General features: G+C 70.4%; 38 protein-coding genes (1 of these 38 running past the window's edge). 12 read left to right on the forward strand and 26 right to left on the reverse strand.

Annotated features, from left to right (window positions below):
• Window positions 1–319 carry the 5' portion of a hypothetical protein gene (locus WBG06_RS18895; protein ID WP_336738501.1) on the reverse strand. It extends 164 nt beyond the left edge of the window, so the window shows 319 of its 483 coding nt (coding positions 1–319); the start codon lies at window positions 317–319; its stop codon lies beyond the left edge, outside the window.
• On the opposite strand from WBG06_RS18895, the gene WBG06_RS18900 reads away from it, so the two are divergent.
• Window positions 294–926: a hypothetical protein gene (locus WBG06_RS18900; protein WP_336738502.1), complete on the forward strand. Its 633-nt coding sequence runs from the start codon at window positions 294–296 to the stop codon at window positions 924–926. The genes WBG06_RS18895 and WBG06_RS18900 overlap by 26 nt on opposite strands.
• Here the strand turns inward: WBG06_RS18900 and WBG06_RS18905 are convergent.
• Together WBG06_RS18905 and WBG06_RS18910 are read right to left on the reverse strand one after the other, a co-directional pair.
• Window positions 861–2,234 (reverse strand): O-antigen ligase family protein, encoded by a 1,374-nt coding sequence (locus WBG06_RS18905; protein ID WP_336738503.1) that lies wholly within the window; start codon window positions 2,232–2,234, stop codon window positions 861–863. The genes WBG06_RS18900 and WBG06_RS18905 overlap by 66 nt on opposite strands.
• Window positions 2,203–2,988 (reverse strand): hypothetical protein, encoded by a 786-nt coding sequence (locus WBG06_RS18910; RefSeq protein ID WP_336738504.1) that lies wholly within the window; start codon window positions 2,986–2,988, stop codon window positions 2,203–2,205. The genes WBG06_RS18905 and WBG06_RS18910 overlap by 32 nt, the downstream gene beginning before the upstream one ends.
• A 170-nt stretch (window positions 2,989–3,158) precedes the next feature.
• On the opposite strand from WBG06_RS18910, the gene WBG06_RS18915 reads away from it, so the two are divergent.
• Window positions 3,159–3,869, forward strand: a complete 711-nt coding sequence (locus WBG06_RS18915; protein ID WP_336738505.1) for a hypothetical protein — start codon at window positions 3,159–3,161, stop codon at window positions 3,867–3,869.
• Here the strand turns inward: WBG06_RS18915 and WBG06_RS18920 are convergent.
• The 14 genes from WBG06_RS18920 to WBG06_RS18985 form a co-directional block, all read right to left on the reverse strand.
• On the reverse strand, window positions 3,853–5,628 hold the full coding sequence (locus tag WBG06_RS18920) for a hypothetical protein (protein WP_336738506.1): 1,776 nt from the start codon (window positions 5,626–5,628) through the stop codon (window positions 3,853–3,855). The genes WBG06_RS18915 and WBG06_RS18920 overlap by 17 nt on opposite strands.
• A gap of 10 nt (window positions 5,629–5,638) precedes the next feature.
• A complete protein-coding gene (locus tag WBG06_RS18925) occupies window positions 5,639–6,895 on the reverse strand; it encodes a rhamnosyltransferase WsaF family glycosyltransferase (protein WP_336738508.1) in 1,257 nt (418 codons plus the stop codon).
• A complete protein-coding gene (locus WBG06_RS18930) occupies window positions 6,892–8,010 on the reverse strand; it encodes a DegT/DnrJ/EryC1/StrS family aminotransferase (RefSeq protein ID WP_336738509.1) in 1,119 nt (372 codons plus the stop codon). The genes WBG06_RS18925 and WBG06_RS18930 overlap by 4 nt, the downstream gene beginning before the upstream one ends.
• Complete coding sequence (locus WBG06_RS18935) at window positions 8,007–9,473, reverse strand: oligosaccharide flippase family protein (RefSeq protein WP_336738510.1); 1,467 nt, start codon at window positions 9,471–9,473, stop codon at window positions 8,007–8,009. The genes WBG06_RS18930 and WBG06_RS18935 overlap by 4 nt, the downstream gene beginning before the upstream one ends.
• A complete protein-coding gene (locus WBG06_RS18940; protein ID WP_336738511.1) occupies window positions 9,470–10,519 on the reverse strand; it encodes a glycosyltransferase family 2 protein in 1,050 nt (349 codons plus the stop codon). Before WBG06_RS18940 ends, WBG06_RS18935 begins: the two co-directional genes overlap by 4 nt.
• Window positions 10,519–11,145, reverse strand: coding sequence for a NeuD/PglB/VioB family sugar acetyltransferase (locus WBG06_RS18945; protein ID WP_336738512.1), 627 nt, complete (start codon window positions 11,143–11,145; stop codon window positions 10,519–10,521). Before WBG06_RS18945 ends, WBG06_RS18940 begins: the two co-directional genes overlap by 1 nt.
• Before the next feature lie 25 nt (window positions 11,146–11,170).
• Window positions 11,171–12,304: a DegT/DnrJ/EryC1/StrS family aminotransferase gene (locus WBG06_RS18950; RefSeq protein ID WP_336738513.1), complete on the reverse strand. Its 1,134-nt coding sequence runs from the start codon at window positions 12,302–12,304 to the stop codon at window positions 11,171–11,173.
• A 195-nt stretch (window positions 12,305–12,499) separates the two neighbouring features.
• Window positions 12,500–13,504 carry an NAD-dependent epimerase/dehydratase family protein gene (locus WBG06_RS18955; RefSeq protein WP_336738514.1) on the reverse strand — a complete coding sequence of 335 codons (1,005 nt, stop codon included), beginning with the start codon at window positions 13,502–13,504 and terminating at the stop codon, window positions 12,500–12,502.
• On the reverse strand, window positions 13,501–14,571 hold the full coding sequence (locus tag WBG06_RS18960; RefSeq protein ID WP_336738515.1) for a Gfo/Idh/MocA family protein: 1,071 nt from the start codon (window positions 14,569–14,571) through the stop codon (window positions 13,501–13,503). The genes WBG06_RS18955 and WBG06_RS18960 overlap by 4 nt, the downstream gene beginning before the upstream one ends.
• Before the next feature lie 95 nt (window positions 14,572–14,666).
• A complete protein-coding gene (locus WBG06_RS18965; RefSeq protein WP_336738516.1) occupies window positions 14,667–14,834 on the reverse strand; it encodes a hypothetical protein in 168 nt (55 codons plus the stop codon).
• 42 nt (window positions 14,835–14,876) lie between these two features.
• Window positions 14,877–19,640 (reverse strand): DUF4082 domain-containing protein, encoded by a 4,764-nt coding sequence (locus tag WBG06_RS18970; protein WP_336738517.1) that lies wholly within the window; start codon window positions 19,638–19,640, stop codon window positions 14,877–14,879.
• Between the two features lie 24 nt (window positions 19,641–19,664).
• Window positions 19,665–20,510, reverse strand: a complete 846-nt coding sequence (locus WBG06_RS18975; protein ID WP_336738518.1) for a glycosyltransferase — start codon at window positions 20,508–20,510, stop codon at window positions 19,665–19,667.
• Window positions 20,511–20,574: 64 nt separating this feature from the next.
• Window positions 20,575–21,210, reverse strand: coding sequence for a serine O-acetyltransferase (locus WBG06_RS18980; protein ID WP_336738519.1), 636 nt, complete (start codon window positions 21,208–21,210; stop codon window positions 20,575–20,577).
• A 13-nt stretch (window positions 21,211–21,223) separates the two neighbouring features.
• Complete coding sequence (locus tag WBG06_RS18985; protein WP_336738520.1) at window positions 21,224–21,490, reverse strand: acyl carrier protein; 267 nt, start codon at window positions 21,488–21,490, stop codon at window positions 21,224–21,226.
• Window positions 21,491–21,702: 212 nt separating this feature from the next.
• Here WBG06_RS18985 and asnB point away from each other — a divergent pair, with 212 nt between their 5' ends.
• Genes asnB through WBG06_RS19005 form a run of 4 tightly spaced genes read left to right on the forward strand, consistent with a single transcriptional unit; the run spans window position 21,703 to window position 25,770 of the window.
• Window positions 21,703–23,727 (forward strand): asparagine synthase (glutamine-hydrolyzing), encoded by a 2,025-nt coding sequence (gene asnB / locus WBG06_RS18990; RefSeq protein ID WP_336738521.1) that lies wholly within the window; start codon window positions 21,703–21,705, stop codon window positions 23,725–23,727.
• Window positions 23,724–24,755: an NAD(+) synthase gene (nadE, locus tag WBG06_RS18995; RefSeq protein WP_336738522.1), complete on the forward strand. Its 1,032-nt coding sequence runs from the start codon at window positions 23,724–23,726 to the stop codon at window positions 24,753–24,755. The genes asnB and nadE overlap by 4 nt, the downstream gene beginning before the upstream one ends.
• A 15-nt stretch (window positions 24,756–24,770) precedes the next feature.
• Complete coding sequence (locus tag WBG06_RS19000) at window positions 24,771–25,418, forward strand: SRPBCC family protein (RefSeq protein ID WP_336738524.1); 648 nt, start codon at window positions 24,771–24,773, stop codon at window positions 25,416–25,418.
• 13 nt (window positions 25,419–25,431) lie between these two features.
• Entirely contained in the window at window positions 25,432–25,770 is a 339-nt protein-coding gene (locus WBG06_RS19005) for an ArsR/SmtB family transcription factor (protein ID WP_336738526.1), read from the forward strand.
• 16 nt (window positions 25,771–25,786) lie between these two features.
• Here WBG06_RS19005 and WBG06_RS19010 read toward each other — a convergent pair whose 3' ends face one another.
• The 4 genes from WBG06_RS19010 to WBG06_RS19025 all read right to left on the reverse strand — a co-directional run bounded on the left by WBG06_RS19010 (window position 25,787) and on the right by WBG06_RS19025 (window position 30,770).
• Window positions 25,787–26,542, reverse strand: coding sequence for a class I SAM-dependent methyltransferase (locus WBG06_RS19010; RefSeq protein ID WP_336738527.1), 756 nt, complete (start codon window positions 26,540–26,542; stop codon window positions 25,787–25,789).
• Between the two features lie 136 nt (window positions 26,543–26,678).
• A complete protein-coding gene (locus tag WBG06_RS19015) occupies window positions 26,679–27,920 on the reverse strand; it encodes an HNH endonuclease signature motif containing protein (RefSeq protein ID WP_336738528.1) in 1,242 nt (413 codons plus the stop codon).
• 401 nt (window positions 27,921–28,321) lie between these two features.
• Window positions 28,322–29,185: a hypothetical protein gene (locus tag WBG06_RS19020; RefSeq protein ID WP_336738529.1), complete on the reverse strand. Its 864-nt coding sequence runs from the start codon at window positions 29,183–29,185 to the stop codon at window positions 28,322–28,324.
• Between the two features lies 1 nt (window position 29,186).
• Window positions 29,187–30,770, reverse strand: coding sequence for a class I adenylate-forming enzyme family protein (locus WBG06_RS19025; RefSeq protein WP_336738530.1), 1,584 nt, complete (start codon window positions 30,768–30,770; stop codon window positions 29,187–29,189).
• 164 nt (window positions 30,771–30,934) lie between these two features.
• On the opposite strand from WBG06_RS19025, the gene WBG06_RS19030 reads away from it, so the two are divergent.
• From WBG06_RS19030 to WBG06_RS19045, 4 genes are read left to right on the forward strand one after another with little or no spacing between them, the layout of a single operon-like run.
• The gene (locus tag WBG06_RS19030; protein WP_336738531.1) at window positions 30,935–31,627 is read left to right on the forward strand and encodes a hypothetical protein; all 693 of its coding nucleotides are present in this window, start codon (window positions 30,935–30,937) and stop codon (window positions 31,625–31,627) included.
• Window positions 31,628–31,633: 6 nt separating this feature from the next.
• Complete coding sequence (locus tag WBG06_RS19035; RefSeq protein WP_336738532.1) at window positions 31,634–32,878, forward strand: MFS transporter; 1,245 nt, start codon at window positions 31,634–31,636, stop codon at window positions 32,876–32,878.
• Window positions 32,875–33,906: a hypothetical protein gene (locus tag WBG06_RS19040; protein WP_336738533.1), complete on the forward strand. Its 1,032-nt coding sequence runs from the start codon at window positions 32,875–32,877 to the stop codon at window positions 33,904–33,906. Before WBG06_RS19035 ends, WBG06_RS19040 begins: the two co-directional genes overlap by 4 nt.
• Before the next feature lie 59 nt (window positions 33,907–33,965).
• Window positions 33,966–34,598: an acyltransferase gene (locus WBG06_RS19045; RefSeq protein ID WP_336738534.1), complete on the forward strand. Its 633-nt coding sequence runs from the start codon at window positions 33,966–33,968 to the stop codon at window positions 34,596–34,598.
• 21 nt (window positions 34,599–34,619) lie between these two features.
• Here the strand turns inward: WBG06_RS19045 and WBG06_RS19050 are convergent, their stop codons facing one another.
• Both WBG06_RS19050 and WBG06_RS19055 read right to left on the reverse strand, forming a co-directional pair.
• On the reverse strand, window positions 34,620–35,270 hold the full coding sequence (locus WBG06_RS19050) for a helix-turn-helix transcriptional regulator (RefSeq protein ID WP_336738535.1): 651 nt from the start codon (window positions 35,268–35,270) through the stop codon (window positions 34,620–34,622).
• Between the two features lie 10 nt (window positions 35,271–35,280).
• On the reverse strand, window positions 35,281–35,997 hold the full coding sequence (locus WBG06_RS19055; protein ID WP_336738536.1) for a sensor histidine kinase: 717 nt from the start codon (window positions 35,995–35,997) through the stop codon (window positions 35,281–35,283).
• 250 nt (window positions 35,998–36,247) lie between these two features.
• Here WBG06_RS19055 and WBG06_RS19060 point away from each other — a divergent pair, with 250 nt between their 5' ends.
• Entirely contained in the window at window positions 36,248–37,336 is a 1,089-nt protein-coding gene (locus WBG06_RS19060) for an LCP family protein (RefSeq protein ID WP_336738537.1), read from the forward strand.
• 5 nt (window positions 37,337–37,341) lie between these two features.
• On the opposite strand, the gene WBG06_RS19065 is transcribed toward WBG06_RS19060, so the two are convergent.
• Window positions 37,342–38,307, reverse strand: a complete 966-nt coding sequence (locus WBG06_RS19065) for an MBL fold metallo-hydrolase (RefSeq protein ID WP_336738538.1) — start codon at window positions 38,305–38,307, stop codon at window positions 37,342–37,344.
• A 47-nt stretch (window positions 38,308–38,354) separates the two neighbouring features.
• Between WBG06_RS19065 and WBG06_RS19070 the strand changes: the two genes are divergently transcribed.
• Entirely contained in the window at window positions 38,355–38,810 is a 456-nt protein-coding gene (locus WBG06_RS19070) for a helix-turn-helix domain-containing protein (RefSeq protein ID WP_336738539.1), read from the forward strand.
• Here the strand turns inward: WBG06_RS19070 and WBG06_RS19075 are convergent.
• Window positions 38,728–39,294, reverse strand: a complete 567-nt coding sequence (locus WBG06_RS19075; protein WP_336738540.1) for an AAA family ATPase — start codon at window positions 39,292–39,294, stop codon at window positions 38,728–38,730. The genes WBG06_RS19070 and WBG06_RS19075 overlap by 83 nt on opposite strands.
• Before the next feature lie 2 nt (window positions 39,295–39,296).
• Complete coding sequence (locus tag WBG06_RS19080; protein WP_336738541.1) at window positions 39,297–40,538, reverse strand: HNH endonuclease signature motif containing protein; 1,242 nt, start codon at window positions 40,536–40,538, stop codon at window positions 39,297–39,299.
• Between the last annotated feature and the right edge of the window lie 274 nt (window positions 40,539–40,812).

Genomic DNA, 40,812 nt, shown 5'->3' on the forward strand with positions numbered 1-40,812 from the left:
CTCCGCCCTCCTCGGACCCGACTCGCCGGTCGACGGGATCGGCGCCGTCGAGCTCCGAGCCGAGCTCCGCGCCGAGCTCCGCGCCGAGCTCCGCGCCGAGGAGCTCGGTGCCCGCACCGGCCGCTGCGCCGGCGACGCGCCGGGTGCCGGCGGGGTTCCCGAACGCGGCGACCACCGGGGTGCCTGCCGGCGTACGGCTCCGGCCGTACACCGGCCCGTGCACCATCACGAAGGCCGGCACGGTGATCGACAGCAGGACGGTCACCTGCGGACTGAAGGTCCGGGCGCCGAGGGTGACCATCCGCAACTCGGTGATCAACGGGACGGTCTACAACGACGAGGCCTCCAACGGCCTGGGGTTCACGATCGTCGACAGCGAGGTCCGGATCGGCAACCGAGGAGGGACCGGCATCGGCAACGTCGGCTTCACCGCCCTGCGGGTGGAGGTCACCGGGGGCAACCGCTCGATCAACTGCTGGCGCAACTGCACCGTTCGCGACTCCTACGTGCACGGTCAGTTCACGGATCTGAGCGGGGTCGCGCACGAGTCCGGGATCCGGATGGGCTCCGGCGGCGTCATCAGCCACAACACGATCACCTGCGACGCACCCGACGTGCCGCCCGATGCCGGCTGCTCGGCAGGCCTGACCGGATACGGGGACTTCGCGACCGTGGAGAACAACCTCATCGAGCGCAACATGTTCCTGGTGACGACGGGCGGCACCTGTGCCTACGGCGGCTCGTCGTCGGGCAAGGCCTACAGCAACGCCAACCGCATCCGCTTCATCGACAACGTGTTCCAGCGCACCGCAGCGCGCCCGAACTGCGGGTACTGGTTCCCGATCGCGTCCTTCGACTCCTCAGCTCCGGGCAACGTCTGGCGGGGCAACACGTGGTCCGACGGCGGAGTCGTGAAACCCGGGTGACGGCTCCGTCGGTCTCTGCCGGACGAGCCGGTGCAGGGCGCCCGCGAGCCCGACCATCAGGATGAAGCAGCCCGACGACTGCGGGAACGCGAACAGGTCGTAGAAGGCCATCGCGGTGGCGCCGGCGAGGATCGCGGCGAGCAGCCCCTGGGCGAGCTCACGATCGAAGTCGGTCGCCGCGGCCTCCCGAGCGGAACGCGCGGTGAAGGCGGCGACCAGGATGACGGCCAGCAGGGCGACCATGCCGACCAGCCCGGTCTCGATGGTGTGGCCGAGATACTGGTTGTCGAGGATCCAGTACTGAGGCAGGAAGGTCCCGGGCCCGCGACCGAGCCAGGGGTCGCGGGCGATGAACTGGAAGGCCACCCCGTAGGCGTCGGTCCGCGAGGCCACGCTGGCGTCTTCGCCGGCGCCCACGAACAGCCCGGTGAGGACACCGAGCATCCCGGGCACCATCAGGTAGACCAGACCCGAGATCGCAGACAGGCAACCGATCGCGACCAGCCGCATCCGCCAGCTCCACCGGAGAGCGAGGACGATGATCGCGACGGCCGTGCAGAGGATGGCCGAGCGCGAGATCACCATGAAGATCGCGATCGCGACCACCGCCAGGATGACCCGGTAGAGCCACCGGCGGGTCGGGGCGTGCAGGGCGTACACGATCACCAGCGGCAGCACCATCGACAGGATGACGCCGTACTCGATGGGGTGGGTGGAGGTCCCGCTCAGCCGCGGCATCCCGCTGCGCTCGTACAAGCCGATCTCGATGCCCCGGGCGGAGAGCCCCGGGATGCTGATCCGGTCCACGAGAGGCTGCCGCGTCACGAACTGGGCCAGACCCAGCACCGCCACCAGCCCGATGCCGATCACCAGCCGGCGGGCCACCGCGTGCAGCCGGTCGAGCGAGGAGATCCCCTCGGCCGCGACCATGGCCAGACCGGCCAGGCCGATCATCCTGAGCAGCCCGCTGTCGGCCGGCGTCAGCTCGTTGCCGGGCATGGGGCCGGACATCGCCAGGACGTACGAGGCCATCACGGCCAGGAGGAGACCCAGGATCGCGATCCGTAGCGGCTGCACACCCAGGTCGATCCGGTGGACCCGTTGGACGTGATACCAGACCCACCACAGGAACGCGCCGATCGCGACGATCGTCGCCGGCGCGCCGGCGGTGCCCAGTGCCGGGACGACGAGCACCGACCGGATGGCGAGCAGCACGACGATGTAGACCGTCAGGATGGTCGCGGCATCGATCGACCGGCGTACCCCTGAGGTCGGCTCAACCGCGCTGCGCACGGGACGGCTGCCCATCGCGTGGCACGACCTTGGCGAACCCGTTCCGGGCGGGCGACCGGCCGTGCCCCTCCAGCGGCTCGACGTTGCTGCGTCCGGCACGCTCCTCGCCGAGATCTGCGGCCTCGCGGAGCTCTTCCTCGCGCTGGCGTCCACCGCCGCGGCGGCGTGCGAGCAGCAGACCGTCCAGCAGACCGATGCCGAGCAAGCCGCCGACCATGACGCCCGCGCCGGCCACGATCCCGGCGCGGAGCTGATCCTTGGTGACCTTCTGCGCAGTCTCGTCGACGGTGAGGTCCTGGACCGTGATGTATTCGCGGCGCTTGATCCCGAGGTCGTTCTGCAGGTCGCTAAGCACGCTCGGGACGGTCTCGAACAGCGTGTTCAGCGCGCCGACGGTCGCCTCCGCGCTCGGACCGGTCACGTCGACCACGATGATCGGCCCGCTCACCGCCATGTCGGCGTACATCTCGTAGCCGACTCCGGGGTGGCTCTCCGCGACGTCGGCGCGCGCCGACTTGGAGGTCATCGCGCGGATGAGGATGTCCCGAGCCGGGTTGAGCCCACCAAGGGACAGATACGGGTTGCCCTCGACCCGCTCCCCCGCGCGCGTGGTGCCTTCGGGCGGGAAGAGGAGCAACGTGCCCTGGGCGGTGTAGGACGGGCCCACCCGCGCCATCATCACCACCACAGCGACGACGGTCAGGGCCAGCGAGACGATCACGAGATACCAACGCCGCGCCAGGGCACCCCACACCGCGCTGAGTTCCATGTCCGATCGCCTTCGCTCGACAGTGGCTGACGGCATGCCTCGTGCCCAGCCACGGCAATCGTGCTGGCCTCCGGCCGCGCCGGAGCCGCACGCTCGCCCTCATACCCAAGACGAGGTACGACACCGTCGATCGTGGTCGCCGGAGCGCGACGAGGCAGAAGGTGTTGGCTGTGACCGCCCTCGAGCTCGTCGGCCTCCTGCTGCGCAGGTGGTACGTCGTCGCGGTCTGCGCACTGATGACGCTGGGCGGGGCGCTGATCCTGCTCGACCGGCCGCCGGTCTACTTCACCCAGTTCGAGGTGGTGCTGCTCCCGCCGAAGGAGTCCGTCAACCCGAACACGCTTCGCGAGGACCCCTACGGGATGGTGCCGATGGCGGGCCTGCTGGTCGAGGAGTACAACCAGGGCCGGCATCCGCTCAACATGAGCACCACCGAGACGACCCTCTACGGCGAGGGTCTCGACCAGGGCGTACGGGTCCGGATGCGCAACGTGGGCAACCAGTGGCTCCCCGTCTACAACCACCCGGTGATCGACGTGCAGGTCGTGGACCCGGACCCGACCCGGGTCGAGGAGGAGGCCGCCCGGATCGCGCAGGACCTCGACCGCATCCTCGAACGCCGTCAGGACGAGCTGGGGGTGCGCAGGACGTCGCGGATGTCCACGGAGATGGCACCGGAGGACGTCGTCGTCCAGGAGATCAGCGGCAGCCGGGGGCGTACGGCCGGTGGGCTGGCGCTGCTGGGGGGATCGCTCACGGTGGTCGCGGTGATCTGGGTCGAGCGCATCTCCCGCGCCCGCGCCGCGCGCCGGACGCAGTCACGCGAGTCCACCGGTCCCGCCGCCCGTGAGGCCGGCCGCGACCTCATCTCGCAGCGGTGACATCCGCAGGGCGCACCACGCCGGAGGCGATGGAGAGGTTGAGCAGGAACGCGACCGTGCCGGGCCCCGGGTGGTGTCTGCCCGCCAGGACGTCGTCGAGCCAGGCCGGCTCGACGACCCCGGTGTCCGCGAGACCGGCCACGGTCTCCGGGTGGGCGCGCCAGTAGGTCACCACCGCAGCGGCCAGGATCTCGCCACCGACGGGCGGCCGGCCGCGTCGCCGCACGCGCTGACCGAGCTTGCGACCGGCCTTGGTCACCGTCGTCGCACCGCGGCGCCACGAGCTGCGCCATCCAGGCGTGACGTACGTCTCCGGCGAGGGTCTTCCCTCCAGCGGTAGCCGCGCCAGCTCGACATCCAGCTCGACCTGGAGCCGGGCGAGGAACCGGGAGCGCGCCTTGTCCGCCGGCGCAAGCGCCCGTACGGTCGCGATCCAGCGGTCGTCCAGCATCGGGTTGACGATGCGGCGGCGGGCGCTCACCGGCGACTCCGTCGCTCCGGCCCAGTGCTGCATCCGCTGGCCCAGGTAGAGCTGGTCCGTGGCCTCGAACCACGAGCGACCGCCGTCGAGGAGTGCGGTCAGGACGTCGGCGTGGGCGATCTCGCGCGCCCGCTCACGAAAGGCCGGTCGCAGTGCCGAGGGCTCGACGGCTTCGTTGACGAACATCCGCCAGTCGGCGAGACGCCGTGCTCGTGCGGCCGTGACCGGGCCGTCGCCGTCGCCGCCCAGGTAGTAGAACCCGCGGGCCACCTCTCCCCCGAGGCCGGAGATCCGCGGGCCCGGCAGCGCCCGAGCCTCGGCGAAGTCCAGAGCCGCCCAGGCCAGCGGGTCAGCGCCGAGCTCGATCGCGCCGGCCGCAGCCGCACACCGTGCGTACGCCTCCTCCGGCTCGAGCGTGTCGAGGCCGTTCACCCCGATGATCTCGTGCCTCATCCCGTAGCGATGCGCCAGCCCGGCTGCGATCCGCACGTCAAGAGAGTCGGGCTCGCCGAGGGTCACCACCCGGAGTCCGCGCCGGCGCCGCGGCTCGATCGCGGAGAGGAGGAGTCGTGAGTCCTGGCCCCCGGTGAGCTGGAGGATCGCGTCGGGATGGTCGTCGAGGTAGGAGCTCAGGTAGCCGCGGAGCATGCTGCTCATCGAGGCGACCGCGTCGGCGAGATCGACGCGCTCCTGCTGGTCGCCGAGGTCGTCGGTGAAGGCGTCCAGACGAAGCAGGCCGTCGCGGATCTCGACCGACCGCCCGGCGGGCACCTTCGTCACCGACTCGAACAGGCTGCGCCCGCGCAGCTGCCAACCGAGCAGGCTCTGCACGGCGAGACCGTCGTGGTCCAGCGCCGTCGGCGCCAGACCGGCCAGCACCCGCGCCGACGTCGAGACCGCCGCCCAGCCGTCGCCGACGCGGTAGTAGAGGTGGCGGAACCCGAGAGCGTCGGTGGTGGCGACGACGGCATGCCGGGCATGCTGCACGGCGCCGAAGGTCGGCAGCATCTCCGCGAGCGCCTTCCGGTCTCCGCGAGCGAGCATCCGGGCGACGTCCTCGGGTTCGATCACCAGGTTCCGTCGTCTCAGCTCCTGCGTGAGGACCACCGTCCGGCCGTCGACCAGCGGACCGTCCACTCCCCAGGTCGCCGTCTGCAGCCCCGAGGGCGTGCCGTCGCAGACCGCGCCGGGCTCGACCGCCGTGACGGCCACGGCCAGGGCCGGCGGGCGGCGGGCGGGGGCCGCGGAGACTGCCGCGAAACCTGGTGTGGAGGACATGCACAGAACCCTAGGAAGGGCTCGGGGCAGCGCCGGCGCCATCGGCGAGGCGTACCCAATCCACGGGAGCGCCGTGGACGGTGTTCTCGATGATCGTGCGCACCCCCTCGCGGGTTCGGGCCCAGTTGTCGGTGCGTACGCTCCCGGCGGCGGCCGCCGCCCGGCCCGGGATGTCGGCCGCCTCGACGGCATCCGACAGGGCATCGGCGATGCCCCCCGGAGTCGGCGGTGCCCAGCCGACGTGCGGGTTGTCCAGGTCCGCACGGGCATCGGGAGAGGCGTTGACGACCGGTACGCAGCCGGCGGCGAGCATCTCCTCGGCGACCAGGGAGATGTTGGTGAACGACATCGCCACCCCGGCGATGCAGCGGTTGTAGAGCGCGTTCAGCTCCCCCGGGGTGAGGCGGCCGTGGTGCACCACCGGGATCCCGAGCTCGGGCACCGGCGAACCGTAGACGTGGATGGGCTGCTCCGGGTGGCGCTGGTGGAACTCCGCGAGCGCGATGGTGCCGAGCAGGTAGCCGCGCCGCGCCAGGCCCGGCTTGGCGTAGAACACGATCCCGGAGCGGGGCCCGCGGTTGTGCAGCGAGTAGACGCTGGTGTCACACGAGAACGGCACCAGCTCCGAGGCGACACCCAGGTCATCATGCAGCCGGCTCCGCACCATCTCGCCCAACGCGATGTTGGTGAACCCGAACCGGTAGGTGTCGGCGGCCAGCTCGTACTCCGACCCACGAGGCGAGAAGAGCGGCTCGTAGTCCTGGATGAAGTAGAGCCGGTGCAGCGGCCTCGTCGGCCGGACAGCGAGCACGTGCGCCGACTCCCACCCGGTCGCCACGCAGGCGTCCAGCCCGTCGAACCCGTCGTCGACCGAACGGACCTCGGCCCGGATCGTCGGCCAGGAGTCGCGGATCACCGCGGCCTGGGCGGCCGCCGAGCCATGGTGCCGGTCGTAGAGCAGCACCACGCAGCGGTGACCGGCCTGCTCCAGCGCCTCCACCATCCGGAACATCGTGGTGTGACCACCGGAGCCGGCCGCCGGCGGCGTGGTGAGCCAGCCGACCACGAGCGGGCGCCCGCTCGGCACCGGAGCCACGGGACCCAGCTCCAGCCGTGTGGAGTCGGCGATGTCCTCGGGCAGCAGGCCGAAGTCGAGGGCGCGCGCGTCGAGCTGCTGGTAGGCACGCCGTACGACGCGGCGGACCACGCCGCGTGGCCCTTCGCGACGGAGCTTCCCGGCGATGCTGCCGAGGGCGTTCCCGCTCACCGGCGCACCACCGACCTCAGGGTGTCCGCGACGATCTCCTGCTGCTCGGTGGTGATGCCCGGGAACATCGGCAGCGAGATGATCTCCTTCGCGAGCGCCTCGGCGACCGGGAACGAGCCGGCGCCGTGTCCCAGCCAGGAGAAGGCGGGCCACAGGTGCACCGGTGCCGGGTAGTGGATGCCGGCACCCACCCCCGCTTCCAGAAGCTCGCTCAGCACCCGGTCGCGGTCGGTCACCCGGGCGACGTAGAGGTGCCAGACGTGCTGGTTCCCCGGCAGGACCCGCGGCAGAACCACCCCGGGCAGGTCCGCGAGCAGGGTGGCGTACCGCTGCGCGGCCTCGTCACGCTCGGCGTTCCAGCCCTTGAGGCGCTCGAGCTTGAGAGAGAGGACGGCCGCCTGGACCGAGTCCAGGCGGGAGTTGGTGCCGACGTCGAGGTGCTCGTACTTCGCGATCCCGCCGTGGTTGCGCAGCGCGCGGACCCGGTCGGCGAGCTCCGCCGACCCGGTGGTCACCGCGCCGGCGTCACCGTAGGCGCCGAGGTTCTTGCCCGGGTAGAAGCTCGTCCCGGCGGCGACGCCGAAGGATCCCGCCGGGCGGCCGTTCCGGCTGGCTCCCTGCGACTGGGCGGCGTCCTCCAGGAGCAGTACGTCGTCACCGACCGCCTCGCGGAGCCGCTCGAACGGCGCCACCTGCCCGTAGAGATCCACCCCGACGACCGCGCGCGTGCGGCCGGTGACGCGGCTGGCGACGTCGGCGGGATCGATGAGGAAGTCCTCGTCGCAGTCGGCCAGCACGAGATCGGCTCCGACGATCGCGACCGCCTCGGCGGTCGCGACGAAGGTGTTGGCGGGGACGATCACCTCATCTCCTGCCCCGATGCCGGCGCCGCGCATCGCGAGCACGAGCGCGTCGGTGCCGTTGCCGACACCGACGCAGTGATCGACTCCGGCGAACGCGGCGTACTCCTCCTCGAAGCGCCGCACGTGCGGTCCGAGCACGAATGCGCCGCTGTCGCAGATCTCGGCGAACGCGCTCACCGCCTGCTCGTCGATGACCTGGTTCTGGGGCCGCAGGTCGACGAAGGGCACACTCGGGCGTGGGCTCGCGGTCATGACGGGTCTCCTTCCGGGAGGGGTTTCGGCTCGAGCCGGCGAAGCAGGGTGAAGCGTGCACGCCACCAGGGCAGCAGCGGCAGCGCGTAGAGGACGAGGACGGCAGCGGCCACCAGGAGCAACGTCAGGAACCGATTGCTCGCGAGGTCGCCGAGCCAGACGCACACGACTGCCGCCGGGACGACGGCGAGGAGCGGGACCGTGGCCGGCCGGAGGAGGTCGCCGGACCGGATCCCGATCTTGGCGAGCGCGCGCAGATACAGCGGCACCACCACCGCGACGACGACCGCGACATGGGTCCAGCCCGCACCGGCCAGCCCCCAGCCGGCGACGCCCACGATCATCGCCGGCACCATCGCGAGCATCCAGGCGACCTGCACCGCGAGGACCGCCCTGGTCTCACCGGCGGCGATGAGGAAGGTGGCCATCAGATCGAGGACGACCCTGATGCCGCCGAACACCGCGAGCCCGGCGAGCGCGGCGGCGGCAGGTTCCCAGCGCTCGCCGTAGACCAGCGTCACCACCGGGACCGCCGCCGCGGCGAGACCGAGCGATACCAGGGTGGCGACGGTGACGAGAGGCGCGATGCAGAGCACCAGGCCGCGGTTGCGGACCTGCGGTGAGGATGCCTGGGAGAAGGCGGGCAGGGCGACCACCCTGATGGCGGCTCCGAGCGCGCTCATCGGCCAGGAGGAGATGTTGAACGCCAGCACGTAGAGCCCGAGCTGCTCGGGGCCGAGGGTGCGGGAGACGATGAGGTTGTCGATGCTCAACAGCAGCCAGGAGAGCAGGTTCGCCGCAGCGAGCGGGAGGGAGAAGGCGAGCGAGTCCCGGGCCAGGACCGGGTCGAACCCCAGTCGCGGCCGGGTCCGGGTGACGACGAACAGGCCGACAGCGATCAGGCTCTGGCAGGCGATCTGGCCCCAGGCCAGGGCCTCGGCGCCGAGACCACCCAGGATCAGCGTGATCGCGACCACCGCCGAGGCCAGCAGACCGAGCCCGTTGATCCCGAACAGCGCACCTTGGCGATAGGCCCTGGTCAGCCGCGCGGCGGGAACGATGGTGAACCCGAAGACGGCGATGCTGACCGCCATCAGCCTGATCACGCCGACCGACTCGGGGCTGCCGAAGGCGAGCGCGATCGGCTCGGCGGCCAGCGCCATCGTCGCGCCGAGGGAGACGCTCACCCCGAGCCCGATGCTGGCCACCGTCGGGGCCCGAGACTCCATGTCGGGCGCGCGGACCAGGTCGGCGCCGAGCCCGAGGTCGGCCAGAGTGCTCAGGATCGTCCAGACCGTCAGCGCCACCGCGTAGACGCCGAACTCGGCGGGTGCCACCAGCCGGGCCACGAGGATCCCGAACAGCACGCTGCCGACCCGCATCGCGATGGTGCCGCCGAGGCTCCAGCCGAGGCCGCGGCTCACCCGTCCGGCCACAGGCCCGTCGGAGGTGGTCGCGGTCATGTGCCGTACCTGCGCTCGAACCGCCACCGCAGGTGGTGCCGCACCCGCGTGGTCGCGCGAGTCCACGGCGCCGGCTCGGACACCTGGCCCTCGGTCGCCTCGGCCCAGGCGCGGCTCCAGGCCCTGGTGTCCCGGATCGCAGGGCGTGTCTCGGCAGCGAACCGGAGGTAGTCGAGCAGTGCCGCGGAGTCGTTGTGCGCAGTCTCGCGGCCGTGGCGCATCGCCTCCCGGGCCAGTGCCTTCATCGCGTACGGCCGCAGCTCCTGGACCTCGGGGACATCCGGGGCGCGCTCCTCGAAGAGGATGTCGAAGGTTCGGCGGCGCTCGCGCAGATCGGTCAGCCAGCCTGCGTACTCGGTCAGATGCATGTTGGCGTCGTGCACGCGGTAGGCGGCTTGGATCGGGCCGTTCACCCGGCCGACGTCCCAGTGCACAGCCGTACGCAGCCACATGTCGAAGTCGCCCGAGTGCGGCAGGCGGGGGTCGTAGCCGTCGGTCTGCTCGAGCGCCTCGCGGCGCATCACCGCCTCGGGACTCACCAGGAAGCAGCGGCCCTGCCGCGCCGCGGTGCCGAGCCAGTCCCTCCCTGACCAGACCGACCAGGTTCGCGTCCTCGTGGGGCCGACCGGGAGCTCGTCGGTGAACGAGCGGGCGTACCCGTAGACCAGGCCGACGCTGGGATGATGCTCCATCAGCCCGGCGGCACGGGCGAGCGCGTCGGGCATGAGCACGTCGTCCGCGGAGACGAGCGTGACGTAGTCCCCGCGCACGCGGGAGAGCCCGTCGTTGTAGGTCTGGATGTGCCCGGCGTTCCGCTCGTGGACGAGCACGTCCACCCGTGGGTCCGCGGCGGCCAGCGACCGGGCGACGTCGGCGCTGCCGTCCGGGGAGGCGTCATCGACGATCAGCACGTCGACGTCGACGCCGTCCTGGGCGAGGGCACCCGCGACCGCCTGCGGCAGGTAGTGCCCGTAGTTGTAGCAGGGGATCACGACACTGACCGACGGGCGCGTCCGCAGCGGCCGGGGACGGTGGAAGCGGCGCATCAGACCGGCACCCGCAGCGGGCGCGCGGGCACCCCTGCCCAGGTCTCGCCCGCAGGAAGGTCCTCCAGGAGCACAGCCCCCATGCCGAGGACGGCTCCCGCACCGACGGTCAGGCGCTGTCGCACCGAGGAGTTCATCCCCAGATAGGCGGCCTCACCGACGACGACCTCCCCGCCCAGCGCGACGCCGGCGCACACGGTGGCGAAGTCCTCCACGATGTCGTCGTGGGTGAGGACGACGTTGGGCATGACGACGACGTGCTGGCCGACCGTGACCTGCGCGGTCAGCCGAGCACCGGCGAGCAGGACGCTGCCCGGTCCGACCTCGCAGCCGTCGGCGACCGAGGCGTCCGGATGGACGACGGTCGCGAACCGCTCCGGGGCGACCCGGTGGTCGAGCAGTCGCTCGACGAGGCGGCGGCGCACCCGGCCCGATCCGGCGCAGACGACCAGGTCGGCACCGCAGTCGGAGACCAGCTCGACAGGGCCGATCACCTTGGCCCCGCCGACGACGGTCCCCCATCGCTCGCGGTCGTCGTCGACCGCCACGATCTGGTCATAGCCGCTCGCGGCCGCCGCCACCTCCGCCGCCAAACCGCTCGCCGCGACGAGAACGAGCGTGGTCATCGGATGTTCGCTCGCTGACGCTCGGTCATCGGCGTGCTCCCCCCTGCCGGAGTACGTCGATGACCCGCGCCTGCTCCGAGTCCGAGATCTGGTGGAAGAGCGGCAGGATGAGCGTGGTGTCCGTGAGGTGCTCAGTGGCCGGAAGACTGACCCCCGACGAGACGTACGCAGGCTGCCGGTGTGCCGCCATGATCCCGCGGCGTGCGGAGATCCCGGCGTCGGCCAGCGCACCCAGCAGCCCCTCGCGGTCCAGCCCGTACGAGGTGCCGGTCTCGATCCAGAACGACTGGAAGTTGCTGGTCCCCCAGACCGGGTCCGCGACCGCGCGCAGCCCGTCGATCTCGGCGATCGCCTTGGCGTAGACCGCCGCCAGCTCGCGACGCCGGGCGACGACCTCGGGCAGCCGGTCGAGCTGCACGATCCCGACCGCCGCCTGCAGGTCGGTCATCCGGAAGTTGAAGCCGACCTCGTCGTAGGACTCCGGCGGCGAGACCAGGCTGGCGTGCCGGTCGGCTGCCGAGACGCTCATCGCGTGCTCGCGCAACGTGCGTGCCCGCGCGGCCCAGTCCGCGCGGGAGGTGGTGAGCATCCCACCCTCGCCGGTGGTGAGGATCTTGCGCGGGTGGAAGGACCAGGCGGCGATCTCGGCGCCGGCGCCCACGGGACGACCGCGGTAGGTCGAACCGGCTCCGCACGCCGCGTCCTCGATGACCACGATGCCGAGCGGGTCGCAGACCTCCCGGATCGCCTCCAGGTCGACCGGCACACCACCCTGGTCGACCACGATCACCGCCGTCGTCCGCGGCGTGAGCGCCTCGCGCACCGTCGCCGCGGTGAGGTTCCCGGTCTCGGGAGAGACATCGGCGAAGACCGGCCTGGCCCCGACGTAGACCGCCGCGTTGGCGGTCGCGATGAAGGAGAAGGACGGGACGACGACGTCGTCCCCGGGACGTACGCCGGCGACGACCAGCGCCAGATGGAGCGCCGTCGTGCAGCTCGAGGTGGCGACGGCGTGGGCGGCCTGCTGCGAGCTCGCGAAACGGCGCTCGAACTCGGCCACCCGCGGCCCCTGGGCGACCCAGCCGGAGCGGAGCACCTCGGTGACCGCCGCGACCTCCTCCTCGCCCAGCCACGGCTGCATGACGTTGACCCGGCTCATGCCGCCACATCCGTAGCGCAAGCGCCAGAATACGGACGCGGCGGCCTGAGGCTTATTGACGCTCGCTGACGCTCGCTCATGCCGCACCCCGCGCCGTTGACCGAGTTACCTCGGTCAGCTGTCGCATCCTTCGCGGAACTCCACGAAGCAGGCGCCCGTCCACCGAGTCACCTCGGTCAGCATCCCGCCGCCGCTTCACGAGCCACCACCTTGAAGAGCCCGGCCGGCCGCGATCTCCGAGCGCAGCGGCCGCCACCACTCCACCAGCTGCCGCAGCCCCTCCTCGAGCCCGATCGTCGGCTCCCAGCCCAGGTCCTCGCGGGCCGCCGAGATGGAGGCGAGCCGGCGAGTGACGCCGTTGACCGCCCGCTCAGGCCCGTGCTCGACCTCCAGGCCGGAGGCGCCCATGACCCGCAGCAGCGCCTCGGCGAGCTCGAGCAGCGAGGTCTCGGTGCCGGAGGCGATGTTGTAGACGCCCTCGGTGACGTCGGAGGCCGCCGCCAGGATGTTGGCGCGGGCGATGTCGGGGACGCAGACGAAGTCCATCGTCTGGCGGCCGTCGCCGAAGATCAGCGGCGGCCTGCCGTCGGCGATCCGCTCCATCCACCGCACCAGCACCTCGGTGTAGGCGCCGTGCACGTCCATCCGGGGGCCGTAGACGTTGAAGTAGCGCAGCCCGACGTAATCGAGCCCGTGCATCGCCCGGAAGGACCGCACCAGCCCCTCGTTGTAGGACTTCGCGGCCCCGTAGAGGGTGTCGTTGTTGTTGTGGTGGTGGCCCTCCGGCGTCGGGAACTCCTCCGCCAGCCCGAAGACCGAGGCCGAGGAGGCATAGACGAGCTTCGAGACGCCCGCGGAGACCGCTGCCTCGACCACGTTGAAGGTGCCGTCGACCAGCACCTCGTTGGCCAGCCGCGGCTCCTCGGCACAGAGCGTGATCCGGATGGCGGCCTGGTGGAAGACCAGGTCCTTGCCGGCGCTCAGGTCGTTGACGAGGTCGCGGTCGCGGATGTCGCCCTCGACCAGGGTGACCCGCCCCGAGGCGAGCGCGTCATCGAGGTTGGCCTTGCGGCCCCGGATCAGGCTGTCGAGCACATCGACGTGCGCGACCCCTTCGTCGAGCAGCTGGTCCACGATGGTGGAGGCGATCGTGCCCGCACCTCCGGTGACCAGCACGTTCGCGCCTTGCAAGGAAGTCATCGGATCAGCTCCAGGGTCGGGGTCTCAGCAGCCACCTCGACGAGGGCGCCGCGGGCTCGGAGGCTGGTCTGGGCCGCCTCCAGGACGGAGAGGACACGGAGCCCGGCGGCCCCGTCGGTACGCGGCGTACGGCCCTCCCGGATCGCGCCGGCGAACTCGCCGACCATCCGGGACAGGGCCTCGTACTCGGGCAGCGCGGGCGCCCAGGTGTCGCCCAGCCGGTAGGAGATCGTCGCGGCGGCGCGGTCCGCGATGTCCACGCTCTGCTGGACCAGGTCGACCCCGCGGTCGAAGACGCTGAGCCGCTGCTGCGGGTTCAGGTCGTCCCAGACCAACGTACGCCGGCTCCCGCCGATCACCATCTGCCTGATCTTGGTGGGGCTGAGCCAGTTGACGTGGACGTGGGCCATCGCCCCGCCCTCCAGCGGCAGGGTCAGGTAGCCGACGCACGCCTTGCCGGCACCCAGCGGGTCGGAGCCGTGCGCCGCGACCCCGGTGGGGCGCAGGCCGCCGGGCAGGACGAAGTCGAGGATCGAGAGGTCGTGCGGGGCCAGGTCCCAGAAGACGTCGACGTCGGGCTGCACCAGCCCGAGGTTGATCCGCACCGAGTCGACGAACAGGATCTCGCCGAGCGAGCCGTCCTCGACCAGCTCCCGGATCTTCTGCACGACCGGCGTGTAGCAGTAGGTGTGGTCGGTCATCAGCACGAGACCGTCGGCCCGCGCGGCTTCGACCATGCTCCGCCCCGCCTCCACGTCGTCGGCAAGCGGCTTCTCGACGAGCACGTGCTTCCCGGCCCGCAACGCCCGCTCCACCAGCGCTCGGTGGGTCCGCGCCGGGGTCGCGATCGCGACCGCGTCCACGTCCTCACGGGCGAGGACCTCGTCGAGGTCGGTCGTGGCCAGCACCTCGGTGCTGCCGCCGATCACCTCCTGCGCCCGGACGAGGTCGAGGTCGACCACCGCGACCAGCGTCCAGTCCGGTGCGTTGCGGAAGTTCCGGATCAGGTTGGGCCCCCAGTAACCGGCCCCGACCACTGCCACACCCAGCGGCGTCTGTGCGGTCATGACAGTGCTTCTCCCCAAATCGGCGATCGATGCCTTCGGGGTAGATCACACGCGATCCGCTGATTCCGCCCGCCCGATCCATGGGGTTATCCCCTCTATTCGGGAGGCCCGCCGGTGGTGGCGGTGGCGGTGGTCATCGTGGCGGCTCCGTCGTCGCCCTGACTGCGTACGTCGCCGTCGGGTCGCACCCTCGCCACCGGGCACACCCCGGAGACCTCGATGGTCGGCATCGGGCCGGCGATCGCCTCGCAGGGCAGGGACACCGACGTCCAGGTTCTCGACGTCGGCAGACCAGCGGGGTGGATTCACCCGGACGCCGGGCGGAACCGGACGTCCACGAAGTAGTTCGTCGAGTTCCAGGATCGGTTCGGGAATCCCCCGCCGATCGCGGACCGGTACCTGCCGTTGGCTCCGCCCGGCGCCGTCAGCGGACCGACCCGCCAGTCCTGCGTGAGCGCTGACGGTGTGGAGGCGTGACGGCCCGTCGGGGAGTAGTAGGACACCACGTACGTCGCCCCCGGAGTGATCGCGACCGGGGTCGGCAACGTGGCCGTCTGCCACCCGGTCGCGGTCTCGCCCGTGAAGGTGACCCGGGTGATCCGGGTCCCCGCGGAGGTCCACAACGATCCGGTGTGGGTGCCGGTGTTCCCGCTTCCCTTGTAGAACCGGATCGCCGTCACCGAGCCGGCCACCGAGGACGTGAACGCGGTGCCGACCTCGATGGGCAAGAGCTCGGGCGTCGACGCGTTCTGGGGCGTGAGACCGGTGAACAGCGAGACCTCCGCCGGGAGGGCCGTGGTGAACGACCATGTCTGCGTCGGCAGGCTCACCCCCTCGGTCGAGACCACGCCCGAGACGGTCACCGACACCGTCGTCCCGGACGGCAGCGCTGCGGACTGGGTGAAGCGCAGCGTACGTCCGTCCCCGCTCAGTGCCGCCGACCCGGCCACGGCGGACCCGTTGGCCGTGACCGACATGTTCCAGCCGTTCGCGACCGCCGCCGAGAACGTGATCGACGGGTTCACCGATGTCGCCACACCGGTCGCGCCCGGGCTCGGGTCTCGAGCGGTGACGGTCATCGTCGGGACGTACGGTTCGAAGACGACGTCGACGAAGTAGTTCGTCGCGCCCCAGGTGAACGTCGGGAACCCGCCTGCGGCGCCGTAGAGATAGCGGCCGTTGTTGGCCGCCGGCGCGGTCAGGTCGCCCGAGGTCCAGGCGCTGCCGAAGAAGCCGCCGGTGGCCGCGTAGTGCCCCTGTGGAGCGAGATAGGAGACGACGTACGTCGCCCCTGCCGTCACCGCGACCGGCTGGTCGAGCGTCGCCTCCTGCCAGCCCGAGGCTGTCTCGCCGACGAAGGTGACCGAAGCCAGCCGGGTGCCGTCGGCAGACCACAGCGACCCGACGTGGGTGCCGTTGTTGCCCGCCCCCTTGTAGAACCGGATCGCGGTCACGTGGCCGTTGCGTGCCGAGGTGAATGCGGTGCCCAGCTCCACCGGTGAGGCATCGTCCACGGCCTGCTGCTGCGGCACCTGATCACCGAAGAGGGTCTGGCTCGTCGCCGACTGGGCCCGGGTGCGGAACGTCCAGGTCTGTGAGGCCAGGGCTGCGCCCTCGGTCGAGGTCACCCCGGTCAGGCTGACCGAGATGTCCGTATCCGACGGGAGCACCCCGCTGGGGTCGAAGGTGATCTCGGTGCGCGCCTGGTTCAGTGACGCGGTCCCGGCGATCGGCCCGCCCGGACCCGAGACGCTCATCTGGTAGCCGTCGGCGATCGCCGCCGAGAAGCCGACGGTGATGTTGGTGCCGCGTGGCACCGACACCGCGCCCGGCGCCGGGCTCTGGCTGGTCACCTTCAGCGTCGGCGCGCCCTTCTCGAAGACCAGGTCCACCATGTAGCTCGACGCCGAGGAGTTGCCCGGGAACCCCTCGCCGTAGGTGTAGGCCCCGGCGGTCGAGGTGACGGAGATCGGCCCCTTGGACAGGTCCGAGGCGGCGAACGCGTTCGGCGTCGCCGAGTAGGAACCGTTGGTGTGGTACGAGGCGATGTAGTCCACACCTGCCTGGACCGCGATCGGCTGGGTGAAGGTGAGGGTCTGCCAGCCGGTGGTGCTCTCCTCGGTGAAGGTGCCTTGGGCGAGCGCCTGGCCGCTGCTCGACCACAGCGTGCCGGTGTGCGGCCCGGTGTTGTTCACGGCCTTGTAGAACTTCACGCCGGTCACCGTGCCGGTGACGGTCGGACGGAACCGCACCCCCAGGGTGAGCGAGGCACGCTCGGTGTCCTCCAGGATGGTCGGCACGTCATCGTCGTTGTAGATCGAGCACGGGCACACTCCTGGTGCCGCCGGTGGTTTCGCGGTCGTGAACGACCAGGTCTTGCCTCCGGTGAGCGGTGTCCCCTGGGTGTCGGTGGCGGAGAGCGTGACGGTGTGCTTCACGAACCCGGCCAGCGAGCTCGCGGGGGTGAAGGTGACCGTCCGGGTGGCGGCGTCGTAGCTGGTCGACCCGGCGACCGAGGCACCGACGGCGTCCTTGACCGCGACCTGGACCGAGGACGCGACCACCGGCTTGGAGAAGCGCGCGCTGATGGTGGTCGAGCGCGGGACCGACGACGAGTCCGCCAACGGCCACGGGCTGATCGCCGAGAGCGGTGAGTCGTCGGTCGTCGTGAAGACCACGTCGACGTAGTAGTTGGAGTTCTGGTGGGAGTTCGACGGGAAGGTGCCGGGGTTGGCGTAGACCCCCGCCGGGGCGGCCCCGTGACCGCCCGCGACATCGAGCGGGTAGGCCTCGAGACCCTGGGCACCGAAGGCCCACGGCTGCACGGCGTAGTGCCCGTTCGGAGCCGTGTAGGAGACGATGTACGTCGTGCCGGCGCTCAGCGCCACCGGGCTGGTGAACAGCGCCTGCTGCCAGCCGCCCGAGGTCTCCCCGCTGAAGGTGACCTGGGCCAGCCGTTCGCCGCTGGTGCTCCACAGGGACCCGGTGTGGGTGCCGGTGTTCCCGGTGCCCTTGTAGAAGCGGACGCCTGCTGCGTACCCGTCGGTGAGCGGGGTGAAGCGCAGGCCGAGCTCAGCGGCGCTGGGGTCGTCGGCGGACGGTGTCGCCGGGCTGGTCACCGCGGTCCAGGTCGTCGGGATCGCAGTCTGCCCGAAGATGCTGCAGCCGCAGGAGACGTTGAACGTACGCGTCGCGGCAGTGCCGATGTTGGCGCTGTCGTCGACCGCGCGGACCTGGATCGGAGTGTTGCCGACGCCGTGCTGGATGTATTCGACCGTCCACGCCGAGGTGCCCTTGCCGGGATGCCAGCTGGTGCCGCCGTCGGTCGAGTACTCCACCCCGGCGACGATGCCTCCGCCGGAGTCGGTGGCGGTGCCCGTCAGGGTCACCTTGGACCCGTTGGGTTGGGCCGACCCCGCCGCAGGTGAGCTGATCGTGACCGACGGACCGGTGGTGTCGGTCGAGGCGGCGACCTGCTGCAGACCGGCCATCAGCGTCGTCGGCTGCGCGCCCATGTCGGCGAGCAGGTTGACCTGGGCCTGCTGCATCGCCGGGCTGGCCTGGTCGTCGTTGTAGGCGCTGTCGTGGGTCGCATCCAGACCCCACGTCCACTGGACCGTTCCGGCTCCGAAGACCAGCGCTCCGCTCGGAGCCCGATAGAGGGTGATCGAGTGGGTCGTCGTGCCGTTGCCGACGTTGCGGCCGAAGTCGGTCATGTACTGCCCGTCGACGAACGCGGTCGTCTCCGAGGCCCGGATCAGCCCTGGTGGCCGGAATCCGTTGTCCTGATCCTCGTCGGACTCATAGCCCACCGTGTGCGGCGCCAGCGCCGTGGTGGCGCCTATCATCTGTCCCAGGCCCGTGTTGCGCCACAACCGCTGCTTGCCCTGTTCCTTGGTGACGGTCAGCGGCTTGTCGGTCCAGTTGGACATGAAGATCGTGCCGGTCAGGGCGTTCTCCGGCAGGCCGCCGCCCTTGCTCTTGGGCGCGTAGCGCGGGTCGCGCCAGGTGGAGGTGGACTCGTCGGCAGGGTCCTCCACGCCCCAGGCCTCCTTGTAGGTCACCAGGGTGCGGTAGGCACGCTTGTCGACGCTGCCGACCTGCGAGGACTCATAGCGAGTACGCCAGTAGACCTCGTTGCCGCTGAGGAACTGCAGGTTCACCCCGGCGTCGCGGGCGGCCTCCACGTTGGCCCGCTGGGCGCCGCTCCAGTACTCGTCGTGGCCGACGGACAAGAAGGTCTTGTGGTTCTTGATCAGCTCGCCGCGACGGTCGGTGTCGATCCCGGACATGTAGCTCACGTCGTACCCGTTGCGCTCCAGGAACCTCACCAGCGGGTACTCGTTCGCGAAGTAGAAGTCCCGGGCGGGGCTGTGCCGGGTCACGAACGGGCGGTTGTAGCTGAGCTTGTACGCGCGCCCGTTCTGGGCACCGTGGTAGAAGCTGGATCCCCCGTAGAGGTTGTACGCCTGCCAGGTGGTGTCCGAGGTCTGGAAGACGACATCGGAGCGGCTGGCGTCGTCGCGGACGATGAAGGTGATGTGGCTGCCTTCGTCGGTGTCGGCGCGGTGCAGGCGCGCGACGTAGACGCCCGAGACGGCGTCGGCCGGCACCTGCCAGGTCGCCGAGACCGCCCAGTTGCCGCAGTCGGTCATCTCGGTGGCCGACTCGCGCGTGCAGTTGGGCTGGGTCTGCGGCAGGGTCGCGGACGGAGTCACCGACGCGATCCGCCGGGCCCCGTCACCTCCGTACCACCCGGTGCGGTAGATCGTGATCGTGTACGCCCTGGCGTCGGTGTCGATCTTGAAGTCGATCGGGTCGCCGACGTCGACGCTGATGTCGGTCGCGAATCCCTGGATCGAGTCGTGTCCCGCCCCGTCGATGTCCCACTCGCTCGGCGGCGAGCCCGGTTTGGAGTTCTCACAGGCGATCTTGTTGCCGCCGGGACCACAGGGGTCGCCGGCGGCGTACGCGGTCGTCGTGGTGGTGGCCGAGAGGCCCGTGAGGATCAGGACGGTTCCGAGAACGGCGGCCAAGAGCCTGCGGCTCCCGGATGCGGGACGCATCATGTGCACGTGCTCCCTTTCTGGAAGTCAGGCTCGCGAGCTCTCGTCGCGTAGCCAGGTCGTGTAGTCACCGGCGCGGACGGCTCTGCGGGAGAGCCGACGTGCGATGACGGTGATCGTCAGGAAGACCGGGACCCGGAGTCCGACCGACGGCTGACGCAGCCCGAGCTTGATGAGATCCGAGAGGGAGGTCGATGCCTGGCGGGCGGCATGCTGGTCGGCCTGATGATTGCCGGTCGCCACCCGGGTCCGGCGTCGGACCAGGTCGGCGACCGTACGCGGCGGCTGCACCACCACCGACGCGTCCGTCACGATCCGGCGCTCCTCCGGCGCGAACGCCTCGGAGACCATCAGGTCGTCGTTCATCAGCCTCGCCTGTGCGTCCACCCGCCTCTGTCCTTCCTCGGACAGACAGAACGCGCCACGGCCGAACAGGCCGCTGCGTACGTTCGGGAGGCTCTCCCACACCCGGTAGTAGGCCCGCACCGGCCAGGACGACGCCTCCACCGGGACCTCGCGGAACGGCCCGGCGGCGTGCACCCCCGGCTCCTCGACGGCATCGACCAGGCGCAGCGCGTCCGGACCGGGAAGACGTACGTCCGCATCCAGATGGATCCGCGGGAAGACCGTGGACGCCGCGTTGCCCAGCTCTACCGCGAGCGCCTTCGAGGCGGACGCGGTCTCGAGGACACGTACGCCCGGGACCGACCGCGCCACCGTGGCGGTGTCGTCGGTGCAGCCGTTACAGACCACCACCACCTCGAAGGTGCCCGCCGGGACACCGTCGAGCAACGCGACCAGGTTTCCACGCAGTCCAGCCGACTCGTCGTGCGCGGGCACGACGACGCTCGCTGCTGTCGGGGAACGCTCCATATCCGGAGCATCACCGCCTCGCGACGGCCAGGGCGGGCCGGAGTCCCGCATCACCCAATATCGGTTACGGCGTGCCTGCGGCGCGGTCGGGAACGACGAAGTTGATCATGGTGCGGTTGTCGTAGTCCCGGGCGATGACCCGGCCCGGGTTGCCACCGACCAGGCTGCGTGGCGGCACGTCCTTGGACAGCACGGTGCCCGCGGAGATGGTGCATCCGTCACCGACCGTGATGGCACCCGAGATCACCGCACCCGGGCCGATCCAGACGTCGTCGCCGATGGTGGGGACGCCATGGTTTCCCGCGGCTATCCGCTGGCCGATGGTGACGTTGTGGTGGAGCACGCAGTTGCTGCCGATCACGGCCGGCCCGATGATGATCCCGGAGCGGTGCATGACGAGCAGCCCGGGGCCGATGTCGGCGCGCCGGCCGATCTCGGCGTGGTGGATCCGCAGGTTGCGCCGGTTCCAGAACCAGAAGACCCCGAGCGCGGCCACGCCCAGCAGCGGGCGCTCCTCGCGGAGCCGGGTCGCCCACCGTCCGAACCGGTAGCAGGCGACGCAGCGGAGCTCGTAGTCGGTCAGCCAGAACCGGACCTTGGCGAGCAGCGAGGGCCGCCGGCTGCCGAGGTTGATCGTGTACATCTTGGCCAGGTCGACGGTGAAGTCGCTGTCGACCTGGCTGACACGACCGGGCCTCACCAACAAGGCGGGTTCACCCGACAAGGCGGTCCGCCGCGGTCTTCCGAGCCACGTACGCCACCAGGTTGGCGACACCGTCGAGGTTCGCCGGCACCGTCTCCGCCTCGGTGACGTCGATCTGGAACTCCTCCTCGAGGAACTCGATCAGCTCCAGGATCCCGGTCGAGTCGATCACCCCGGACTCGACCAGCGAGTCCGTAGGCGCCGGCAGCCGCTCCTCGTCACCCAGAAGCAGGCTGTCGAGGATGAACGCCTCGATCGTTCTCTGTACGTCTGCCATCGTCTGTTCTCTCCTTGCTCACCTACGCAGAGCCGGCTCGACCGGCCATGTCCTTGCACGTCCTCTGTTCTGACAGGCGGCGTCCGGCGCGCGAGGTCACAGGCCCGAAACATGCCGACATTGGGTGATAAACGCCCAGGCGGCCGCCCGCCCTCCCGTTGCCGCCGACAAGCCTTGGCGATCAGACGCGCGGACATCTACCGAGGAGAGCCATGTGCGGAATCTGCGGGGTGAGCTCCGTCGGCGAGGCGCCTGATCCGGGACTCGTACGCCGGATGCTCGCTGCCCTGGCCCACCGCGGCCCCGACGGCAGCGGCTACTACCGCGACGAGCGGGTCGCACTGGGCCACACCCGGCTGGCGATCGTGGACACGGTCGGTGGCGTGCAGCCGATGTGCGGCGAGGACGAGCAGGTGTGGGTGACGTTCAACGGCGAGATCTTCAACCACGTCGAGCTCGCCGCCGACCTCCGCGCTCGCGGGCACCGCTTCCGCACCCGCAGCGACACCGAGGTGATCGTGCACGCCTGGGAGGAATGGGGACCGGCCTGCTTCGACCGGTTCAACGGTCAGTGGGCGCTGGCGATCTGGGACCGGCGCAGCGGCGACCTCGTGCTGTCCCGCGACCGGTTCGGCGTGCGACCGCTCTTCTACACCCGAGCCGGCGACCGGCTGCTGTTCGCCTCCGAGGTGAAGGCGCTCTTCGCCGACCCGCAGGTGTCGCGCGAGCTCGACCCTGCCGGGATCGACCAGGTGCTGACGCTGTGGTCCGCGGTTGCTCCGCAGACGGTGTTCCGCGGGGTCCAGCAGGTGCCGCCCGGCAGCTACCTCACCTTCCGGGATGGTGTCGTGACCGGCAGCACCCGCTACTGGGCGCCGTCCTTCCCCGCCCGGGGCAGCGAGCCTCGCACCGACCTGGCGGAGAACGCCGCCGAGCTGCGGGAGCGGCTGGTGGCCGCCACCCGGCTGCGGTTCGAGCGCAGCGACGTGCCGGTCGCCGCCTATCTCTCCGGCGGGATCGACTCGGCGGTCACCGCCGGCGCGATCGCCGCCCTCAGGCTCGAGCACAGCACGGAGGTGCCGCTGCACACCTTCTCGCTGCGTTTCGCCGACGACGAGTTCGACGAGGGCAGCTACCAGACCCTGATGGCCGAGCGGCTGGGCACGGTGCATCAGGACGTCGTGGTCCGCGAGCGCGACATCGCCGACGTCTTCCCCGACGTCGTACGTCATGCCGAGAGCCCGCTGCTGCGCACCGGCCCGGCGCCGATGTTCCTGCTCTCCCGCCTGGTGCGGGAGGCCGGGTTCAAGGTGGTCGTCACCGGGGAGGGCAGCGACGAGGTGCTCGGCGGATACGACATCTTCCGCGAGGGCCGGATCCGGGAGCTGTGGACCCGTGACCCGGCTGCCGCGGAGGCGGCCGTGGAGCAGCTCTATCCGTGGATGAAGCGCTCCCCGCACCAGGCACCCGCCTTCGCCAAGAGCTTCTTCGGCCGCAACCTCGTCGCCGGGGACCCGGCGATCTCGCACCGGCCCCGCTGGGACGCGACGGCCGTGCTGCGCTCGATGCTGACCACCGACGTACGTGAGTCCTGCGACCGGAGCCCGGTCGACGAGGTCGTCGCCGCGATGCCCTCGGAGGAGGCCGGCTGGGACCCGCTGTCACGGGCCCAGTGGCTGGAGATGACGACGCTGCTGCCAGGCTACATCCTGGCCTCGCAGGGCGACCGGATGCTGATGGGCAACTCGATCGAGGGCCGGTTCCCGTTCCTGGACCCGAACATCGCCGACCTGGCCGCCGAGGTCCCGGCCGACCACAAGATCCACGGCATGGACGAGAAGCACCTGCTCAAGCGGGCCTTCGCCGACCTGGTGCCGGAGGAGATCCTGCGGCGCCCCAAGCAGCCCTATCGCGCCCCGGACGCAGCGGCGTTCTTCGCCGGCGGCACCCCGGACTGGGTCTTCGACGTCACCTCGGTCTCCGCTCTGCAGGCCGCCGGGGTCTTCCGGCCGGAGCTCGTCCAGCGGCTGCTGGAGAAGGCCAGGCGCACGCAGGGACGCCGCCTCGGCAACACCGACAACATGCGCCTGGTGGCCGTGCTGTCCACCCAGCTCCTGCACAGCGAGCTGCTCACCCGTCCGGCTGACCGGACAGCTGCTCCGCCGGAACCGCTCACCGTCTTCGACACCGTTCTCGATCGCACCGGACTCGAGCTCATCGGAAGGACCTCAAGATGACCACGACCAGCCCACGAACAAGCCCTGGAGCAAGCCCCGTCGCAGCGTACGGACTGGAGACGCTCCGTTTCGACGAGGAGGCCGAGGCGAAGCGGATCGGCGACTCGATCCGCCGCTACCTGGTGGCCAACAAGCGCAAGGGCATCGTGCTCGGCGTCTCGGGTGGGATCGACTCCAGCGTGGTCGCCGCGCTGGCCGTGAAGGCGCTCGGCCGGGAGCGGGTCTTCGCGCTGCACATGCCCGAGCAGGAGTCCTCGGACGACACCATCGGGTTCAGTACGAAGCTGACCGACTCGCTCGGGATCGAGTCGACGCTCGAGGACATCTCCCCCGTCCTGGTCGGGCTCGGGGCCTACCAGCGGCGCGACGACGCCATCCGGCGGGTCGTGCCCGCGTACGGGCCGGGGTGGAAGTCGAAGCTCGTGCTGCCCAGCGTGGTCGACTCGGACGCCTACCGGCTCTTCTCCGTGGTCGTCGAGGATCCCGCCGGCACCCAGAGCACCCACCGCCTGACGACCGAGGCCTACCTGGAGATCGTCGCGGCGACGAACTTCAAGCAGCGGGCCCGCAAGGCGTTGGAGTACTTCCACGCCGACCGGCTCAACTACGCCGTCGCCGGCACCCCGAACCGGCTGGAGTACGACCAGGGCTTCTTCGTGAAGCTCGGGGACGGGGCCGCAGACGTGAAGCCGATCGCGCACCTCTACAAGTCGCAGGTCTACGCGATGGCCGCCTATCTCGGGGTGCCCGAGGAGATCCAGGCGAGGCCCTCCACCACCGACACCTACTCGCTGGAGCAGTCGCAGGAGGAGTTCTACTTCTCGCTGCCCTACCAGCGGATGGACCTGTGCCTCTACGGCCTGAACAACGGGGTCCCGACCACCGAGGTCGCCGAGGCCACCGGGCTCAGCGTCGAGCAGGTCGAGCGCGTCTACCGCGACATCGAGCAGAAGCGGCGTACGACCGCATATCTCCACGCGGCTCCCGTCCTCGTCGACGAGGTTCCATTGAATATCAACGAAGCTTGATATACCGTCGCAGGCATGAGCACTCCACCCTTCATCCCTGCCGACCATCTCGGCGCCGTGAACCGCGCCCTGTCCACCACGACCCGTGGCGGTGAGGAGCTGCGCGTCCTCGTCGTCGAGCGCAGCTACGACGCCACCCCGGACGAGGTCTGGGACGCGCTGACCACGAAGGAGCGCATCCCGCGCTGGCTGATGCCGGTCACCGGCGACTTCGAGGTCGGCGGCCGCTACCAGCTCGAGGGCAACGCCGGCGGCGAGATCCTCGCCTGCGACCGCCCGAAGCTGCTCTCCGTCACCTGGGACTACGGCGACATGAGCTCGTGGGTCGACGCGACCCTGACCGCCGCCGGCAGCCGTACGCTGCTCCGCCTCGAGCACTCCGCCCCCGTCCCGCCGGAGCAGTGGAAGGAGTTCGGCCCCAGCGCGGTCGGCATCGGCTGGGAGCAGATGCTGCTCGGCCTCGCCCTCCACCTCTCCGCCCCCGATGCCGAGAAGATGGACCCGATGTCCCCCGAGGCGCTGCCCGCGATGATCGAGCACACCCAGGGCTCCGCCGCGGCCTGGGTCGAGGCCGACATCGCCTTCGGCACCGACCCCGACCAGGCCCGCGCCGCCGGCGAGCGCTGCGTGGCTGCCTACACCGCGATGCCTGAGCCGGAGTAACGGGAACAGTCGGTTGCACGCCTTCGACGTCCTCGGCGACCCCGTACGCCGCCGCATCCTCGAGCTCCTCGCCGACGGCGACCGCACCTCCGGCGAGGTGGTCGAGACCATCTCCGCCGAGTTCGGCATCCGCCAACCCGCGGTCTCCATGCAGCTCAAGGTCCTCCGCGAGCACGGCTTCGCCAACGTACGCCCCGACGGCACCCGCCGCATCTACTCTCTCGACACCGGCCCGATGGCCGAGGTGGACGCCTGGCTGAGCCCGTTCCGCCGCTTCTGGACCCAGCACCTCGACGCCCTCGACACCGAGATCCGGCGGGGGCGGAGGGAGCGGGGACCGTCGGAGGACTGAGCCGCGGTGCCCTCGTCTATCCCTTGACCGCGACCACCGTGTAGTTCTCCGCCTCAGGGTCGAAGGTGCTCGTCTCGGGCTGGAGCCCCACCCGGCGCAGCTCGTCGTCGAGCTCGTCGTGCCGGTAGGGCCAGCTCGACAGCAGCTCCGAGCGGACGAGCACCGATCCGTCAGGATCCACCTGCGTGATCGCGATCTCGATGTGGTGCTCGTCCTCCCAGTCCGGCGCGATCTCCCAGCGGTAGACCACGACGGCATCACGACCGTTCCGACGGACGAGCCGGTCGCTGATGTCGAGCCGAGAACCTCTGGCCCGCACGAGCTCCCACGTGCGGGAGGTGAGCACCAAGCGCCCGCCACGACGCAGGAGCCGTGACATCGATTCCAGAGCAGCAACCCTTTCCCGCGCGCCCTCCGCATGATGCAGCGAGTTGCCGACGCAGAAGACCATGTCGAAGGTCTCCTCCTCGAGATGCTCGGGCAGCTCCTGCCAGTCAGCCCGCACGGTGCGCACAGGAGCGCCGAACTCCTCAGCCAGCTCCGCAGTCCTCCGAACCATCGCTTCGCTGGCGTCGGCCGCGACCACCTGCATGCCACGACCGGCCAGACCGACCGCCAGCTGCCCGGTCCCGCACGAGCAGTCGAGGACCCGAGCGCCCGACGGCAGCAACCGAAGGACGTCGTCGAACGACGCGGCGAACTCAGCCGGAGCCAGCTTCGCCTCCGAGATGAGCCACTCGTACACCTCGGCAAGCGCGCCATAACCGTTCACCACTGCCACCTCCGTCGCGCAGACAGACTCACCGTGGCTGTCCAGTACATCAGCGGAGCACGCCGGTCACCAACGGTTATCGGGACCGCATCCCGTTCACTCGTGCCACGGAGCACGATCCGGAACCCGACCGGCCTCAGGGTCTGCGGGTGAACCGGATCGTGCCGTCGGGCAGACGCTCATGAAGGTAGCCGGGAGCATGTGCCAGCCGGTGATGGTGGGGGCACAACAACACCCCGTCTTTGAGGTCGGTCCTTCCTCCGGTGCTCCAGGGATCGAGATGATGCGCGTCGCACCATTCCGGTGGCATGTCACACCCCTCGGCCTGGCAGCACTTCTGCTGCAACCGGAGCGCTTTGCGCTGGATCGGCTGGAAGAACCTGCTGGCGCGGCCGGCGTCGAGAACCTCACCGTCACCACCGAGGATCCAGGGGATGATGGTGGCGTTGCACGCCATCTTCCGGGCCTCAGCGGCGGTGATGGTGGTGCCGTTGGTCTCGTCGTACCCAAGGGTCGCGGTCCCGAGCTCTTTGCGGAGATCCTCGAGGCTGATGACGATGTTGACGACGGTGGCGTCGCCACCGTGTCTGGGCAGTGCGGCGGGGTCGATGGTCTCGAGCAGCCGGGTGAACCCGTGGCCCAGGAGTCGTTCCCACGGCGGCAGCGCCGCACCTTTCTCCACCAACTGCTGTTTGCGGGGTTGGGCGTAGGCCTCGACCATGGTCTTGAGTCGCGTCCCGGTGGAGACCGGGAGCACACCTTCGAACCGGACGGTCCCGTCGTGGTTGTCCCAGATCCGGAGCGCGGTCTTCTGCAGGGCGCGTTGCTCTTCGGCGAGGAGGGCTTGGGCTTCGGCTTCGTCGAACCGGTCGGGGTCGACTCGTTCCAAGATCCGTCTCCCGGCGATGCGGAGCTGGTTGGCGGTCAGCCGGCAGGCCTCTTCGACCAGCAGCTTCTCGGCGAGCACCAGGTCCTCACTGGTGGCGACCGGGTCGGCATCGAGCGTGTCCAGCGCCCGGGTGATCACCTGGGCCTTCGCCTCGGACAGTTGGCCGGCAGCAAGGCCGGCGGCGACCAGCTCGTACTTGTTCATCGCGCCAGCGAGCTTGATCGCAGATCTCGCCGTGCCTTTGTCGACCAGGAGTTCTGCCCGCATCCAGGCGGAGGCGTCCTTGTCCCCGGTCTCGGCAGCGACATCACCGGAGGCGGCGAGGATCCGCAGTCTCAATGAGGCTTGCCGTGCCTCGGTCTTCGCGAGCCAGGCCAGCATCTCCTTCTTCTGGGAGGCAGACCAGTAGATCGGGTCCCGGTCGAGGAGGTCGTCGAGGGAGGCGTCGATGATCGATGTGGTCGCGTCGATCCCGCTGTCCAGACTCATCGCTGCCTCCTCCTTCCCGGAGTGTCCAGAGGCGTGTTGTGATGGGTCTGATTCTACGCTCAGATTGGATACCTAACCATCCATAGGTGCAGGTCACCCCTGGTTTTCGCGGTGAGCGTACGGCGTCGTTCTTGTGGTTGGTAAGTGGCCCGAAGCGCCACCCTTCATCCCGCGAAACCTTGCCGTCCCGAGCAGAGATCGCCTCCCGGCCACACCGGGGCCGCCGTCCCGATAGCCAGCCAAGTTTTTCTCGACGAGCCCCGGTGTCAAGGATCGCCGAAGGCGACCGGCGAAGCCGGCGGCCGCAGGCCGTCCTTGACTCCGGGGCTCGTCGAGAAGACCGTAGAAGGAGGGTCGGCGGCCCAGGCCAGCCCAGCAAAACCGCCCCGGCAGCCCGACCCTCACCCAACCGCCCCGCGGCCCGCCACCACCTTCACCACTTCAACAGCAACAGCAGCAGCCCCAGCCTCGTTGAGGTGACCACGGTCGCGGGTCAGGTTCTCGTTGAGCACGTAGTAGGTGCTCCCGTCCTTGCTGCGTTCCCCGGTCCCCGCGGCCTCCACGGCGGCGATGTCGACGAGACGGCCGGTGGCGGCGTACTGGTCCCGGATCATCGCGTTGTAGCGCTCCCGAGCGACGTTGTCGGCCGGTCCCATCTCGTCGTCACGACCCAGGACCGCCTTGATCTTGGACTTCCAGCTGCGGTCGGCGGTGAGCGGCACGGTCGTGTAGAGGAAACGTACGTCGGGATGAGCGGCCTCGACCTCGGCCATCGTCGACACATAGCCGTCGAAGACGGCCTCGACGTCGGTGGCCGCGGTGATGTCGGCGTAGCAGAGCTTCATCAGCGCCACGTCGACGTCCTTCCCGGCGGCGCTGTCCATCACCTCGGTGAACGCGGCGAGCTTGCTGGTGGGGTCCCCGTTCACCCCGATGTAGGCATGCCGGAACGCGGCGCTCTCACCGTCGGGAGCGACCGCTCCACCGGTGACGTCGGCGACGGCGGGCGCGGCGACGGACGCGTCGGCGTACACCGTCGCGAGGCCGTCGAGGATGTCCATCCCCACCGAGTTGTGCCCGAAGAGCACCTTGGTCTGCGCCACCATCCGCAGCTCCGACTCGGAGGGCCCGGCGACCGCGACATGAGCATTCACCCCTGGACTCCTCACCAACCATGTTCCGGTCAGCGCGACCGCGACGAGCAGGACCGCTGCCCACATGCCGGCCAGGAGCTTCACCGATGCGGGGACCGTCCGTTCCGCCATCTCAGCTCACCTTGACGCCACCCACGGAGTCGTCGTCGACATCGGCGCCGGCGATACGTTCCGCAGCTTCGGACAGTCCCTCCGCCAGCCTCATGCACATGGCGCGTACCTCCCGCTTGACCACCTTCCCGCTCGCGTTGAGCGGCAGGGCATCGACCATGCGGACCACCTCGGGCACCATGTGCTTCGAGAGCTGCTCGCGGCAGTGCGCGATGACGTCGGCGACCAGCAGCCCGGAGCCGCGTCGACGCACCACGACCAGCTCGACCCGCTCGCCCGCGGTGTCGTCCGGGAGCCCGACCGCAGCAGCTGCCACGACGTCGGGGAGAGCGAGCGCGGCGGACTCGACGTCCTGGCTCGCGATCCGGTGCTCCCGCGACTTGATGAAGTCCTCGACCCGGTCGACCACGTAGATGTAGCCGTCCTCGTCGACCTTCGCCAGATCTCCGGTACGCAGCATCCCGCCGGGCATCTTGCGGGCCGTCGCCTCGGGGTCGTCGAGGTAGCCGGGCGAGATGTTCGCGCCGCTCGCCCAGATCTCGCCGATCTCGCCGGGCCCGACCGGTACGCCGACGCTGTCGAGCACGCGCAGGTCCACCCCCGGGATGCCGCGGCCGATCGATCCTGGGCGCCGGGTGAGCTCGCCGGGCGGGAGGTAGGAGAGCCGGGCGGTGGCCTCGGTCGCGCCGTACATCACGAAGACCTTCGCCTGCGGCTGGGCGCGCACCAACTGCTCCACCAGAGCGGGCGCCAGCCGGCCACCGGCCTGCTGCACGGTGCGCAGCGCGGGAAGCGCCGTGGTGCCGAAGGTGCTGTTGCGCAGCAGCATCCCGAAGGTCGACGGCACCCCCGCAAACCCTGTGCAGCGCGCGGACACCATCCGGTCCACGACGGCCTGCGGGAAGACGGCCGTCTGCTGGATCACCATCGCCGCGCCGGCGCGCAGATGGGTGTGCAGGAGCGAGAGCCCGAAGACGTAGGTGAACGGCAGCACGACCAGCATCCGGTCGTCCGGCGTGATGTCGAGAAAGCCGAGGATCGAGGTCGTGTTCGCCTGGATGTTGCGGTGGGTGAGCCGTACGGCACGAGGGTCACCGGTGGTGCCGGAGGTGAACATGTAGAGCGCGTCCTCGTCGAGGTCGACCTCGACCGCCTCGGACGGCACGGACGACACAGACGGAACGGATCGCTGCTGCGGGACCAGCCCCTCCGTCCGTTCCACGACGAGCGGGATGCTCCTGGGCAGGCTCGGCCGCAGCGCGTCGGCCTGCGCACGACCGACCAGCAGCGCGTCGGCGCCGACCCATCGCACCCGGGCCACCACCTCGTCGGCCGGCAGCGTGGCGGCCAGCGGCACCACGACGAGCCCCATCCGCAGCGCGGCCAGATAGGCCGAGACCCAGAACAGGCCGTTGGGAGCCATGATCCCGACCGGCGTGCCGGGAGGCAGGCCGAGCATTGAGAGCCGTCCGGTGAGCACCGACACGCTGGCTCGCAGCTCTTCGAAGGTGTATTCGCGACCCGCCTCTGCGAGCGCGATCGAGTCCTCGGGCGCTAGCTCGAGAAGAAAGTCGGCTGTGTTCAACGTGGCCCGTCCCCCGGGATGCTACGGCCGGGACGGTTCCCGGCAACCGCAACGTCGCACGGGGCACCTCCACGGACGGTGGCCCCGCCGGCAGGCTGCCTGAAATTGAGTACGCGGATCGTCGATCGGTCTCGACCGGGCCCCGCTGCGCGTCGACTGGTCTCGTGAACCTCAAGCGCCTCGCTCTCCTCGTGCTGCTCGGCGTGCTCGTCGGCGTCACGATCTTCTGGGTGCCGGGGCGTTTCGCCGACTCCTCCTCCGGCACGGACGGCGGCGGTGCGGTGGGCGCCGCCTCGTCCGGTTCGAGCTCACCGGGAGCCGAGGCGACCTCCGGCTCCGGGTCCTCCGGGTCTTCTGGGTCCTCCGGGTCTTCCGGGTCCGGCCAGAAGTCCGAGTCGGACCCCGAGCCCGCGACGGAGGCGCTGCCCAAGGCCGCCTCGACCCCGACCGAGGCCGGACTTCCCGGTCTCAGCGAGAAGCCGCGCGCGCGGACGACGGCGCTGATCTCGGAGCCGCTGCCGAAGCAGGCGGTCCGCAAGGGTGGGCTGGTCGCCGGCTACCCGACCGCGCTGGCACCCCCGGCACGCACCGCGGTCGACGTCTCCAGCGTCTCGCCCACCGAGGGTGTGCTCCAGGTGGCGCTGACGGCGAGCTGCCGCCGGCCCTGCGACGTACTCCGTCATTTCCGGACCGGCCTGGCGCAGCACGGCTTCAAGGAGGTCACGACCACATCGGTCGAGAACGCACCCGCGATGTCGATGCACCGCGGCGACGAGTCCGTGAGCGTCACGATCACCGACACCGGCCGCCGCGCCGTCGACTTCACCCTCTACTCCGTGCTCCGCACGAGGACCTGAGCGCCGGTGTACCTCTCCCTCAGCGACCGTCCCACCACCAGCACCGGTGCCGAGCCGCGGAGCACCGGCGGGCGAGTCTCCCGGACCGTCGTCACCCTCGGCATCGTCAGCCTGCTGACCGACATCTCCTCGGAGTCGGTCTCGGCGATCCTGCCGCTCTACCTGACCGCTGTGGTGGGGCTCTCGCCGGTGGCGTACGGACTCATCGACGGGCTCTACCAGGGCGTCTCCTCGCTGGTGCGGATCGCCGCCGGGTGGGCGGCCGACCGCACCGACCGGCCGCAGCCGGTGGCCCTGGCGGGCTACGCGATGAGCGCGGTCGCCCGGCTCGGGCTGATCTTCGCGGGCGGCTTCGGGACCATCTCCGCGGCGATCTCGCTGGACCGGGTCGGCAAGGGCGTACGCACCGCCCCGCGCGACGCGATGATCGCCGCCTCCAGCGACCCGGCGCACCTCGGCCGCAGCTTCGGCGTCCACCGGGCGCTGGACACGATCGGGGCGACGCTCGGCCCGCTGCTCGCGTTCGTGATCCTGTGGCGGATCGCCGACGGCTACGACACGGTCCTGGTCGTCTCGCTCGGCTTCGCTGTCCTCGGGGTGGCCACGATGGCCTTCTTCGTCCCGTTCCGCACCGGAGCCGTCCGTCGGATCTCTCCCCGGCGCGAGCCGCGCGCCAAGGTCCGCTGGCGCACCGCGCTCACCCCCGGTCTCGTCCGGGTGACCGGTGTCTCCGGCGTGCTCGCTCTGCTCACCGTCGGTGACGGCTTCGTCTACCTGGCGCTGCTGGAGACCGGCGGTTTCGCGGCGCAGTGGTTCCCGGTCCTGTACGTCGGCACCAACGTCGCCTACCTCGCCCTCGCCGTCCCGATGGGACGGCTCGCCGACCGGGTCGGCCGCACCCGGGTCCTCGTGCTCGGTCACCTGCCGCTCGCGGCTGCTTATCTGTGCGCGGCCACCGGCTCCGGCGCGCTCTGGACGACCTGTGCCGCGGTGCTCCTCCTCGGCGTCTTCTACGCCGCCACCGATGGCACCCTGGCCGCCGTGGCCGGGCAGCTGGTCCCCGAGACCGTCCGCGCCAGCGGCATCGCCACCGCCCAGACCGCGGTCGCGCTCGCCCGGCTCGTGGCGGCCACCGGCTTCGGCCTGCTCTGGTACGCCGTCGGCCCGCGGGTCGCGATGCTCGCGGTGTGCGTCGTGCTGCTCGCCGCGATCCCGGCCGGGCTCACCGTGCTGCGCAGGGCGGTGCGATGACGACGTCCTGGGTCAAGCACCGCACGACGATCTTCGGCGCGGTCGTCGTGCTCGTCACGGCCGGCGTGACCGCGTACGCCCTGTCCGCGATCGCGGAGAACGACCGCCGTACGTCCACGGCGACCGACGCGACGACCACCTCCCTGACGCAGATCGAGCAGGGGCCCAGGATCCTCTTCCGCCACACCGGCCAGGACGCGGACTACGGCCACGTCGGCGCCGTCGCGCTGACCGAACCCGGCGGCGCCCGGGCCCTCACCGGCCTCAGCTGTGACCGGGTCTACGCCCAGGCCGGATCGGTCTCGTGCCTCGCGACCGAGCGTGGCGTGGTGAGCCGCTTCCGCGCGACCGACCTGTCGACCTCGACCCCGGGGAAGCGTTGGCGCGAGGTCGACGAGACCGACCTGCCCGGCATGCCCAGCCGCACCCGGATCTCGCCGGACGGGACACTGGTCTCCTCGACCGTGTTCGTCAACGGCGACTCCTACATGGTCAGCGGGTTCTCGACGCGCACCGTGATCCGCCGGATCGGCGGAGCGAGCTACGGGGACCTGGAGAAGTTCAGGCTGGTCGTCGACGGCCGCCGGGTCGCCCCCGTCGACCGCAACATCTGGGGCATCACCTTCGCCGACGACGACCGCACCTTCTATGCCACCGTCGCCACCGGCGGGAGGACCTACCTCGCCCGCGGCGACCTCACCGAGCGCTCGCTGACCACGATCGCCGACCACGTCGAGTGCCCGTCGCTCTCCCCTGACGGCACCCGGATCGCGTTCAAGGAGGCCGACGCGGACGGCACCCGGTGGACGCCCGCGGTCCTCGACCTCGCCACCGGGAAGCGCACCGTCCTCGCCGGCGAGACGCACAGCATCGACGACCAGATCGAGTGGCTCGACGACGACACCGTCCTCTACGGCCTGGAGCGCGAGAGCGAGCCGGTCAGCGACGTCTGGGCGCTCGACACGTCAGCCACCGCCACCCCGCGGGTGCTGATCCCAGAGGCGTCCTCGCCCGCGGTCCTACGCTGAATCGGGTACGCCACGCCGGCCTGCTCCACGGGCCGCCCGGGTCCCGGTTTGCTGAGGGTATGACGATCGAGGACACCCACGACCTACCCCGGATCGAACCCCGGATCGAACCCAGCGCGGACGTCGACGACCGCGCCGTGATCGGCGCCGGGACCCTCGTCTGGCACCTGGCCCAGGTCCGCGAGGACGCCCGGATCGGCCGCGAGTGCATCGTCGGCCGAGGAGCGTACGTGGGGCCGGGGGTCGTGGTCGGCGACCGCTGCAAGATCCAGAACCATGCACTGGTCTACGAGCCGGCGGTGCTCGAGGACGGCACGTTCGTCGGGCCGGCGGTGGTCTTCACCAACGACGTCCTCCCGCGCGCCGTCAACCCCGACGGGACGCTCAAGAACGGCGATGACTGGGAGGCCGTCGGCGTGACGGCACGCACCGGCGCGAGCGTCGGCGCCCGTGCCGTCTGCGTCGCCCCGGTCACGATCGGCGCCTGGGCCATGGTCGCGGCCGGCGCCGTGGTGACCCGCGACGTACCCGATCATGCGCTCGTCGCCGGCGTCCCCGCTCGGCGGATCGGCTGGGTCGGGCACGCGGGCACCCCGCTCGTCGCCGAGGGCGAGGTCTGGCGCTGTCCCACGACCGGCACGCTCTACGCCCTGCGCGGCACGAGCGAGGACGACGGGCTGGTCGCGCTCTGAGACCTGCGATCGGCCCGTGGCTCAGGCGGCGCGCCAGTCCGCCTGATGGGCGATGCTGACCGCGGCGATCTGCGAGGACACGCCCAGCTTGGCGAGGACCGACTTCACCTGAGTGCGCACCGTCGCCTCGGAGACGACGCGAAGCTTGGCGATCTCGCCGACCGTGAGGCCTCCCATGAGGTGCTCGAGCACCTGCGACTCCCGCGGGGAGAGCTGGTCGAGCCGGCGACGGATCTCGATGATCCTCTGCTCCTGCCCCATCCAGGCCCGGATCAACCGCTCACGGTCTTCGACGTCGAGCACGCTGAGACCGTGGTTGAGCCGGCGTACGGTGCCCAGGATCTCGCCCAGGGGCATGGTCTTGGACAGCACCGTCCGGGCCCCGGCGTGCAGGGCATGGCCCCAGTCCGGCTCGTCCGTCGAGCTGGTCACCACGACGACGTCGACCCCCGCCCTGGCGAGCGGGGCGATGAGGCGTACGCCGGAACCGTGCTGTCCCAGATCGAGGTCGAGCAGCACGATGCGTGGCTGGGAGCGCGTGATCAGCGAGACGAGCTTGGTCTCCGACGGCGGTTCCTCCGGCAGCTCGACGCGACGGGCGTCGTAGCCCTCGAAGTTGAGAGCCAGCTCGAGCGACTCGGCGAGCAGGGCGTGGTCGTCAACGATGACCACCTTCACCCGTCTACGCGGTGACACCACGGCGGACACCTCCGGCCGGCGACTCGTCGGCACAGCCGAGCATCGGGATGCCGAGGACGAACGTGGTGCGCTCGGCGGACTCGACCAGCTCGAGATAGCCGCCCTGACGCTCCATCAGGTCGCGCGCGGCGTGCAGGCCGATGCCCTGACCGGTCGATCCCGGCCCGCTCACGCCCCAGGCGAAGATCCGTCGGCGGAGCTCGGGGGCGATCCCCGGCCCGTCGTCGGTGACGGCGATCTCGACGGAGGTCTCCGGACGGTCGCTCGCCCCCATCGTGATCCGGACCTGTCCGGAGCCATGGGCCGCGGCGTTGTCGAGGAGCGCGTTGAGCGCCTCGGTCATCTGGTCCGCGTCACCCAGGGCCAGCAGCCGGCCGGGGTGCCATTCGACATCGGTCCCCTTGGCCCGGTGAGCGCGGACCATGGTGCCCACGACGGCATCGAGGTCGATCACCTCGGCGACCTCGTCCACCGGCGCCCCGGCCTGCGGGTCCGTGCCCGACCCGGCGGACTCCTGCAGTCGCCGGACCATCCGTTCGAGCCGCAGCAGCTCGCTCTGCGCCGCGTCCGCGAGCGCGGTTCGGCGGTCTTCGCCGATCGCCACGGGCGCGTTCAGCAGCGCGGTCGCGGCCCGGATCCCGGCCAGCGCGGAGGCTACGTCGTGGAGCCGAGCACGTTCGTCCCGGCCGACGCCTGACATCGACACACTTCTCCCCTGGTCATTCGCGGGCTGCACCCCTCCCAAGACGCAGCCAGGCTGATGAAACACGTGCGCCCTCGGGAGGAACGACATGAACAGCGGCCTACAGCAGAGTGACCCTACTGACTCACACCCCGAGGTGTATTCCTTCCCTATATTTGGTTACCGCCCGTTACCGACCGGTGCCTGAAATTGAGGAATGGCGAGCATTTGGGGTCCGCGAACCGGCGCGGGCCGGTCCCCTGAGCACGTGGCCATCGTCGATCATCAGTCCCTGCCTCCGCAGCCGGACCCTGCGGACGAGACCGCACCACGACGGCGCCGGCGTGCCCACAAGGCCCTGGTCGGACTGGTGGTGTGTCTGCTGCTGCTCTGCGCCGCCTCCCTGGCCGGCATCTGGTGGCTGCAGGCGAAGGTCGAGAGCAACATCCAGCGTCTCCCCGACGCCTTCACCGGTCTCACCGACCGGCCCGCCAAGCCCACCACCGGGTCGGCTGCCGACGCCATGAACATCCTGGTCCTCGGCACGGACACTCGCTCCGACACGCCGACCACCGGCGCCGAGGCACCTGGGTGGAAGCCCGGGCAGGCACGCTCGGACACGATGCTGCTGGTTCATCTCGACGGCGACCGGCGCTCGGCTGCGGTGGTCTCGATCCCGCGCGACTCCTGGGTCGACATCCCCGGTCACGGGAAGGGCAAGGTCAACTGGGCCTACTCTTTCGGCGGCCCCCGGCTCACGGTCGAGACGGTCGAGGCGATGACCGAGGTACGCATCGACCATCTCGCCGTCGTCGACTGGGACGGGTTCAGGGCCCTCACCGACGCCATCGGCGGTGTCGACATCGACATCCCCGAGACCGTCTACGACTCTGCCCGCGACGTCCGGTGGGAGGCCGGGCGCCACCACCTCGACGGCGAGCAGGCACTCCTCTACGTACGTCAGCGCCACGGCCTCCGGGACGGCGACCTCGACCGCGTCGCCCGCCAACAGGCCTTCCTCCGTACGCTGCTCGAGCAGACCCTCGAGCAGGAGCTGCGCAAGCACCCCGACGAGGTCCTCGACCTCCTCACCCTCTTCTCCAAGCACGCCTCCGTCGACGACGGCTGGTCGACGTTCCAGATGGCCAGGCTCGCCGCCTCGCTCCGCAACCTGCGCACCGGTGACATCAGCTATCTCACCGTGCCCACCGACGGCACCGCCATGGTGGGCGACCAGTCAGTCGTACGCCTCGACCCCTCCCGCGACCGCGACCTGTGGCGCGCCGTCCGCGAGGACCGGATGGCCGAGTGGGCGGACGGCAACCAGGACCTGCTGACGCCCGACGTCGTCCGCTGATCGGGTCACTCGCCGGGTCGCCACTCCGATGCCCGCTCGTGGTCGTGGGCAGGGACGACCTTCACGAAGGACGGCAGAGCGTGGAGGCGATGCAGTGCCCGCCAGGTCTGCTCCCGGTCGACGTCCACGAGGCAGCCGAGGAAGCCGGAGCGCTGGCGCAGCTGCTCGATCTGCAGCCCGTGCCACGCGGTGTCTCCGACGAGCAGGACGGGGCCGTCCTCCGTGGTCAGCAGCACGCCGACGCTGCCGGGCGTGTGACCGGCGAGGTCCACCAGCACGACGCTGCCGTCTCCGAAGAGATCATGGCTCCGCTCGAAGGTGAGGAGCGGCGGCCCGTCGAGAGAGAACTCCAGCAGCTCCCGGTCCGCGAGCCCCCGGCGTACGCCGCCCACCGGCGCCTGCTCGCCCGCAGCCGCCCAGGCCAGCTCCTCGTCGTGGAGGATCGCAGGCAGTCCCGGGAGGTCGAGCAGCCCCGAGACGTGGTCCCAGTGTGCGTGGGTGCTCAGCGCGAAGTCGGGCCGCACCCCGGCCGCGTCGAGGGCCTCGACCGTCGGGATCGTCGTCGCGGGCGGTCGTACGATCCGCTGCAGCAGCGGCTGGAGCTCGGCCACCGCCTGACCCTGGGCATCTCGGGGCACCGCCGGGTCGATGAGAAGCGTCGCCTCCGGATGATGGACCACGAACGACTGCAGACTCAGCCGATCCGCCCCGGGCATCCGCTCGTACAGAAGCCTGCTCGGCACCGACCGCGGTCGCTGCGGCAGCGTCTGCAGCCGGACGGTCCTCGTCGCCGGCGGCAGCGGACCCCGGGCGCGCTCGGCCAGCGAACCCAGCAGGCGCTGATCAGGTCGTCTCGGCGCCACGTACGAACGAGCTCCCGCCACCGCCGTCCTCACCAGCTGCCGTGGCGTGTAGTCGGCGGGCAGCGAGTCGAGTCCCGCGAAAGGATTGGGCCGGTTTCGTAGCTCCATGTCCGAAACGCTAGAACTTCAGGTCGACCTGAAGGCAAGGTGGACACATGAGAATCTCGCTGGCCGCCGACCTCGTCGGCGTTCCCGCCCACGTCCTGCGACACTGGGAGGACGAAGGCGTGCTCACGCCCAGCCGGAAGAACGGGAACCAGCGAGACTTCACCGACCAGCACGTGAACGAGGCCCGCATCATCCACCGCCTCCGCCGAGCCGGCATCGGCCTCGCGGACATCCGAGCCCTCCGATCCGCCCCTCCCGGCCAGCGCTCGGCGCAGCTGGCCGCCCAGGCCGAGCGCGTGGCCGCAGAGGCGGCCCAGCTCGACGCGGCCGCCACCTTCCTGCGCCACACCGCCGAGTGCGAGCACCCGGTGATCGACGAATGCCCCCGATGCCGTGACTACGCGACCGCAGGCGCCCTGGCTAGCGGACCACCTCGAGCGGCCCCTCTTCCGGCGTCGGCGGCTCGAACCGCTCGAAGTATTCCCTCGCCGTCTGCTCGGTGAGCGGCCAATCGTCGGCCCGCCTGCCGTGTCGGTCACCGACCCGGCTCAGGATGACCTCGAGACTCGTCGCAACATAGACAGTCACCGGCACGACGCCCTCCGGCGCGAGCAGTGCGCGAAACTCATCGCGTTGTCGCCGGAACCAGAATCCGAAGTCGAGCACGACATCGCTCCCCGCCGCGACATGGCGCAGCAAGCGCGCCTTCAGGTCTGCCGCCACCTCGGCGACCACGTCGGCGGAGGGCATCGTCGTGATTCCGCGATCCCAGAACTCCACCTCGAACGACAGACGCACCCACCCCTCGCGCTCCAGGCGCTTCGCGTAGGTGGTCTTGCCGGCACCACCCGGCCCGCACATCATCACGACGCGGGGCCGCCGTGTCCCGTTCACCGCCACAAGGCCGAGAGTACGCTCCGCCACCGACATCGAAGCTTCCCATGCTCGCTCGTCGCGGACCTCCGCCAGATCGGAACTGATCCGCACCCCTAGGAGCGGCGGGCGAATCGGATGGTGCCGTCCGGCAGGCGTTCATGGGTGTACGTCGGCAGGTGAGCGAGACGGTGATGATGCGGGCACAGCAGGACCCCGTCTTTGAGGTCGGTTCTTCCTCCGGTGTTCCAGGGATCGAGATGATGCGCGTCGCACCATTCCGGTGGCATGTCGCAGCCTTCGGCTTGGCAGCATTTCTGCTGGATCCGGAGTGCTTTGCGTTGGATGGGTTGGAAGAACCTGCTGGCCCTACCGGCGTCGAGGACTTCTGCGTCACCACCGAGGATCCAGGGGATGATGGTGGCGTTGCACGCCATCTTCCGGGCCTCGGCGGCGGTGATGGTGGCGCCGTTGGTCTCGTCGAACCCAAGGATCGCGGTCCCGAGCTCTTTGCGGAGCTCCTCGAGGCTGATCACGATGTTGACGACGGTGGCGTCGCCACCGTGACGGGGCAGGACGGCGGGGTCGATGGTCTCGAGCAGCCGGGTGAACCCGTGGCCCAGGAGTCGTTCCCACGGCGGCAGCGCCGCACCCTTCTCCACCAGTTGTTGCTTACGCGGTTGGGCGTAGGCCTCGACCATCGTCTTGAACCTGATTCCGCTCGCGACCGGGAGCACACCCTCGAACCCGACCGTGCCATCCCGGTTGTCCCAGATCCGGAGCGCGGTCTTCTGCAGGGCGCGTTGCTCTTCAGCCAGAAGTGCTTTGGCCTCAGCCTCCTCGAACCGGACCGGGTCGACCCGTTCCAGGATCCGTCTCCCCGCGATGCGGAGCTGGTTGGCGGTCAACCGACTGGCCTCCTCGACCAACAGCTTCTCCGCCAGGACCAGGTCCTCGCGGGTGGCGACTGGGTCGGTGTCGATCGTGTCCAGAGCCCGGGTGATCACCTGGGCTTTCGCCTCAGTGAGTTGGCCAGCCGCAAGTTCGGCGGCGACCAGGTCGTATCTGTTCATCGCGCCGGCGAGCTTGATCGCAGATCTCGCGGTGCCTTTGTCGACCAGGAGTTCTGCCCGCATCCAAGCGGAGGCGTCCTTGTCCCCAGTCTCGGCAGCGATGTCACCGGAGGCCCCCAGGATCCGCAGTCTTAGCGCGGCCTGCCGCGCTTCGGTCTTCGCGAGCCAGACCAGCATCGCCTTCTTCTGGGAGGCAGACCAGTAGATCGGGTCCCGTCCCAGGAGTTCATCGAGGGAGGCATCGATCCTTGATGTGGTCGCGTCGATCCTGCTGTCCAGACTCATCGTTGCCTCCTCCTGTCCGAGGTGTTGAGAGGCGTGTCGTGATGGGTCTGATTCTACGCTCAGACTGGATACCTAACCATCCATAGATGCAGGTCAACTATGGTTTTCGCGGCGAGCGTACGGCCTAGCTCTTGTGGTTGGTAAGTGGCCCGTAGGGCCACACCCAGCCTCGTGGAACCCGCTCCTCCTGAACGGAGGATCGCCTCCCGGCCACACCGGGGCCGCCGTCCCGATAGCCAGCCAAGTTTTTCTCGACGAGCCCCGGTGTCAAGGA

The organism is Nocardioides sp. CCNWLW239 (genome assembly GCF_037137035.1).
Classification (GTDB): domain Bacteria; phylum Actinomycetota; class Actinomycetes; order Propionibacteriales; family Nocardioidaceae; genus Nocardioides.

Bases quoted from the DNA above. Each gene is read 5' to 3' on its own strand.
- WBG06_RS18905 (WP_336738503.1), bottom strand. From the start codon at position 2,234: ATGGGCAGCCGTCCCGTGCGCAGCGCGGTTGAGCCGACCTCAGGGGTA.
- WBG06_RS18910 (WP_336738504.1), bottom strand. From the start codon at position 2,988: ATGGAACTCAGCGCGGTGTGGGGTGCCCTGGCGCGGCGTTGGTATCTC.
- WBG06_RS18920 (WP_336738506.1), bottom strand. From the start codon at position 5,628: ATGTCCTCCACACCAGGTTTCGCGGCAGTCTCCGCGGCCCCCGCCCGC.
- WBG06_RS18930 (WP_336738509.1), bottom strand. From the start codon at position 8,010: ATGACCGCGAGCCCACGCCCGAGTGTGCCCTTCGTCGACCTGCGGCCC.
- WBG06_RS18935 (WP_336738510.1), bottom strand. From the start codon at position 9,473: ATGACCGCGACCACCTCCGACGGGCCTGTGGCCGGACGGGTGAGCCGC.
- WBG06_RS18940 (WP_336738511.1), bottom strand. From the start codon at position 10,519: ATGCGCCGCTTCCACCGTCCCCGGCCGCTGCGGACGCGCCCGTCGGTC.
- WBG06_RS18945 (WP_336738512.1), bottom strand. From the start codon at position 11,145: ATGACCACGCTCGTTCTCGTCGCGGCGAGCGGTTTGGCGGCGGAGGTG.
- WBG06_RS18950 (WP_336738513.1), bottom strand. From the start codon at position 12,304: ATGAGCCGGGTCAACGTCATGCAGCCGTGGCTGGGCGAGGAGGAGGTC.
- WBG06_RS18955 (WP_336738514.1), bottom strand. From the start codon at position 13,504: ATGACTTCCTTGCAAGGCGCGAACGTGCTGGTCACCGGAGGTGCGGGC.
- WBG06_RS18960 (WP_336738515.1), bottom strand. From the start codon at position 14,571: ATGACCGCACAGACGCCGCTGGGTGTGGCAGTGGTCGGGGCCGGTTAC.
- WBG06_RS18970 (WP_336738517.1), bottom strand. From the start codon at position 19,640: ATGATGCGTCCCGCATCCGGGAGCCGCAGGCTCTTGGCCGCCGTTCTC.
- WBG06_RS18975 (WP_336738518.1), bottom strand. From the start codon at position 20,510: ATGGAGCGTTCCCCGACAGCAGCGAGCGTCGTCGTGCCCGCGCACGAC.
- WBG06_RS18985 (WP_336738520.1), bottom strand. From the start codon at position 21,490: ATGGCAGACGTACAGAGAACGATCGAGGCGTTCATCCTCGACAGCCTG.
- asnB (WP_336738521.1), top strand. From the start codon at position 21,703: ATGTGCGGAATCTGCGGGGTGAGCTCCGTCGGCGAGGCGCCTGATCCG.
- nadE (WP_336738522.1), top strand. From the start codon at position 23,724: ATGACCACGACCAGCCCACGAACAAGCCCTGGAGCAAGCCCCGTCGCA.
- WBG06_RS19000 (WP_336738524.1), top strand. From the start codon at position 24,771: ATGAGCACTCCACCCTTCATCCCTGCCGACCATCTCGGCGCCGTGAAC.
- WBG06_RS19015 (WP_336738528.1), bottom strand. From the start codon at position 27,920: ATGAGTCTGGACAGCGGGATCGACGCGACCACATCGATCATCGACGCC.
- WBG06_RS19020 (WP_336738529.1), bottom strand. From the start codon at position 29,185: ATGGCGGAACGGACGGTCCCCGCATCGGTGAAGCTCCTGGCCGGCATG.
- WBG06_RS19040 (WP_336738533.1), top strand. From the start codon at position 32,875: ATGACGACGTCCTGGGTCAAGCACCGCACGACGATCTTCGGCGCGGTC.
- WBG06_RS19045 (WP_336738534.1), top strand. From the start codon at position 33,966: ATGACGATCGAGGACACCCACGACCTACCCCGGATCGAACCCCGGATC.
- WBG06_RS19055 (WP_336738536.1), bottom strand. From the start codon at position 35,997: ATGTCAGGCGTCGGCCGGGACGAACGTGCTCGGCTCCACGACGTAGCC.
- WBG06_RS19065 (WP_336738538.1), bottom strand. From the start codon at position 38,307: ATGGAGCTACGAAACCGGCCCAATCCTTTCGCGGGACTCGACTCGCTG.
- WBG06_RS19070 (WP_336738539.1), top strand. From the start codon at position 38,355: ATGAGAATCTCGCTGGCCGCCGACCTCGTCGGCGTTCCCGCCCACGTC.
- WBG06_RS19080 (WP_336738541.1), bottom strand. From the start codon at position 40,538: ATGAGTCTGGACAGCAGGATCGACGCGACCACATCAAGGATCGATGCC.